The 57,671-nt window shown below is 67.8% G+C and carries 47 protein-coding genes (2 of these 47 running past the window's edge); 24 read left to right on the top strand and 23 right to left on the bottom strand.

Annotation, left to right across the window (positions count from 1 at the left end; translation table 11 throughout):
• On the bottom strand, positions 1–378 hold the 5' portion of the coding sequence (locus ACV229_RS02425; protein ID WP_448081515.1) for a hypothetical protein. 57 nt of this gene lie to the left of the window's left edge; the window shows 378 of its 435 coding nt (coding positions 1–378); it begins with the start codon at positions 376–378; the stop codon falls past the left edge of the window.
• A 384-nt stretch (positions 379–762) separates the two neighbouring features.
• On the opposite strand from ACV229_RS02425, the gene ACV229_RS02420 reads away from it, so the two are divergent.
• The 5 genes from ACV229_RS02420 to ACV229_RS02400 all read left to right on the top strand — a co-directional run bounded on the left by ACV229_RS02420 (position 763) and on the right by ACV229_RS02400 (position 7,620).
• Complete coding sequence (locus tag ACV229_RS02420; protein ID WP_448081514.1) at positions 763–1,179, top strand: DUF3995 domain-containing protein; 417 nt, start codon at positions 763–765, stop codon at positions 1,177–1,179.
• Between the two features lie 605 nt (positions 1,180–1,784).
• On the top strand, positions 1,785–2,525 hold the full coding sequence (locus ACV229_RS02415; RefSeq protein ID WP_448081513.1) for a gluconate 2-dehydrogenase subunit 3 family protein: 741 nt from the start codon (positions 1,785–1,787) through the stop codon (positions 2,523–2,525).
• Positions 2,525–4,303: a GMC family oxidoreductase gene (locus ACV229_RS02410; protein ID WP_448081512.1), complete on the top strand. Its 1,779-nt coding sequence runs from the start codon at positions 2,525–2,527 to the stop codon at positions 4,301–4,303. The genes ACV229_RS02415 and ACV229_RS02410 overlap by 1 nt, the downstream gene beginning before the upstream one ends.
• The gene (locus tag ACV229_RS02405) at positions 4,300–5,736 is read left to right on the top strand and encodes a c-type cytochrome (protein ID WP_448081511.1); all 1,437 of its coding nucleotides are present in this window, start codon (positions 4,300–4,302) and stop codon (positions 5,734–5,736) included. Before ACV229_RS02410 ends, ACV229_RS02405 begins: the two co-directional genes overlap by 4 nt.
• Before the next feature lie 162 nt (positions 5,737–5,898).
• Positions 5,899–7,620 carry a cation:proton antiporter domain-containing protein gene (locus ACV229_RS02400; protein ID WP_448081510.1) on the top strand — a complete coding sequence of 574 codons (1,722 nt, stop codon included), beginning with the start codon at positions 5,899–5,901 and terminating at the stop codon, positions 7,618–7,620.
• A 166-nt stretch (positions 7,621–7,786) separates the two neighbouring features.
• Here ACV229_RS02400 and ACV229_RS02395 read toward each other — a convergent pair whose 3' ends face one another.
• Both ACV229_RS02395 and ACV229_RS02390 read right to left on the bottom strand, forming a co-directional pair.
• Complete coding sequence (locus ACV229_RS02395) at positions 7,787–9,586, bottom strand: peptidoglycan D,D-transpeptidase FtsI family protein (RefSeq protein ID WP_448081509.1); 1,800 nt, start codon at positions 9,584–9,586, stop codon at positions 7,787–7,789.
• Between the two features lie 364 nt (positions 9,587–9,950).
• Positions 9,951–10,298: a DUF3564 family protein gene (locus tag ACV229_RS02390; RefSeq protein ID WP_448081508.1), complete on the bottom strand. Its 348-nt coding sequence runs from the start codon at positions 10,296–10,298 to the stop codon at positions 9,951–9,953.
• Positions 10,299–10,987: 689 nt separating this feature from the next.
• On the opposite strand from ACV229_RS02390, the gene ACV229_RS02385 reads away from it, so the two are divergent.
• Positions 10,988–12,199 carry an SDR family oxidoreductase gene (locus ACV229_RS02385; protein WP_448081567.1) on the top strand — a complete coding sequence of 404 codons (1,212 nt, stop codon included), beginning with the start codon at positions 10,988–10,990 and terminating at the stop codon, positions 12,197–12,199.
• Positions 12,200–12,212: 13 nt separating this feature from the next.
• On the opposite strand, the gene hpaR is transcribed toward ACV229_RS02385, so the two are convergent.
• Positions 12,213–12,668: a homoprotocatechuate degradation operon regulator HpaR gene (hpaR, locus tag ACV229_RS02380; RefSeq protein ID WP_448081507.1), complete on the bottom strand. Its 456-nt coding sequence runs from the start codon at positions 12,666–12,668 to the stop codon at positions 12,213–12,215.
• A 153-nt stretch (positions 12,669–12,821) separates the two neighbouring features.
• On the opposite strand from hpaR, the gene ACV229_RS02375 reads away from it, so the two are divergent.
• Genes ACV229_RS02375 through hpaI form a run of 7 tightly spaced genes read left to right on the top strand, consistent with a single transcriptional unit; the run spans position 12,822 to position 18,721 of the window.
• Positions 12,822–13,508, top strand: coding sequence for a fumarylacetoacetate hydrolase family protein (locus ACV229_RS02375; protein WP_448081506.1), 687 nt, complete (start codon positions 12,822–12,824; stop codon positions 13,506–13,508).
• On the top strand, positions 13,508–14,272 hold the full coding sequence (locus ACV229_RS02370) for a fumarylacetoacetate hydrolase family protein (RefSeq protein WP_448081505.1): 765 nt from the start codon (positions 13,508–13,510) through the stop codon (positions 14,270–14,272). Before ACV229_RS02375 ends, ACV229_RS02370 begins: the two co-directional genes overlap by 1 nt.
• Before the next feature lie 22 nt (positions 14,273–14,294).
• A complete protein-coding gene (gene hpaE / locus ACV229_RS02365; RefSeq protein ID WP_448081504.1) occupies positions 14,295–15,758 on the top strand; it encodes a 5-carboxymethyl-2-hydroxymuconate semialdehyde dehydrogenase in 1,464 nt (487 codons plus the stop codon).
• A gap of 47 nt (positions 15,759–15,805) precedes the next feature.
• Positions 15,806–16,654, top strand: coding sequence for a 3,4-dihydroxyphenylacetate 2,3-dioxygenase (hpaD, locus tag ACV229_RS02360; protein WP_448081503.1), 849 nt, complete (start codon positions 15,806–15,808; stop codon positions 16,652–16,654).
• 37 nt (positions 16,655–16,691) lie between these two features.
• Positions 16,692–17,084, top strand: a complete 393-nt coding sequence (locus ACV229_RS02355; RefSeq protein WP_448081502.1) for a 5-carboxymethyl-2-hydroxymuconate Delta-isomerase — start codon at positions 16,692–16,694, stop codon at positions 17,082–17,084.
• A 20-nt stretch (positions 17,085–17,104) separates the two neighbouring features.
• The gene (gene hpaH, locus ACV229_RS02350; protein WP_448081501.1) at positions 17,105–17,908 is read left to right on the top strand and encodes a 2-oxo-hept-4-ene-1,7-dioate hydratase; all 804 of its coding nucleotides are present in this window, start codon (positions 17,105–17,107) and stop codon (positions 17,906–17,908) included.
• 6 nt (positions 17,909–17,914) lie between these two features.
• Positions 17,915–18,721: a 4-hydroxy-2-oxoheptanedioate aldolase gene (hpaI, locus tag ACV229_RS02345; RefSeq protein ID WP_448081500.1), complete on the top strand. Its 807-nt coding sequence runs from the start codon at positions 17,915–17,917 to the stop codon at positions 18,719–18,721.
• A 92-nt stretch (positions 18,722–18,813) separates the two neighbouring features.
• Here the strand turns inward: hpaI and ACV229_RS02340 are convergent, their stop codons facing one another.
• The 5 genes from ACV229_RS02340 to pdxR form a co-directional block, all read right to left on the bottom strand.
• Positions 18,814–19,905, bottom strand: a complete 1,092-nt coding sequence (locus ACV229_RS02340) for a porin (protein ID WP_448081499.1) — start codon at positions 19,903–19,905, stop codon at positions 18,814–18,816.
• 136 nt (positions 19,906–20,041) lie between these two features.
• Positions 20,042–21,109 (bottom strand): ABC transporter ATP-binding protein, encoded by a 1,068-nt coding sequence (locus tag ACV229_RS02335; protein ID WP_448081498.1) that lies wholly within the window; start codon positions 21,107–21,109, stop codon positions 20,042–20,044.
• On the bottom strand, positions 21,102–22,871 hold the full coding sequence (locus ACV229_RS02330; protein ID WP_448081497.1) for an ABC transporter permease: 1,770 nt from the start codon (positions 22,869–22,871) through the stop codon (positions 21,102–21,104). Before ACV229_RS02330 ends, ACV229_RS02335 begins: the two co-directional genes overlap by 8 nt.
• Before the next feature lie 107 nt (positions 22,872–22,978).
• Positions 22,979–24,079, bottom strand: coding sequence for an ABC transporter substrate-binding protein (locus tag ACV229_RS02325; RefSeq protein ID WP_448081496.1), 1,101 nt, complete (start codon positions 24,077–24,079; stop codon positions 22,979–22,981).
• Positions 24,080–24,291: 212 nt separating this feature from the next.
• Complete coding sequence (gene pdxR, locus ACV229_RS02320; protein ID WP_448081495.1) at positions 24,292–25,779, bottom strand: MocR-like pyridoxine biosynthesis transcription factor PdxR; 1,488 nt, start codon at positions 25,777–25,779, stop codon at positions 24,292–24,294.
• A 104-nt stretch (positions 25,780–25,883) separates the two neighbouring features.
• On the opposite strand from pdxR, the gene ACV229_RS02315 reads away from it, so the two are divergent.
• The 3 genes from ACV229_RS02315 (at position 25,884) to ACV229_RS02305 (ending at position 29,487) form a co-directional block, all read left to right on the top strand.
• Complete coding sequence (locus tag ACV229_RS02315; RefSeq protein WP_448081494.1) at positions 25,884–27,119, top strand: multidrug effflux MFS transporter; 1,236 nt, start codon at positions 25,884–25,886, stop codon at positions 27,117–27,119.
• Positions 27,120–27,257: 138 nt separating this feature from the next.
• A complete protein-coding gene (locus ACV229_RS02310; protein WP_448081493.1) occupies positions 27,258–27,929 on the top strand; it encodes a response regulator in 672 nt (223 codons plus the stop codon).
• Between the two features lie 127 nt (positions 27,930–28,056).
• Entirely contained in the window at positions 28,057–29,487 is a 1,431-nt protein-coding gene (locus ACV229_RS02305) for a sensor histidine kinase N-terminal domain-containing protein (protein ID WP_448081566.1), read from the top strand.
• A 6-nt stretch (positions 29,488–29,493) separates the two neighbouring features.
• Here the strand turns inward: ACV229_RS02305 and ACV229_RS02300 are convergent, their stop codons facing one another.
• The 8 genes from ACV229_RS02300 to ACV229_RS02265 form a co-directional block, all read right to left on the bottom strand.
• The gene (locus ACV229_RS02300; protein WP_448081492.1) at positions 29,494–30,360 is read right to left on the bottom strand and encodes an MOSC domain-containing protein; all 867 of its coding nucleotides are present in this window, start codon (positions 30,358–30,360) and stop codon (positions 29,494–29,496) included.
• A 79-nt stretch (positions 30,361–30,439) separates the two neighbouring features.
• Entirely contained in the window at positions 30,440–31,396 is a 957-nt protein-coding gene (locus tag ACV229_RS02295) for an ABC transporter substrate-binding protein (protein ID WP_448081491.1), read from the bottom strand.
• Between the two features lie 58 nt (positions 31,397–31,454).
• Complete coding sequence (locus ACV229_RS02290; RefSeq protein ID WP_448081490.1) at positions 31,455–32,753, bottom strand: c-type cytochrome; 1,299 nt, start codon at positions 32,751–32,753, stop codon at positions 31,455–31,457.
• Positions 32,754–32,869: 116 nt separating this feature from the next.
• Positions 32,870–33,697: an ABC transporter ATP-binding protein gene (locus ACV229_RS02285; RefSeq protein WP_448081489.1), complete on the bottom strand. Its 828-nt coding sequence runs from the start codon at positions 33,695–33,697 to the stop codon at positions 32,870–32,872.
• A complete protein-coding gene (locus tag ACV229_RS02280) occupies positions 33,691–34,719 on the bottom strand; it encodes an ABC transporter permease (protein WP_448081488.1) in 1,029 nt (342 codons plus the stop codon). Before ACV229_RS02280 ends, ACV229_RS02285 begins: the two co-directional genes overlap by 7 nt.
• Before the next feature lie 130 nt (positions 34,720–34,849).
• On the bottom strand, positions 34,850–35,893 hold the full coding sequence (locus ACV229_RS02275) for an ABC transporter substrate-binding protein (RefSeq protein WP_448081487.1): 1,044 nt from the start codon (positions 35,891–35,893) through the stop codon (positions 34,850–34,852).
• Between the two features lie 55 nt (positions 35,894–35,948).
• The gene (locus tag ACV229_RS02270) at positions 35,949–36,788 is read right to left on the bottom strand and encodes a class II aldolase/adducin family protein (protein WP_448081486.1); all 840 of its coding nucleotides are present in this window, start codon (positions 36,786–36,788) and stop codon (positions 35,949–35,951) included.
• Between the two features lie 22 nt (positions 36,789–36,810).
• Positions 36,811–37,896 carry an LLM class flavin-dependent oxidoreductase gene (locus ACV229_RS02265; protein WP_448081485.1) on the bottom strand — a complete coding sequence of 362 codons (1,086 nt, stop codon included), beginning with the start codon at positions 37,894–37,896 and terminating at the stop codon, positions 36,811–36,813.
• A 327-nt stretch (positions 37,897–38,223) separates the two neighbouring features.
• On the opposite strand from ACV229_RS02265, the gene ACV229_RS02260 reads away from it, so the two are divergent.
• Positions 38,224–39,570: an acyl-CoA dehydrogenase family protein gene (locus ACV229_RS02260; RefSeq protein WP_448081484.1), complete on the top strand. Its 1,347-nt coding sequence runs from the start codon at positions 38,224–38,226 to the stop codon at positions 39,568–39,570.
• A 121-nt stretch (positions 39,571–39,691) separates the two neighbouring features.
• Here the strand turns inward: ACV229_RS02260 and ACV229_RS02255 are convergent, their stop codons facing one another.
• A complete protein-coding gene (locus ACV229_RS02255) occupies positions 39,692–40,666 on the bottom strand; it encodes a LysR family transcriptional regulator (RefSeq protein ID WP_448081483.1) in 975 nt (324 codons plus the stop codon).
• Between the two features lie 17 nt (positions 40,667–40,683).
• Between ACV229_RS02255 and ACV229_RS02250 the strand changes: the two genes are divergently transcribed.
• The 5 genes from ACV229_RS02250 (at position 40,684) to ACV229_RS02230 (ending at position 46,256) form a co-directional block, all read left to right on the top strand.
• Positions 40,684–41,250 carry a cysteine dioxygenase gene (locus ACV229_RS02250; RefSeq protein ID WP_448081482.1) on the top strand — a complete coding sequence of 189 codons (567 nt, stop codon included), beginning with the start codon at positions 40,684–40,686 and terminating at the stop codon, positions 41,248–41,250.
• Positions 41,251–41,325: 75 nt separating this feature from the next.
• Positions 41,326–42,969 (top strand): rhodanese-related sulfurtransferase, encoded by a 1,644-nt coding sequence (locus ACV229_RS02245; protein ID WP_448081481.1) that lies wholly within the window; start codon positions 41,326–41,328, stop codon positions 42,967–42,969.
• Between the two features lie 166 nt (positions 42,970–43,135).
• The gene (locus ACV229_RS02240) at positions 43,136–43,333 is read left to right on the top strand and encodes a hypothetical protein (protein ID WP_448081480.1); all 198 of its coding nucleotides are present in this window, start codon (positions 43,136–43,138) and stop codon (positions 43,331–43,333) included.
• 112 nt (positions 43,334–43,445) lie between these two features.
• The gene (locus ACV229_RS02235) at positions 43,446–44,510 is read left to right on the top strand and encodes a phytoene/squalene synthase family protein (protein WP_448081479.1); all 1,065 of its coding nucleotides are present in this window, start codon (positions 43,446–43,448) and stop codon (positions 44,508–44,510) included.
• A gap of 525 nt (positions 44,511–45,035) precedes the next feature.
• A complete protein-coding gene (locus tag ACV229_RS02230) occupies positions 45,036–46,256 on the top strand; it encodes a porin (RefSeq protein WP_448081478.1) in 1,221 nt (406 codons plus the stop codon).
• Between the two features lie 66 nt (positions 46,257–46,322).
• On the opposite strand, the gene ACV229_RS02225 is transcribed toward ACV229_RS02230, so the two are convergent.
• Genes ACV229_RS02225 through ACV229_RS02205 form a run of 5 tightly spaced genes read right to left on the bottom strand, consistent with a single transcriptional unit; the run spans position 46,323 to position 51,579 of the window.
• Positions 46,323–47,813: an efflux transporter outer membrane subunit gene (locus ACV229_RS02225; protein ID WP_448081477.1), complete on the bottom strand. Its 1,491-nt coding sequence runs from the start codon at positions 47,811–47,813 to the stop codon at positions 46,323–46,325.
• Between the two features lie 10 nt (positions 47,814–47,823).
• On the bottom strand, positions 47,824–48,978 hold the full coding sequence (locus ACV229_RS02220; protein ID WP_448081476.1) for an ABC transporter permease: 1,155 nt from the start codon (positions 48,976–48,978) through the stop codon (positions 47,824–47,826).
• The gene (locus tag ACV229_RS02215) at positions 48,975–49,922 is read right to left on the bottom strand and encodes an ABC transporter ATP-binding protein (RefSeq protein WP_448081475.1); all 948 of its coding nucleotides are present in this window, start codon (positions 49,920–49,922) and stop codon (positions 48,975–48,977) included. The genes ACV229_RS02220 and ACV229_RS02215 overlap by 4 nt, the downstream gene beginning before the upstream one ends.
• Positions 49,919–50,884 carry an HlyD family secretion protein gene (locus ACV229_RS02210; RefSeq protein ID WP_448081474.1) on the bottom strand — a complete coding sequence of 322 codons (966 nt, stop codon included), beginning with the start codon at positions 50,882–50,884 and terminating at the stop codon, positions 49,919–49,921. Before ACV229_RS02210 ends, ACV229_RS02215 begins: the two co-directional genes overlap by 4 nt.
• Positions 50,881–51,579, bottom strand: coding sequence for a TetR/AcrR family transcriptional regulator (locus ACV229_RS02205; protein ID WP_448081565.1), 699 nt, complete (start codon positions 51,577–51,579; stop codon positions 50,881–50,883). Before ACV229_RS02205 ends, ACV229_RS02210 begins: the two co-directional genes overlap by 4 nt.
• Before the next feature lie 799 nt (positions 51,580–52,378).
• Here ACV229_RS02205 and ACV229_RS02200 point away from each other — a divergent pair.
• Both ACV229_RS02200 and ACV229_RS02195 read left to right on the top strand, forming a co-directional pair.
• Positions 52,379–54,085, top strand: coding sequence for a ShlB/FhaC/HecB family hemolysin secretion/activation protein (locus ACV229_RS02200; protein WP_448081473.1), 1,707 nt, complete (start codon positions 52,379–52,381; stop codon positions 54,083–54,085).
• Positions 54,086–54,198: 113 nt separating this feature from the next.
• Positions 54,199–57,671: the 5' end (the start) of a two-partner secretion domain-containing protein gene (locus tag ACV229_RS02195; protein WP_448081472.1), read on the top strand. It continues 6,037 nt past the right edge of the window; 3,473 of the gene's 9,510 nt are visible here — the first part of the coding sequence; its start codon is at positions 54,199–54,201; the stop codon falls past the right edge of the window.

The raw sequence follows: 57,671 nt of genomic DNA, 5'->3' as shown, positions 1-57,671 counted from the left end.
CGTCTCGGTCGGCTGGATGCCGGCGCCGAACCACGGCACGTCGTCCGTGAGCGACGCGGTGTAGCGCGACCAGCCGCGCGGGTTGCCGGCGAACAGCTTGGCGCACACCGGCCCGGCGAGCGCATCGCGGTCGAGCTGCGCATCGAGCAGTTGCTGCGGCCACAGGCAGAACGCATGCAGTACGGCGCTGGCGAATTCGCGCACCGTCATGTGATCGAACACGTGTTCGAGCAGCGGCAGGTCGGCCAGCATCGGCCGCGTCGCGATCAGCGCGCCGATCGTCGCGTCGTCGCGCTCGGTTTCGAGCAGGCAGCTGAGTGTCCGCATCACGCTGCCGAGATGCAGCAGCAGCGCGCGGCGTTCGAGGGCTTCGTTCATGAACCGTTCCTCCGGCAGGGAGGTGTGAGCGGTTGCGCTTTCATCCCTCGACTGCAGTTCTGGAATAAAAGGGTAGTAGCGGGTGGGCGGAAGTCAAGCCGCGACGGCGCGCGCCGCAATCCGTTCGAATGAGACGGCGCATGAACGATGCGGGAGGTCGGGGCACGACGCACGAATTTGCTGCTGTGCGGCGTTGGTCGGTTGCGCGCTGCACGCGGCAAGTCGCGCGTTGCGACCGGACGTCGCAATGCGCGGGTTATCCGATTTCGGTATCGTCTCGGAGGGCGCGGCCGGCCTGACTGCCAGCCGGTTGCCACGCGGAGCCGCGGCCGGCATCCGATCGAGACAGAATGAGATAGTACGAGACAAGGAGCCAGACCGACCATGACCGCTGCGTATTTCAGCGTGCCGACGCTGTGTGCGATTGCGTTTGTTCACGTGTACTGGGCGTGCGGCGGACACCTGGGCAAGCACGCGGCGATTCCCGAACGCGACGGCAAGCCGCTGTTGCGTCCGAGCGCAGTCGGCACGTTCGCGGTTGCGGCCGCGCTGTTCGCGAGCGCCTGCGTGGTCGCCGTGCGGGCCGGCTGGCTGCTGCCGAGCCTGCATTCGACCGCGATCGCCTTCGGGATCGTCGCGCTCGCGCTGATCTTCGCGGTTCGGGCGATCGGCGACTTCCGCTACGTCGGGTTTTTCAAACGGATCCGCGGATCGCGATTCGCGCGAATGGACACGCTGTGCTATTCGCCGCTGTGTGCGGTGTTGTCGTTGTCCATCGCATCGATGCTCTGGAAGAGCTAGGCGCGGCGATCCGCGTCACGTGTTGCGGTGCGGCGCATGCCGTTCAGGTGGAAACGACGGCGTCGAGCGTCGCGCGATCGAGTACTGACGTTCCGAAAGCAAGCGGCGGAGAACGCCCCTGCCAGGCAATTTTCCCTATCTTTGTGCATCCCGTCACGAACCGCGACGGATTGTTGCAATTTTCGATTCAATAAATTGCGTCGAAATGTCTCGCGATGGAACCGGTTCCATTTATAATTCGCTGCACCGTCGACCAGGGTGCCCAGAGGGCCGCGCATGCCGTTCTTGCCGTCTGCAAGGGCGGCGACTAAGTTAAAAGGGCCATGGCGACGACGGGCAGGTTCGGGCCGCATGGCGCGGATTTGTCCGACGATAAGACCCGCTAGAGGTCGAAACGCTTTGGAGTCCGACGGATCGGGCCGAAAGCGGCTGCAGGACGGACGCAGAATCGCGCCTGGCGCGAATCCGCGTCCGCAGCGAGGTTGTTCGCAACACGGAAGAACAGGGGCGGTCAGGCGCATCGTCGCGCCGCCGTCTCGCGCCGCGCACCGCGCATGCTGCATGTGCGTGTTCGAAGCGCTGTCCCCAACGATCATCATCCGACCATGACCACGCCACCCGACAAACCCAACTCGCGCCGTCATTTCCTGCGCTCGTCGGTCGCGCTCGTGCCGATCGCGTCGCTCGCCGGCTGCGACCTGCGCTCGTCGTCGCCTTCCGCGACGACGGCCGGCAACGCGCCTGCCGCATCGAGCGACGCCGCGCGCGCGCCGTACAAGCCGACCTTCTTCGATGCCAAGGAATGGGCGTTTGTCCAGGCCGCGGTCGATCGCCTGATCCCGGCCGACGCCGAAGGCCCCGGCGCGCTCGAGGCCGGCGTGCCCGAGTTCATCGACCGCCAGATGGAAACGCCTTACGCGCACGGCGCGCTGTGGTACATGCAGGGGCCGTTCCAGCAGGGCGTGCCGGAACTCGGCTACCAGCTGAAGCTCGTGCCGCGCGACATCTACCGGCTCGGCATCGCGGCCGTCAACGCCTATTGCGAGAAGACCCACGGCAAGGCGTTCGCGGATCTCGACGCGCCGACGCGCGACGCGGTGCTCGGCGCGCTCGAAAAGGGCGGTGTGCAGATCGACGACGTGCCGCCCGACGTGTTTTTCGGGCAACTGCTGCAGAACACGCGCGAGGGCTACTTCTGCGATCCGGTCCACGGCGGCAATCACGGGATGGCCGCGTGGAAGATGATCGGCTTTCCCGGTGCGCGCGCGGACTTCATGGATTTCGTCAACCAGAACGGCAAGCCGTACCCGTACGGGCCGGTGTCGATCAACGGGGAGCGTAGCTGATGGCCGCAGATAAAAAGCCGCACGTCGATGCGGTCATCGTCGGCTTCGGCTGGACCGGTGCGATTCTCGCGAAGGAACTGACCGAGGCGGGCCTGAACGTGGTCGCGCTCGAGCGCGGCGAGTATCGCGATACGTATCCGGACGGCGCGTATCCGAACACGATCGACGAGCTGACCTACAACATCCGCAAGAAGCTGTTCCTCGACCTGTCGAAGACCACCGTGTCGATTCGCCACGGCGTGCAGGACACGGCGCTGCCGTACCGCCAGCTCGCGGCGTTCCTGCCGGGCGAGGGCGTCGGCGGCGCGGGGCTGCACTGGTCCGGCGTGCACTTCCGGATCGCGCCGGAGGAGCTTCGGCTGCGCAGCCACTATGAAGAGCGCTATGGCAAGAAGTTCATCCCCGCAGGGATGACGATCCAGGATACGGGCGTCAGCTACGACGAACTGGAGCCGTACTTCGATTTCGCGGAGAAGGTGTTCGGCACGTCGGGGCAGGCGTACAAGGTCAACGGCAAGGTGGTCGGCGACGGCAACGTGTTCGACGCGCCGCGCAGCGATAACTTCCCGCTGCCCGCGCAGCTCAACACGTATTCGGCGCAGCGCTTCTTCGACGCGGCGAAATCGCTCGGCCTGCATCCGTACCGGCTGCCGTCCGCGAACACGTCGGGGCCGTACACGAACCCGTACGGCGTGCAGATGGGCCCGTGCAACTTCTGCGGCTACTGCAGCGGCTACGCGTGCTACATGTACTCGAAGGCGTCGCCGAACCTGAACATCCTGCCCGCGCTGAAGCAGGTGCCGAACTTCGAGCTGCGCTCGAAGTGCCACGTGCTGCGCGTCGATCTCGACGATACGAAGAAGCGCGCGACGGGCGTCACCTATGTCGACCCGGCCGGGCGCGAGGTGTCGCAGCCGGCCGACCTCGTGATCCTTGCCGCGTTCCAGTATCACAACGTGCACCTGCTGCTGCTGTCGGGCATCGGCAAGCCGTACGACCCGATCTCGGGCGAGGGCGTCGTGGGCCGCAATTTCGCGTACCAGAACCTGTCGACGATCAAGGCGTTCTTCGACAAGGACACGTACACGAACCCCTTCATCGGCGCGGGCGGCAACGGCGTCGCGGTCGACGACTTCAACGCGGACAACTTCGACCACGGGCCGCTCGGCTTCGTCGGCGGCTCGCCGCTGTGGGTGAACCAGGCGGGCGTGAAGCCGATCAGCGGGATCGCGACGCCGCCCGGCACGCCGCAGTGGGGCTCGGCGTGGAAGAAGGCGGTCAAGGACAACTACGCGCACACGGTCTCGATGGACGCGCACGGCACGAACATGTCGTACCGCGATGTGTATCTCGATCTCGATCCGACCTATCGCGATTCGTACGGCCAGCCGCTGCTGCGGATGACGTTCGACTGGAAGGACAACGACGTCAGGATGGCGCAGTACGTGACCGGCCAGATGAAGAAGATCGCGGAGGCGATGGGGCCGAAGGCGATCGGCGTGTCGACGCGCGAGTTCGGCAAGCACTTCGATTCGCGCCAGTACCAGACGACCCACCTCGTCGGCGGCGCGGTGATGGGCACCGATCCGAAGACGAGCGTGCTCAACCGCTACCTGCAGAGCTGGGACGTGCACAACGTGTTCGTGATGGGCGCATCGGCGCTGCCGCAGGGCATCGGCTACAACCCGACCGGGATCGTCGCGGCGCTGGCCTACTGGTCGGCGCGCGCGATCCGCGAGCACTACCTGAAAAACCCCGCTCCGCTGGTGACTGTATGAAGAGGACCGTGAATCACAACGCGCGCGCGGCGAACGCGCACCGTGTGGCGCGCGCGATCGCGTGCGGCGCGGCGTGGCTTGCCGTGAGCTTCGCCGGCAGCGTCGCAATGGCGGCTACGCAACCGGGTGCCACGGCTGCTGCATCGGCCGCAGCACCGGCGCCGGCAGCTGCTGCGCCGCAATCCGCGGATGCGCTCGTTGCACGCGGCGCATATCTGGCGCGCGCGGGCGACTGCGTCGCGTGCCACTCCGCGAGCGGCGGCAAGCCGTTCGCGGGCGGGCTGAAGTTCGACACGCCGATCGGCGCGATCTACTCGACGAACATCACGCCCGATCCGAAGACGGGCCTCGGCGGCTGGACGCTCGACGAGTTCGACCGCGCGCTGCGCGCGGGCGTGCGCAAGAGCGGCGACACGCTGTATCCCGCGATGCCGTATCCGTCGTACGCGCGCCTCACCGACGACGACGTGAAGGCGCTGTACGCGTACTTCATGCACGGCGTCGCGCCCGTGCAGCAGGAAAACCGCGCGGTCGACATCGTGTGGCCGCTGTCGATGCGCTGGCCGCTCGGGATCTGGCGCAAGCTGTTCGCGCCGGCGCCGAAGCCGTTCGACGCGGCGCCGTACACCGATCCGGTGCTCGCGCGCGGCGCGTACCTCGTGCAGGGTCTCGGCCACTGCGGCGCGTGCCATACGCCGCGCGCGCCGACGATGCAGGAGCGTGGCCTCACCGACGCGGACGGGCCGGACTACCTGTCCGGCGGCGCCGCGATCGACGGCTGGGTGCCGACGAGCCTGCGCGGCGAGCCGCGCACCGGGTTCGGCGCCTGGACCGAAGCGGAGATCGTGCAGTTCCTGAAGACCGGCCGCACGCAGCGCACCGCGGCGTTCGGCGGGATGACGGACGTGGTCGGCCACAGCATGCAGCACCTGACCGACGACGATCTCACGGCGATCGCACGCTACCTGAAGACGCTGCCGCCGAAGGTGCAGGGCGAGACGCCGTACGCGTACGACGGGGCGGCCGCGCACGCGCTGCAGACCGGCGACGCGAGCAAGCCCGGCGCGGCGGTCTACCGGGACAACTGCATGGCATGCCACCGCAGCGACGGCCGCGGCTACACGCGCGTGTTCCCGGCACTCGGCGGCAACCCGGTCCTGCAGGGCGACGATCCGACTTCGGTGATCCATGTCGTGCTGGCGGGCAGCGCGCTGAAGGGCACGCACACCGCGCCGTCGACGTTCACGATGCCGCCGTTCGGCTGGCGCCTGTCGGATCAGGAAGTCGCGGACGTCGCGAACTTCGTGCGCACGAGCTGGGGCAACACGGGCTCGCCCGTCACCGCGGCGCAGGTCGCGAAGGTGCGCAAGGCGACGCCGGGCACGCAGCCCGAGCCGCCGCCGGGTGCGCGGTTTCCGCAAGCGGCACGCTGAGCGTCGCGGCGGGCGCGGGCGGGGCGGGGCGGTTCGCGCCGCACCCGCCATGTCCGACCCCGCGCCGCCGCCCGTGAATTTTTCGCGGCGGCGCGCCATTTTCCCTGCCTCATCCCTTATCCTTTGACCTTACTAAACGATTACACGGACAAGGGAGGGGGGATGCCTCATGACGTCAGCCTGATTGCTTTGCTCGCGGCCGGTTTCGGCCTCGCGATGATCTTCGGTTATCTCGCGTCGCTGCTGAAAATGCCGCCGCTGGTCGGCTATCTGCTGGCCGGGATCGTGATCGGGCCCGGCACGCCGGGCTTCGTCGGCGATCTGTCGCTCGCGCAGCAGCTCGCCGAAGTCGGCGTGATGCTGCTGATGTTCGGGGTCGGCCTGCATTTTTCGATCGGCGACCTGCTCGCGGTGCGCAAGATCGCGCTGCCCGGCGCGATCGTGCAGATCTCGGTTGCGACGGCGCTCGGCGGCGGGCTTGCGCTGCTGTGGGGCTGGAGCATCGGCGCGGCGCTCGTGTTCGGTCTCGCGCTGTCGGTCGCGAGCACGGTCGTGCTGCTGCGCGCGCTCGAGGGCCGCGGGCTCGTCGAGTCGGTGAACGGCCGCATCGCGGTCGGCTGGCTCGTCGTCGAGGATCTCGTGATGGTGCTCGTGCTCGTGCTGCTGCCGCCGGTCGCGGGGCTGCTCGGCGGCACGCCGCCCGGCGGCGCGGAGGCGGCCGGCGGCAGCCTGTGGGGCACGCTCGGCGTCACGATGCTGAAGGTGGCGGCGTTCATCGCGCTGATGCTCGTGGTCGGCAAGCGGGTGTTTCCGCGCATCCTGTGGCTCGTCGCGCGCACCGGCTCGCGCGAGCTGTTCACGCTGTGCATGATCGCGGCTGCGGTCGGCATCGCGTTCGGCGCGGCGAAGCTGTTCGACGTGTCGTTCGCGCTCGGCGCGTTCTTCGCCGGGATGATGATGCGCGAATCCGAGTTCAGCCGCCGCGCGGCCGACGAAACGCTGCCGCTGCGCGACGCGTTCTCGGTGCTGTTCTTCATCTCGGTCGGCATGCTGTTCGACCCGAAGGTGCTGCTCGACGAGCCGCTGCACGTGATCGAGGTCGCGGCGATCGTGCTGGTCGGCAAGACGCTCGCGGCGGTCGCGCTGGTGCTCGCGTTCCGCTATCCGCTCAATACCGCGCTGATCGTCGGCGCAGGCCTCGCGCAGATCGGCGAGTTCTCGTTCATCCTCGCCGGGCTCGGGCATTCGCTCGGGCTGCTGTCGCGGGAAGGCCAGAACCTGATCCTGGCGGTCGCGCTGATCTCGATCGCGCTGAATTCGCTCGCGTTCGCCGCGATCGATCCGGCGCTCGCGTGGATCCGCAAGCATTCGGCGTTCGCGCGGCGGCTCGACGCGCGCGACGATCCGCTCGCCGCGCTGCCGATGTCGACGCCGCAGACGCACCTGACCGGGCAGGTCGTGATCGTCGGCTACGGGAAGGTCGGTGCGCGGATCGCGCACGCGCTCGACGAGCGCGGGATCGCGTATGTCGTCGTCGAGCAGAACCGCGAGATCGTCGAGAAGCTGCGCGCCGACGGCGTCGCGGCGGTGTCCGGCGACGCGGTCGAGCCGATCGTGCTCGTGCAGGCGCACATCGCGCGCGCGGGGATGCTGGTGGTCACGCTGCCGGACGTGTTCGACGTGCGGCAGATCGTCGAGATCTCGCGCACGCTGAATCCGTCGCTCGAAGTCGTGCTGTGCACGAACAGCGGCGACGAAGCCGCGCTGCTCGCGAGCGAGGGCGTCGGCACCGTGTTCATGGGCGAGACGGAGCTTGCGCGCGGGATGACCGAGCATGTGCTCGGCAGGATGACGAAGCCGGCTGCGGTCGCGCATTCACATTGACCGCGCGGGGCCGCCTCCCGGCCGAATCGGCGCAGCGTGCGGCCGGCACGCGTTGGCGGGAGTGCCGTATCGGCATTGCATGATGTGGCGCTCCGCTGGTGTTGCTGGCGCTATCGATGTCGCCGGTATCACGGGTCTCGCCGGTGCGACAGGCGGCGATCTGCGCTCATGAACGCGTCGACGGCACCGCCGCCTGCGTCTGCACCGCGGCCTTCGGCGGCGCGAGCTTGTCCGCCTCGACGGGCGTGTCGGGCGGCACGCCGAGCAGTTGCAGCGAGCCGCTCGTCACCGACGAGAACACGGGGCCCGCGACCGTGCCGCCGTAATACCCCTTGCCGCGCGGCTCGTCGATCATCACTGCGACGATCAGGCGCGGGTTGCTCATCGGCGCCATCCCGGCAAACAGCGCACGGTACTTGCCCTGCGCGTACGACTTGCCGACTTGCTTGCGGGCCGTGCCGGTCTTGCCGCCGATCCGGTAGCCGTCGACGCGCGCGCGGCGCCCGGTGCCGCCTTCGCCGACCGCCATCTCGAGCATCGAGCGGATCGCCGCCGCCGTCTGCGGCGTCGTCACGCGATGGCCGCGGTGCGCGTCGAGCGTCTGTTTGTCGGTGCCGTTCTTCAGCAGCGACACCGGATGCAGCGTGCCGTCGCCGGCGTAGGCGGTGTACATCTGCGCGATCTGCAGCAGCGACATCGACAGCCCGTAGCCATACGCCATCGTCGCCTGCTCGATCGGCCGCCAGCGCTTGTACTGCCGCAGCCGGCCCGACGCGACGCCGGGGAACGTCAGCTCCGGCGCGCGGCCGATCCCGTATTCCTGGTACTTGTTCCAGATCGTCTCGGCGGGCAGGTTCAGCGCGAGCTTCGCCAACGCGACGTTGCTCGACTTCTGCAGTGCCTGCGAGACGGTCAGCGAGCCGTGATTGGACGTGTCGTGGATCACCGCCGGACCGATCTTGTAGGTGCCGGGCGACGTATTGATGATCGTGTTCGGCGTCACCTTGCGCTCGTCGATCGACAGCGCGACGACGAGCGGCTTGATCGTCGAGCCCGGCTCGAACGTGTCGATCACCGCGCGGTTGCGCAACTGCTGGCCGGTCAGGCGCGCGCGGTCGTTCGGATCGAAGGTCGGATAGTTCGCGAGCGCGAGGATCTCGCCGTTCTGCGCGTCGAGCACGACGACGCTGCCGGCCTGCGCGTTGTTCTCGAGCACCGCGGCCTTGAGCTGGCTGAACGCGAGCTGCTGGATGCGGCGGTCGATCGTCAGCTCGATCGTCGCGCCGTGCTGCGCGGGCACGAGGGGCCGCGTGTCCGATACGATGCGGCCGAGCCGGTCGCGGATCACCTCGCGCTGCCCGGCGGTGCCCGACAGCGGCCCGTTGGCGGCGAGTTCGACGCCTTCCTGCCCCTTGTCCTCGATGTTCGTGAACCCGACCACGTGCGCGGCCGATTCGCCTTCGGGGTAGTAGCGCTTCGAATCGGCGATTTGCGTGACGCCCTCGATCGCCAGCTTGTCGAGGCGGCTCGCGGTGTCGGCGTCGATCTGGCGCTTGAGCAGTACGAACGTGCGGTCGTTGCGCAGGCGCCGCTTGACCTCGGCAAGCGGCATGTCGAGCAGCTTCGCGATCTGCGGGTAGTCGGTCTCGGCGACCTGCTTCGGGTTCGCCCAGATTTCATAGGTCGACAGGCTGACGGCGAGCATCGCGCCGTTGCGGTCGACGATGCGGCCGCGCATCGCGTCGAGTTCGATCGTACGCTGGTAACGCTTCTGACCCTGGCCGACGTAGAACGCCTGGTTGGCGATCTGGACCCAGAACGCGCGGCCGATCAGCGCGGCGAACGCGAGGAACACGAGGATCACGATGAACCTCGAGCGCCACATCGGCAGGCGCGACGCGAGCATGGGATTCTTGGTCACCGATGTGTACGGATCGGCAGGATGGGTCTTCTTTTTCACGCTCATGCGAGGGCTGGATCGAGCCGCGAGGCGGCAAACTGTCAGTTCGAATGACGTGATTGTAATAAATGAGTAATCGATGTGTTGGGAAAGTGCGACCTTTGCCGCCGGATCGGCGCAAAACCGGACGACGATTCGGCAGCCGAGCGCGGACGCGGGGGGAGGCAGCGGGGCAGGGAAAGGCGTGCGAGGCGACGGGGCAGGCGTGGCGCGAGCGGCCGGTCGGGCCGCGTATACCCGACCCCGATTGATCCGAATTCGGGCCAATTAAAAACGCCCCGGTGGGGGCGTCGTTAATATCGGATGCGGAAAAGAATTTCGATAAAACCGGAATAAACCCGAAACCTGCAGACAATACCGGTAAAAAACGCTATCGATCGACGGAAATAAATTCCTTGTATTCCGGCTGGATCGTGCAAGTATCGATTTCCTGCAGCCGCCATGCACCTTTTGCGTGCTCGCCCGACAGCACGGCGGTGCCCTGTTCGCGCTGCGTCGCGTCGAACGACAGCCCTTGCAGCTTGCAGACGGCTTTTCCGTCATCGCCCGCGCAGAGCGCCATTGCGCCCTCGACGTCCTTCACCTTGCCCCAGGTCGGGAGATCGAGACCCTGATGTGCTTCGCGAGACCACAGCCCTTCGTCGGTGTCGACCCACAGCACGGCGAAGGCGTGCCGGGTCGCTGATTCGCTGCCATTAATGCGGATAGTGAGGCGCATTGCAACGTCTCCTGAAAAATGACTCATTCGACCATTTAGACTTGATCAGTCTAGATAGCCTGCGGTGAAACGCAAGACGCAGTGCGCAATAAGCAATGTTCTTGCGCATTGGCATTCCATATGAAATGACGTCCGATGAAAGCCTGTCCGTCGTGTGACGCCCGCTGCAAGCGGCTGCGGGCGGAACGGCACTGCGTTGCGCGTTGCCGAGGCACGGCGGGGCGCGAAGCAGCACGCGTCGATGTGTCGCGCCTGTTGCGGCGGTGCCTGCGGCTGGTGCCGGAGGCGGGATGCGGCGCGGCGTGTGGATGACTCCACGCTATCGACGAAATATTTCAGTGATTTGACAGCGCGCCACGCGGACGGTGAAGCGTGTCGGACCGCGGTGCCTGGCCGCGTGCCTGACCCTCCGGGCACACACTCCAACAATCCGCACACAAATCGTCACACTTTCACGAAACTTTCGGAACAGACTTGTTCCGGATCCGGCACCACACTGCAGTGTCCCGATCCTGCGCCGCGACATGCGTCTGCGGCCCCGCCTGCGTCCGTCGTGCCGACGCGATCGCATGGCGGACATCCGGCCGACGGGACGCCGGGGTGCGCGATGCGGCCGCCGGCACGCAAGCGCGCGTGCCCCGAGTCCGGACGCGTCACGGCGCCCGGCCGATCTTTCGATGGAGACTTCCGTGCTGATCTGGAAAACCGCCTTGTCGCTCAACTGGCGCACGAGCCTCGTCTCGCCGTCCAGTGCACCGGTTGCCGCGGCGAACGTCGGGCGGCTGGTGCTGACGGGTGCCACCGGCTTCATCGGCAGCACCGTGCTCACGGCGCTCGTCAACGCGGGGCTGCTCGACCGCGTCGTCTGCGTCGTGCGCGCGCAGGACCGCGGCCACGCGGTCGCGCGGCTGCGCGAGGCCGCACTGCGAGCGGGACTCGCGCCGTACTGGGCGTCACGCTTCACCGACGCAAACGTGATCGTCGGCGGGCTCGGCGACGTGTGGCAGGGCGCCGACGCGTCGCGCCTCGCGCAGGCGACGCACGTGATCCACTGCGCGGGCCATCCGTCGCTGGCGGACGGCGCGCACCTGCAGGCCGATGCCGACGAGTCGCTGCGTTTTGCCGAGCAGTTTGCACGAGCGCCGTGCCTGCAGCGCTTCGTGTATGTCGGCACCGCGTTCGTGCGCGGCGGCAGCGGCGGCATGGTGCATGAGGAGATCGAGGCCGACACGGCCGATGCCGGCGGGTGGCCGTCCACACCGCTAGCAGGCGCCGTGCTCGCCGCCGACTATCTGCGGGCAAAGGGCGACACGGAGCAGCGGCTGCGCGCGCTCGGGCTGCCGCTCGTCGTCGTGCGGCCGTCGCACGTCGTCGGGCATACGGTGCTCGGCACGCGGCCCGCGCCGAATGCGTTCTGGGTGTTCCGTCTCGCGCACGCGGCGCGCCGCTACACGGCGCGGCCGATGACGCGCATCGACATCGTGTCGGTCGACGACGTCGCGCGCGCGACGATGCTGCTGGCCGTCAAGCCGGCGCTCGCGCACGACGTGTACCACGTGTCGGCGGGCGAAGAGGCGCCGATGGTCGCGCAGATCATGCGGGCGATGGACGAGGCGGCCGGGATGACGGGCGCGCCGCGCTACGCGGCGTGCGCGCCGGCGGAATTGCCGCTCGTCGTGCGCGACGTGCTCGGGCGCGCCGATCCGGCGCTGGAGCGCGTGATCGGCAAGGCGCTGCAGCGCTTCGGCGAGTTTGCGACGGTCGACCGTGTGTTCGACAACCGCCGCGTGCGCGACGAAATCGATTTCGAGCCGCTGCCGTTCGTCGACTACGTCGAGGAATGCATGCGCACGTCGCGCGGCGTCGCAGTGACCGAACTGATGCGCGGCGCGGCGCGCTGACCGCGCGCGCAGTTCAGGACGAGGACGACGACGGGCTGTTGCCGAACTCGATCAGCCGGTCGAGCGCGCGGTAGATGTCGTCGAGCGCCGCCGGGCCGAAGCGCTCCTCGAGCAGCCGGTACTGCTCGTCGATGCGCGGCCCGATTTCCGTGACCAGCTTCCGGCTTTGCGGCGTCAGGCTGACGAGCAGCCTGCGCTGGTCTTCCTGCGCGCGCGTGCGCTTGATCAGGCCGTCGCGCTCCATCCGTTCCAGCACGCCCGTCAGGCTCGGGCTCAGGATGCAGCAGCGCCGCGCGATCTGTCCCGCTTCGAGCGCATTGGACGGCTCGCCGTCAAGCACGCGGATGATCCGCCATTGCTGTTCGGTCAACGCAAACTCCTTGAGAATCGGGCGGAACAGCCCCATCAGCGTCTCTCGGGCTTCGAGCAGCAGCATGGCCAGATTGCGGTGGTCGAGCGTACGGTTCATCGACATGAATGGGAGGACGGGGACGCGCCAATCTTAACAGGCGGTCGTGACGAATTTCGCATATCAGGGTAATCGAGGTTGTCAGCGTCCGATTGTTTACTTAAGATGTTAAGTATTGACGATGCGCCGCGACGCGCGGCAGGGGAATGACGCATGGAGCTGTCTTGCATGACCGCCGCGGCGCCGCTGCTGCCGGTCGCGATCGGTACCGTCTACGGCGCGCTGCTCAACGAGCGCGCCGCGCTCGACGCGCTCGGCGATGCGGTGCATCAGCCGCCTTACGGCCGGCCGCCGCAGGCGCCGGTTCTCTACATCAAGCCCGCCAACACCCACGCGCCCGACGGTTCGGCCGTTGTCGTGCCGGCCGGCGTCGACGCGCTGGAGATCGGCGCGTCGGTGGCCGTCGTGTTCAGCCGCCGCGCGACCCGCGTGCCGGCCGACGACGCGCTCGACTACGTGCACGGCTTCACGCTCGCCAGCGACGTATCGGTGCCGCATCCCGACTACTATCGTCCGGCCGTGCGCTACACGTGCCGCGACGGTTTCTGCCCGCTCGGCCCGGCGATCGTCCCGGCCGGCGCGCTCGCGGACGTCGACGCGATCCGGCTGGCCGTGCGCATCGACGGCGCCGACGTGCTGGCCGCGTCGACGGCCACGCTGATCCGGCCGGTGCGGCAACTGATCGCCGATGTGTCGGCGTTCATGTCGTTCGACGCCGGCGACGTGCTGCTGCTCGGCGTGCCTGGCGGCGCGCCGCGCGCGAAGGCCGGCAGCCGGATCGAGATCGCCGCCGACGGCATCGGCACGTTGCGGCATGTGCTGGTCGCGGAGGATGCCTGATGAAAACCGCTCGCGTGATCTACAACGGTGCATTGCATGCGGCCGAGCCGGCCGGCGACGGCCTGATCCGCCTCGATACGGGGCGGGTCGTCGCCGAAGACGTCGTGGCGTGGCTGCCGCCCCTCGCGCCGCGCACGACGTTCGCGCTCGGCCTCAACTATGCCGACCATGCGAAGGAGCTCGCGTTCAAGGCGCCGAGCGAGCCGCTGATCTTCCTGAAGGGGCCGAACACGTTCATTGGCCACCGGTCGCGCACCGTGCGGCCCGCCGACGCGACGCACATGCATTACGAGTGTGAACTCGCGGTCGTGATCGGCCGCCCTGCGCGCGGCGTGCGCCGCGCGCAGGCGCTCGACTACGTCGCCGGCTATACGGTCGCGAACGACTATGCGATCCGCGACTACCTCGAGAACTACTACCGCCCGAACCTGCGCGTGAAGAACCGCGACACCTGCACGCCGCTCGGGCCGTGGCTCGTCAGCCGCGACGAGATCGGCGATCCGGGCGACCTGGCGCTGCGCACGACGGTCAACGGGCAGGAGACGCAGCGCGGCAGCACGCGCGACATGATCTTCGACGTGCCGGCGCTGATCGAGCACATCAGCAGCTTCATGACGCTTGCGCCGGGCGACCTGATCCTGACCGGCACGCCCGAGGGGCTGGCGGACACGAAGCCGGGCGACGAGGTCGTGACCGAAATCGAAGGCATCGGCCGGCTCGTGAACACGATCGTCGGCGAAGCAGACTACTATCGCGCCGGCTGAGCCCGCCGCACAAGGAGAGCAGATGACCATCAAGCACTGGATCGACGGCCGCGAAGTCGCGAGCCGCGACACGTTCACGACGCTGAATCCCGCGACGGGCGACGTGATCACCGACGTCGCGTCGGGCGGCGAGGCCGAGGTCGACGCGGCGGTGCGCGCGGCGAAGGAAGCCTTCCCGAAGTGGGCGAACACGCCCGCGAAGGAGCGCGCGAAGCTGATGCGCAAGCTCGGCGAGCTGATCGAGAAGAACGTGCCGATGCTTGCGGCGCTCGAAACGCAGGACACGGGCCTGCCGATCGCGCAGACGAGCAAGCAGCTGATTCCGCGTGCGTCGGAGAACTTCAACTTCTTCGCGGAAGTGTGCGTGCAGATGAACGGCCGCACGTACCCGGTCGACGACCAGATGCTGAACTACACGCTGTACCGGCCGGTCGGCGTGTGCGCGCTGGTGTCGCCGTGGAACGTGCCGTTCATGACCGCGACGTGGAAGACCGCGCCGTGCCTCGCGCTCGGCAACACCGCGGTGCTGAAGATGTCCGAGCTGTCGCCGCTGACCGCCGACCAGCTCGGGCGGCTCGCGCTCGAGGCCGGCATTCCGCCCGGCGTGCTGAATGTCGTGCAGGGTTATGGCGCAACGGCCGGCGACGCGCTCGTGCGGCATCCGGACGTGCGTGCGGTGTCGTTTACCGGCGGCACGGTCACCGGCAAGCGGATCATGGAGCGCGCGGGCCTGAAGAAATATTCGATGGAGCTCGGCGGCAAGTCGCCGGTGCTGATCTTCGACGATGCGGACTTCGACCGCGCGCTCGACGCGTCGCTGTTCACGATCTTCTCGATCAACGGCGAACGCTGCACGGCCGGCTCGCGGATCTTCGTGCAGCGCTCGATCTACGACCGCTTCGTGCAGGAATTCGCGCGGCGCGCGAACAATCTCGTGGTCGGCGACCCGGCCGACCACGCGACCCAGCTCGGCGCGATGATCACGCGCGCGCACTGGGAGAAGGTGACAGGCTACATCCGCATCGGCGAGCAGGAAGGCGCGCGCGTCGTCGCGGGCGGTGCCGACAAGCCGGCGAACCTGCCCGCGCACCTGCAGAACGGCAACTTCGTGCGGCCGACCGTGTTCGCGGACGTCGACAACCGGATGCGCATCGCGCAGGAAGAGATCTTCGGGCCGGTCGCGTGCCTGATCCCGTTCGACGACGAGGAAGAAGGGCTGCGGCTCGCGAACGATACGAGCTATGGCCTCGCTTCGTACATCTGGACGCAGGACGTCGGCAAGGTGCATCGCCTTGCACGCGGCATTGAAGCCGGGATGGTGTTCGTCAACAGCCAGAACGTGCGCGACCTGCGTCAGCCGTTCGGCGGCGTGAAGGAGTCGGGCACCGGCCGCGAGGGCGGCGAATACAGCTTCGAGGTGTTCGCGGAGATCAAGAACGTGTGCATCTCGATGGGTTCGCATCACATTCCGCGCTGGGGGCTGTAACGGGCGCGCGCCGTTCGCCGCAGGAAAGAACGATACGGAGACTCACGATGGGCAAACTGTCCCTCGCTGCAAAGATCACGCACGTGCCGTCGATGTACCTGTCCGAGCTGCCGGGCAAGCATCACGGCTGCCGGGCCGAAGCGATCCGCGGCCATCAGCTGATCGGCGAGCGCTGCCGCGCGCTCGGCGTCGACACGATCGTCGTGTCCGACGTCCACTGGCTCGTCAACGCCGGCTATCACGTGAACTGCAACGCGCGGTTCGCCGGCACCTACACGAGCAACGAGCTGCCGCATTTCATCCGCGACATGCAGTACGCGTACCCGGGCAATCCGGCGCTCGGCCGGCTGATCGCGGAAACTGCGACCGCGCGCGGGATCGCGACGCGCTCGCATGAAATCGACAGCCTCGAACTCGAATACGGCACGCTCGTGCCGATGCGCTACATGAACGGCGACCAGCATTTCAAGGTCGTGTCGATCGCCGGCTGGTGCATGTGGCATGCGCTCGACGACAGCCGCCGTTTCGGCGAAGCGCTGCGCGACGCGATCGAACAGAGCGATTCGAACGTCGCGTTCCTCGCGAGCGGGTCGCTGTCGCATCGCTTCAACGACAACGGCAGCCCCGAGGAATCGATCCACCAGATCAGCCGCGAATTCTTCCGGCAGGTCGACCTGCGCGTCGTCGAGCTGTGGAAGCAGGGCGACTTCGCGACGTTCTGCAAGATGCTGCCCGAGTATGCGACGCAGTGCTACGGCGAAGGCGGCATGCACGACACCGCGATGCTGCTCGGCCTGCTCGGCTGGGACCGCTACGACCGGCCGGTCGACATCGTCACCGACTACTTCGCGAGCTCGGGCACCGGACAGATCAATGCGATCTTTCCGCTGGCCTGAATCGCCCGCTTCGACACGCATTCCGAGGAGAACCGACATGCCACACATCGTCGTCGAGTACACGTCGAACATCCGCGACGACGCGCGCATTCCCGTGCTGCTGCGCACGATCAACGAAACGCTGATCGCGCAGGGCGGCGTGTTTCCGACAGGCGGGATCCGCTCGCGCGCGATCGAGCTGCACGACTACTGCGTTGCGGACGGCACCGCGGACGACGCGTTCGTCCACGTCACGCTGAAGATCGGCGCGGGCCGCAGCGACGACGTGAAGAAAGCCGCGTGCGACGCGCTGTTCGATGCGATCAAGGCGCACTTCGCGGAGCTGTATGCGAAGCGCTTCCTCGCGCTGTCGATGGAGCTGACCGAGTTCAGCGAAAGCGGCTCGTACAAGCACAACAACATCCACGCCCGCTACAAGCGGGCCGGCTGAACCCCATTCGCGATTCCACCATGCTCGATATCGCCACCATCGACCAGCTCGCGCAGCGCCTGCACGACGCCGAGCGCGAACGCAAGCAGATCCGCCAGATCTCGCTCGACTACCCGGACATCACGATCGACGACGCATACGCGATCCAGCGCGCGTGGGTGAACGTCAAGCTCGCGGAAGGCCGCACGCTGAAAGGGCACAAGATCGGCCTCACGTCGAAGGCGATGCAGAACACGTCGCAGATCGACGAGCCCGACTATGGTGCGCTGCTCGACGACATGTTCTTCGAGGACGGCGGCACGATTCCGACGCAGCGCTTCATCGTGCCGCGCGTCGAGGTCGAGCTCGCGTTCGTGCTCGGCAAGCGCTTGAGCGGGCCGGACTGCACGATCTTCGACGTGTACGATGCGGTGGATTACGTGGTGCCCGCGCTCGAGATCATCGATGCGCGCAGCCAGTCGATCGATCCCGACACCCAGCGCCCGCGCAAGGTGTTCGACACGATCGCCGACAACGCGGCGAACGCCGGCGTCGTGATCGGCGGCCGGCCCGTGCGCCCGGCCGACGTCGACCTGCGCTGGGTCGCGGCGATCATGTCGCGCAATGGCGTGGTCGAGGAGACGGGCGTCGCGGCCGGCGTGCTGAACCATCCGGCCAACGGCGTCGTGTGGCTCGCGAACCGGCTCGCGCGCTTCGACGTCACGCTGGAGCCGGGGCAGATCGTGCTCGGCGGATCGTTCACGCGGCCATGCGCGGCGGGCGCCGGCGATACGTTCAGCGTCGACTACGGTCCGCTCGGGACCATCCAGTGCCATTTCGGGTGATGCACGATGCAGATTCCATCGAATCCGTTCAAGGCCGCGCTGGCGCGCGGCGACGCGCAGATCGGGCTGTGGCTCGGTCTGGCGAATCCTTATAGCGCGGAAGTCGTCGCGGGCGCCGGCTTCGACTGGCTGCTGATCGACGGCGAACACGCGCCGAACACGGTACCGACGATCCTCGCGCAATTGCAGGCGATCGCGCCGTATCCGTCGCATCCGGTTGTGCGCGTGCCGTGGAACGATCCGGTGATCGTCAAGCAGGTGCTCGATCTCGGCGCGCAGACGCTGCTCGTGCCGATGGTGCAGAGCGCGGACGAAGCGCGTGCGGCGGTCGCGGCGACGCGCTATCCGCCGCACGGGATCCGCGGCGTCGGCAGCGCGCTGGCGCGCGCGTCGCGCTGGAACCGTGTCGGCGATTACCTGCATTGCGCGAACGGCGAAATGGCGGTGCTCGTGCAGGTCGAGACGCGCGCGGGGCTGAATGCGATCGACGGGATTGCGCGAGTGGACGGCGTCGACGGCGTGTTCATCGGGCCGGCCGACCTGGCCGCCGATCTCGGGCATCTCGGCAATCCCGGTCATCCGGACGTGCAGACGGCGATCGACGGAGCAATCCGCGCGATCAAGGCGGCGGGCAAGGCGCCGGGGATCCTGAGCGCGGATGAGACGGCCGCGCGGCGTTACCTCGCAGCGGGGGCGACATTCGTCGCGGTGGGGGTCGATACGACGCTGCTGGCGAGGAGCGCGGAGCGGCTGGCGGCGGCGTTCAAGGACATGCCGGAGCGCGCGGAACGGAAGGGGGACGCGACGTATTGAATGCTCGGCGGAACATGTTCACCGTGCGTGCGGATGCGTGAAGCATGTCGTTCGTTACCCGTCCGCGGTGCCGCGGACGGGCGGGGCGAGACTCAGAACCGCTGCTGCATGCCGACCGTCACGCCGACCTGCGTGTCGCCATACCCGGCCACATCGCGCGACACGCCGACCTTCTGCCCATGCTGCGCAATCGCGAACGCGCCCGCCGCGTACAGCACCGTGCGCTTCGACAGCGCGTAGTTCGCCCGCACCGACACCAGCGTCGGATCGGCATCCGTGCCGCCCTTGATGTTCTGGTGATACACGGCTCCGATCAGCGAGAAAGCCGGCGTGAACTGGTACGACCCGCCGACCCAGTACATGTCGCTCAACTGGTTCGCGGCGGTCGTGCGGAACGTGCGCTTGTAATTGCGGTAGCCGGCCATCGTCTTCAGGTTGCCGAAGTCGTAGCTCAACCCTGCGTGGATGCCCTGGATGTAGTCGACGGTATCGGCGGGCGTGACGCTGTCAGCCGCGCCGTTCTGCCGGTCGAACGTGACGACCGCCGCGAACGGGCCGGTCTCGTAACCGAGCGCGAAGTCATACTTCGAGCTGGTTTTCACGCTGCCCGGCACGTTGCCGAAGCCGTACAGCGCGCCGAACCTGAAGCCCGCGTATTCGCCGTCGTAGCGCACCGCGTTCGACGAGCGCGTGAACAGGCCGTCCTTGCGGCCGCCCGTCGCCGTCGACGATGTCGCCCACGAGTAGTTCTGCGCGTAGCCCATCGGGTCGAACGGCAGCATGTAGTCGTAGGTGACCGTGAAGTTGCGGCCCAGCGTGATTTCCCCCCATTTGCCTTTCAGGCCGACCGTTGCGCGGCGCGCGAAGATCGAGTCGGGGCCGTCGTCGAACGCGCCGTTCGCGATGTCGATACCGCTTTCGAGGCGGAACACGGCCTTCAGCCCGCCGCCGAGATCCTCGACGCCGCGCAGGCCCCAGCGCGACGTGTTCTTGTTGCCGGACTTCAGCTTGAATGCGTTGCCGCCGCCTTGCGCCGCATGATTCGTATATTCGATGCCGGCATCCATGATCCCGTAGATCGTGACCGACGATTGCGCGTGGGCGGCCGGGGCGGCGATGCAGGCTGCAGCGGCCGATCCCGTGAGGACTACTGCGCGAATGGAACGTTCTGCGCGAAACTTCATTGACGGTGTCTCCTTGGTTCTTGTGGGTTGGGGAAATCGCGGCGCGCAGGGCGCTGCCGAGAACGTCGATCGACGTGCGTCGTGCGGCCCTGCGCGATGCGGCGCGTGGCGGCAAATCGATTGCCGCCGCGCTGAATCAGCCGGCCTTCGCGAACGCCCAGCAGTCGTTCGTCGGGAACTCGATCCAGTGCTTGCCGGCCGAGCGCGGCACGTGGCCGAACGCGCGCAGCCGCAGCTCGCCGCAATGGAACAGGTATTCCCAGCGGTCGCCGAGATACATCGACGTGACGAGGTCCGCCTGCAGCCGGTTCGCGCCGGGGCTGTCGGCGACCTGCACGCGTTCGAGGCGGATCACGGCCTGCGCGTCCTGGCCGGGCGCGAGCGTTTCGCGCGCGAGCGCGCGCAGCTGCCAGCCGTCGCCGGCGAGCGTCACGCTGTCTCCGTCGACCGCCGCGACCCGCGCATCGATCCGGTTGTTGCTGCCCATGAACTCGGCCGTGTACAGCGAGCGGGGCGCGCCATACAGCTCGGCCGGCGTGCCTTCCTGCTCGATGCGGCCGTTGCGCAGCAGCAGGATGCGGTCGGACATCGCCATCGCTTCGGTCTGGTCGTGCGTCACGCAGAGCGCCGACAGCCCGAGCGACACGATTAGCTCGCGCAGCCATGCGCGCGCTTCCTCGCGCAGCTTCGCGTCGAGGTTCGACAGCGGCTCGTCGAGCAGGATCACGGGCGGGTTGTACACGAGCGCGCGCGCGATCGCGACGCGCTGCTGCTGGCCGCCGGACAATTGATGCGGATAGCGCGCGGCGAGATGACCGAGGCCGAGCTGGTCGAGCGCGGTCTGCACGCGGCGTTTCTGCTCGGCCGGCGCGACGCGGCGCAGCTTGAGGCCGTAGCCGACGTTGTCCGCGACGGTGCGGTGCGGCCACAGCGCATACGACTGGAACACGAGCCCGAGCGAGCGCTGCTCGACCGGCAGGTCGACGTGCCGCGCGCCGTCGAAGAACACCTGGTCGTCGAGCTGGATGCGGCCGTCGGACGGCTGTTCGAGGCCCGCCACCGCGCGCAGCAGCGTGGTCTTGCCGCTGCCCGACGCGCCGAGCAGGCACACGACTTCGCCGGCCTTCAGTTCGAACGACACGCCCTTGAGGATCGGGTTCGCGCCGTAGCTGAGATGCAGATCGTCGACGATGAGCTTATCCATGAAGTTTCACTCCGAAGCGCAGGGCCACGCCGAGACCGGCGCCGACCATCGCGATGTTGATGACAGAGAGCGCGGCGACCTGGTCGACGGCGCCGGTCGCCCACAGCGACACGAGCAGCGCGCCGATCACTTCGGTGCCGGGCGACAGCAGGTAGACGGCAGTCGAGTATTCACGCTCGAAGATCATGAAGATCAAGAGCCACGCGGCGAGCAGGCCGAAGCGCACGAGCGGCAGCGTCACGTCGAGCGACACGCGGCCGCGCGTCGCGCCGACGCTGCGTCCGGCTTCTTCCAGCTCCGGCCCGACCTGCAGCAGCGCGCTCTGGATCAGCCGCATCCCGTAGGCGAGCCACACGACCGTGTACGCGATCCAGATGCTCCACATCGAGTTCTTCAGTTCGCGCAGCCCCGGCACGAACAGGAAGATCCACAGAAATGCGAGACCGGCGAGCAGGCCCGGAACCGCGCGCGGCAGCAGCACGAGGTAGTCGAGCAGCTTCGTCGCCCAGTCGTGGCGGCGGTGGCCCGCGAACGCGACGAGCGAATAGAAGCCGATCGCGAGCGCGCCGCCGATCACGCCGATGCCGAGCGTGTTGACGATCGCGCGCACGAGGTTGTCCTGCTCGAACAGCTCGATGAAGTTCGACAGCGTCAGCACGTCGGCGAGCGTGACGCCTTCGCCCCAGTTCGTCACGAACGCGCGCAGCACGATGCCGGAGATCGGCACGATCACGGTCAGCGCGAGCCACAGCGCGACGATCGCGACCGCGACCCAGCGCCACACGCCGAGCGGCAGCACGGTCGTGCGGCCGGCCTTGCCCTTCACGGTGACGAACCGGTTCGCGGTCTTCAGCAGCCGGCGCTGCAGCAGCACGAGCGGGAACGTGATCGCGACGATGCACACGGCGACCGCGGCCATCAGGTGATACGACGGCACGCCGAGCTTGTTGGTGAGCTTGTACAGGTAGGTCGCGAGCACGAGGTGGCCTTCCGGATCGCCGAGCACGAGCGGCAGGCCGAACACCTCGAAGCCGAGGAAGAACACGAGCACGCCGGCGAACAGCAGCGCGGGCATCGTCATCGGCAGGCTCACGTCGAGCGCGACGCGGAACGGCCGCGCGCCCGTCACGCGCGCCGCTTCCTCGACGTCGGAGCCGAGATTGCGCAGCGCGGCCGACGAGTACAGATACACGTGCGGCACGTGCGTGAGCCCGACGATCACCGTGATCGCGAAGATCGAGTAGATGTTCCACGGCACGCTTTCCGCGCCGAGCAGTTCCTTGAACCACACGGAGTAGAAGCCGACCGGGCCGACCGCGACCACATAGCCGAACGCGAGCACCATCGGCGACACGAACACCGGCGTGAGCAGCAGCGGCTCGAGCCAGCGGCGGCCGGGCAGGTCGGTGCGCACCATCAGGAACGCGAGGATGCCGCCGAGCGGGATCGAGATGAACAGCATCCCGCCGGCGATGATGAACGAGTTCTTCACGGCCGACCAGAAGTCGGGATCGCTGAAGATGAAGCGGAAGCCGTCGATGCCGACCGTCCTGTTCGCGTCGAAGAACGGCGCGGACAGCAAGCTCTGGAACAGGATGAAGCCGAGCGGCAGCGCGACCGCGACCGTCAGCACCGCAATGACGATCCAGCGCAGCATGCCGGCGAGCGGCTGCAGGCTGCTGGCGCGCAACGCGGGAATCGCGCTGCCGCCGGCAGGTTGCGGAACGGCCGGCGGCGCGCCGCGTGTACTGGTTGAAAGCATGAGTTCGCCCCTGCGGCCCGCGGGCCGCATCAAGAAAGTCGACAGGGAGAGGGGGGCGCCGCCCGCGTCGCGGGCGGCGTTCGGCCGTGGGCCTTCTTAAAAGGCGATCAGCGCTTGATCGACTGCTGCCACTGCTTGAGGAACGCGAGGCGCTTCGACTGGTCGAGGTAGACGAGCAGGCCGCTGCCGATCTGGATCGGCTTCAGCGAATCGCCGAGTTCCTTCGACAGGCTCGCGGCCGACGTTTCGCCGTTCACGTCCGCGCGAATCGCATACAGGTTCGCCTGGTTCGCGATCAGCGTCTGGCCGCGCTGCGACATCAGGTAGTCGACCCACAGCTTCGCGGCGTTCGGGTTCTTCGCCTTCTTCGAGATCGTCGCGAGGCGGCTCACGACCTGCGTGTAGTCCTTCGGAAACACGTAGCCGATCGACTTGTCCTTCTTCGCCTTCGCGTACGCATACGAGCCGATGATGTTGTAGCCGATCAGGTTCTCGCCGGACGAGATCCGCTCCATCATCGCGCCGGTGCTCGACTGCAGCTTCGGGCCCGTCGCGCCGATCGCCTTCACGAGCTCCCACGTGACTTTCTCGTTCACGTGCGCATCCTGCGTCAGGTAGTTGAAGCCGACGCCCGATTTCTCGATGTCGTAGGTCGTGACCTTGCCCTTGAACTTGTCCGACTGGGTGGTGAGCAGCTTGATCAGGTCGGCGCGGGTTTTCGGCACTTCGCTGTCGGGAATCAGCCGCTTGTTGTAGACGATCGCGAGCGGCTCGAACGTCGTGCCGTATGCCTGCTTCTGGTACTGCGCCCATTGCGGCACGTGCGCGCTCTCGGGCGAGTCGTACGACGCCATCAGGCCGTCGTTCACGAGCTTGACCTGCAGGTCCATCGCCGAGCTCCACAGCACGTCGGCGCTGGTGCTGTTCGCCGCGTTCTCGCTGATGTAGCGGTTGTACAGCTCGGTGCTGTTCATGTCGTTGTATTCGACCTTGACGCCGTACAGGCTTTCGAAATCCTTGATCAGCGGCCGCACGAGGCCGGTGTCGGTCGTCGAATAGACGATCAGCTTGCCTTCCTTCTTCGCGGCATCGACGACGCCCTGGTAGCTGCCCGGATATCCGGCCGGAACCTGCGCCCAGGCGGTGCCGGCGGCGGTGCCCGCGACGATCGACAGGACGGCGGCGAGGTGCTTCGGTGCGAACGGCATGTCTTCCTCCAATTACGCGTGTGTGTTGTTCGAGTGACGCGGATGGTAATTGCGAAGGACTTTCAGCCTGCTTTCATTTCTGTTCACAATGGCGTTCTTTGTGTCATGGATTTCCCGAGGTCGACGTGACGCCGGCCTCGGTTCGTGCGGCTCGGGGCATTGCCTGGAGCGAGAACGGGGCATGGGGCGGCCGGGCTCGGCCGTCGCGACAGCTACGCGAGCTGCGTCAGCAGCTGTCCGAGGATCCGGCCGCCATGCCGTGCGTGAGCGGCCGTCAATGCCGAATAGCCGACGACGACGCCCGCTTCGCATTCGGCGCTTCGGCAGAATCCGCGGATCGGCTGCAACGACACGCCGGCCGCGTGAGCCGCGGCGACGTACGACGCGTCGTTCATCCCGGGCGGCAACCACAGGACGAAATGAAATCCCGCCTGCTCGCCCGACACCGTGTAATGCCCGTTGCCGTGTTTCGCCAGCTGATCGAGCACGATGTCGCGCCGCTGGCGGTATGCGTGACGGCAGGCGCGCAGGTGCTTCGCAAAATCGCCGCGCCCGATGAAACGGGCCAGCGCGAGCTGAGGCGCCACGCTGACGGCGCGCGCGGTTGCGTGCCACACGGCCGACAGCGCCGGTCGCAGTTCCGCCGGCACGACCATGAAGCCGATGCGCAGCCCCGAGAACAGCGTCTTGTTGAACGAGCCGCAGTAGATCACGCGATCGCACGTGTCGAGCGATTTCAACGCGGGCAGCGGGGCGGCCTGGTAACTGAATTCGCCGTCGTAGTCGTCTTCGATGATCCACGTTCGATTGCGCACCGCCCAGTCGAGCAGTTCGAGCCGGCGCGACACCGACATCGTGACCCCGAGCGGTGCCTGGTGCGCAGGCGTCACGTACGCGGCGCGGGCGTCGGCATGCCGGTCCAGCGTGGCCGTCTCGATGCCTTCCCGATCGACCGGCACGTCGATCACGGTTGCGCCCGCCATCGTGAAAATCTGCCATGCCGATGCGTAGCCGGGATCTTCCATCAGCACCGTCGAGCCTGCGCAGAGCACGGTTCGCGCGACGAGGTCGATCGAATGCCGGATGCCGGTCGTGATGAAGATGTCGTCGGCTTCGCAAGGGATGCCGCGGTATTCCCGCAGGTAGCCGGCAATTTCGTCGCGCAGGCCTTCGACGCCTTGCAACGGCGTCGACCCGAGGTCGCTCGCGGTGGCGGAAAGCAGGCTCATCCCCAGGTACTTCTTCCATTGCTGCATCGGCAGCAGGCCGGGGTCGGCGAGTCGTGCGATGAACGGCACGCCCGGGCGTACTGCATGCTCCGGCCCGCCCGGGTCCGTCGTGCGTGCCGGCTCGGTAGCCGCGTCGGCGCGCCGCGGGACGCTTTGCCGCGACTGCGCGGCCGCGCGCAGATAGCTGTCCGGCACGACCGCGCATACCCGCGACCCCGAGCCTCGCGTTCGTGCGATGTAACCCTCGGCGCACAACCGGTCGTAAGCCGCCTCGACTGTTCCCCGCGCCACGCCCCATCGCGCGGCAAGGGTCCGGCTGGACGGCAGCGGACTGTCGCCGGGAAGCAGGCGTTTCAGGATCGCGTCGCGAATCGTGTCGGCAATGCACTCGTGCTTCGACTGCGCGCTGCCTGTCGTCAGCCCGGAAGGGCACGGCAGATCGAGTGGAATCGCGGCTTTGCCTCGCGTCATAGTGGTCTGGTCGATGTTCGATTTAATGGCCCTTCGGCTTATATCACTTTTCCCCTAGATTTCTGCGGATGACATTCCGAAACTGCTGGAGATGGATTCGCCGTATGAAGACCCGGTCGTTGCCCGAGTGGGGCTGGTTGTTCCTGTTGATGCTCGTCGTCTGCCTGCCGCGGGTCACGATCGACGCCTACTTGCCGTCGCTGCCCGCGATGGCGGACGCGCTGCATGGCACCGACGCCCAACTGCAGCTCACGCTGACGCTGTACATGGTCGGCTATGCGCTTTCGATGCTGGTGTCGGGGCCGTTGTCCGATCGGTACGGCCGCCGCCCCGTGCTCGTCGGCGGCCTGTGCATCTACGTGGTCGCGAGCGCCGCCTGCGCGTTGTCGACGAGCATCCCGGCGATCGTCGTTGCACGCATCCTTCAGGCGCTGGGCGGCTGCAGCGGAACGGTAATCGGGCGAGTGATCGTGCGCGAGCGCTTTCCGGCCGCGATGCAGGCCACGATGCTCAGCCGCATCTCGGCCGGCATGGCGCTGTCGCCGGTGGTCGCGCCGCTGGCCGGAAGCGCGATCGCCGAATGGCTCGGATGGCGCGGCGTGTTCGCCTGGCTTGCGGCCGGGGGGCTCGTCGCGACGGCGATGGTGCTGCGGCATTTGCCCGAGACCCGCGAAAGCGACGCGCGGCCGGAGCCGGGCCCGGGGCTGCTGCGGACGTACGGCGGCCTGCTCCGCGAGCGCCGTTTCCTGCGTTACTCGCTGGCGATCAGTTTCGTTTACTGCACCTACTTTCCGTTCATCGCGGAATCGTCGACGCTGTTCCAGCGGCAAATGGGCGTGTCCGGCCCGGTCTATGCGGCGATCTTCGGCCTGACCGTACTCGGGTATCTGATCGGTTCGAGCGTGTTCAGGCGGACCAGCGGCCGATGGAAAACCGATTCCGTCATTGCGGCGGCGGCTTGCGTCAATCTGGCCGGGGCTGCCTTGCTGTGGGGCGGCGCTGCAGTCGCCCCCGCGGCGGCGGCGGCCATCGTCGTACCGATGTTCTTCGTGATGATTGCGGTCGGGATCGCGATCCCGGCCTGCCAGTTCGCGGTGATGCAGCCGTACACGAAGATCGCCGGCACGGCTTCCGGGCTCTTTTTCTTCATCCAGATGGCGATCGCCGCCCTGTGCGGCGGCGTGCTGGCGTGGCTGTCGGACGGCACCGCCCGCCCGATGGTTGCCGTGATCGTCAGCTCGAGCGTCGCGTACCTGACGGTGGTGGTCGGCCTTCGCGAGCGGAGCGCCGCCGATGGCCGCCGCGTCGCGACCGGAGACCGTCGCGCGGCGCAGCAGTGAACGCCCGCCGTCGCGCGACGGTCGCCCGGGCAACGCGACGCGGGCTCGCGCCTGCTGCGCAACCGGTGTTTCCGCGAGGCGTCGGCATGGAAAGGATCATGTAATGTAGCGGCCTGACGCTTACCTTACGGAATTCCCATGCGTGTGCTGCTCGTCGAAGACAATCCGAATCTTGCGCAGTCGCTGAACGATGCGCTGAGCGCCGCGCGTTTCGCGGTCGATCACATGGCGGACGGGGAGGCGGCGGACCACGTGCTGCGCACGCAGGACTACGCGCTGGTGATCCTCGATCTCGGGCTGCCGAAGCTCGACGGGCTCGAGGTGCTGCGGCGGCTGCGCGCGCGGCGCAATCCGGTACCGGTGCTGATCCTCACCGCGCACGGGTCGGTCGAGGATCGCGTGAAGGGACTCGACCTCGGGGCCGACGACTATCTCGCGAAGCCGTTCGAGCTCACCGAGCTGGAAGCGCGCGCCCGCGCACTGATCCGGCGCAGCCTCGGACACGAGCATTCGAAGGTCGAATGCGGACCGCTCGCGTTCGACAGCGTCGACCGCAGCTTCCGGCTCGCGGGCGAACCGCTGCCGCTGACGCCGCGCGAGCGCTCGGTGCTCGAGGTGCTGATCCTGCGCAACGGCCGCGCGATCAACAAGGAAACGCTGTCGGAGAAGATCTTCGGGCTCGACGAATCGGTCAACGCGGACGCGATCGAGATCTACGTGTACCGGCTGAGGAAGAAGCTCGAGAACACGGGTGTCGCGATCGTCACGCTGCGCGGGCTCGGTTACTTGCTGGAAGCGAAGGCCGAATGAATCGCCCGCACGCTCACTTGGTTTGCATGGGATCCGAGTACGCGCCAAGGCGCGACGCCGGATCGACACGTTCGCTGTCCCCCGAGCACGCGCATGTCCGCGTTGGGGCGGCCCGGCGGGGGACATGATGACCCGCCCGAACCTGCGCGCACAGGTCGCGCTGTGGCTGCTGCTGCCGCTGCTCGGCCTGCTCGCGCTCGATTCGTGGCTTACGTACCAGCGCGCGATGAGCGCCGCGCACGTCGCGTTCGACCGTACGTTGTCGTCGTCGCTGAAGTCGATCCGCGAAGGCGTGCGGCTCGACCAGGGGGAAATCGAGGTCGACCTGCCATATCTCGCGCTCGAGATGTTCGAATCGGGCGACGGCGGCAAGATCTACTACCTGATCCGCGAGGACAACGGCCGCACCGTGACGGGCTACCCTGATCTGCCGCTGCCGGCAGGGCGCGACGCGGGCGACCGCGCACTGTTCGTCACGCGCTACTACGACGTCGTCTACCGCGGCGAACAGTTGCGGATGGCCGCGCTGCGCGTGCCGATCCACGACGTGCCGAGCGCGCAGTCGCGGGTCGTATGGGTGATGGTCGGCGAGACGATCGAGGCGCGCCAGGCGCTCGCGCGCGAGATCCTGATGGGTTCGCTGTTGCAGGAGGGGCTGCTCGTCGTGCTCGCGCTCGGCATCGTGTGGCTCGGTGTCGGGCGGGGGCTGCGGCCGCTGAACCGGCTGTCGGCGACGGTCGCCGCACGCACCGAGGACGACCCGACGCCGCTCGATACGGGCGGCATGCCGAGCGAGCTCGCGCCGCTCGTCGAGTCGATCAACCAGTACATCGGCCGCACGCAGCGGATGCAGGTCGCACGGCGGCGTTTCTTCGCGGATGCCGCGCACCAGCTGAAGACACCCCTCGCGGCCGTGCAGGCGGGCGTCGAGCTCGCGTTGCGGCCCGACGAGCAGCCACGCGTGAACGTGCATCTGCGGCGCGTGAACGGTGCGGTGCGGCAGGCGGCGAAGATCGTCCAGCAACTGCTGTCGCTGTCGCGGCTCGATTCGGACAGCGGGCAGGCCGTCACGCACCAGCCGGTCGCGCTGCACCGGCTTGCACGCAGCGTGACGCTCGACTGGTCGCCGGTCGCGCGCTCGCGCGACATCGATCTCGGCTTCGAGCACGACGCGGACGTCGACGTGCTCGGCCAGCCCGATCTGCTCGGCGAGCTGATCGGCAACCTGATCGACAACGCGATCCGCTATGCGGGCGACCGGGCGGTGATTACGGTGCGCGTGTCGCGTGAAGGCGAGCATGCGCGGCTGGACGTGATCGACAACGGGCCGGGGATTCCGGCGGGCGAGCGCGACGCGGTGTTCGAACGCTTCCATCGCGGCAGCAAGACGCAGACCGTCGAAGGCACGGGGCTCGGGCTGTCGATCGTGCGCGAGATCGCGCGCGTGCATCAGGGCAGGGTCGGGCTGGCCGATGCGGCGGGCGGCGGGTTGGTCGTGACGGTGACGTTGCCGGCCGTGCGCAGCGTGTCGAGCGGGACGTCTCCGTCACGCGCATGACGGACGTCAGTCGCCGAAGCCGATCTCCGCTTCGAGCGACTGCCCGACTTCCAGGAAGCCGCCTGCGCCGTGCACGATGATTGCGTTGTTGCCGAACGTCAGCGCGCCGTCGAAGGACGGGTTCGCGCGATAGGTCTGCATCGTGTCGGTCGGTTCGTGCGGCCACGCAGGATCGGGCGCGCCAGTGACCTGGTCGATCGTCGGCATCGGGCAGCGCGTGCACAGCTTCACGAGGCGCAGTCGCACGGGTGTCGCGCCATCGGTGTCGAGGTGTTCGACGAAATCCTCTTCGTACGCATCGAGATCCGTCACGACGATGTTCGGACGGAAGCGGTTCATCGGAATCGCGGGCGCGCCCTTCGCGGCGAGTCGCGCGTTCAGGTCGTCGAGCGACAACTGGCCGATCACGAGCAGTGGATAGCCGTCCGCGAACTGCGTGTGCGTATCGATGTCGCCGGTCCATTTGCGGTTGCAGCCGCGGCGCGCGTCGGGTCCGAAACGCGCGAGCTTCGTCGGCATGCCGAGGAATTCGGTGAGCCACGCGGCCGTATCGGCGCCCGTGTCGACCGCGTCGACCGTGTCGCGCCAGACGGTCGCGGCCATCTTCGGCGTGGCGGGCGACATGTCGCCGTCGAGGGGCGTGCGGATCTCGCGCATGCCCGGCGCATTCAGCACGAGTGCCTCGCTGTCGAGCGCGGTGCGAATCAACGCGAGGCGCGGGTGCGTGCGCTGCGTGATCATCTGCCCGTCGGGATCGGTGATCAGCCAGTGGCGGTCGTATGCCAGGCCCGTTTCGAGCAATTGTGCGCGCGGCAGCGCAATGCCGCCGCAGGATTTGATCGGATAGACGAAAAGTTCGCTGATGGCTGGCATGGCGCAGGCTTCGAATGACGTGGACAGTCAAAGCGCGATTGTGCCAGATCGTGACGAAGCCGTTCGTGCCGCCTGGTCGTCACGCGGGCAGCGGAAAACCGCGATCGAACGTCGCGCGCACGTCGAGCGGCTGGCGCAGCAGCCCGGCCTTCAGGTAGAAGTCGGCCGTGCGCTGCTGTTCGGCGATGACCGTCGCGTCGATCGGTTGCCAGCGCGTGCGCCGGCGCTCGAACTGCAGCTTCGCGGCCGCTTGCGGAATGCCGATGATGCGCGCGAGCGTCGCCGAGTACGCGTCCGCGTGTTGATAGGACCATGCCTGCGCGCGCACGACGCGCTGCAGGAAATCGCGCAGCACGTCGCGCTTCGCGGCGATCGCCGCGTCGGTCGCGGCCACGTAGCTGAGCCCCGACCACAGGCCGCGTCCGTTGACGAGCACGCGTGCGCGGCCACTCGTTTCCGCGAGCGCCGTGTACGGTTCCCACGTCGCCCATGCATCGATCGAGCCGGTCGCGAGCGCCAGCATCGTGTCGGCGGGCGGCAGGAAGCGGAACGATACGTCGTCCGGCGCGAGGCCGGCCGCGTCGAGCGCCTTCAGCGTGACGAAATGGCCGATCGACCCGCGTGTCGTGCCGACGCGCTTGCCTTTCAGGTCGGCGGCGGTCTTCAGCGGCGCGTCCGGGCGCACGACCACGGCCGTGCCGTATGGATCGGAGCGGTTCGCGCCGATCACCTTGATGCGCGCGCCCGATGCGAGCGCGAAGATCACCGGCGCGTCGCCGATCGGCCCGCAATCGACCGCGCCCGCGTTCAGCGCCTCCGCGAGCGGCGCGGCGGCCGGGAACTCGGTCCATCCGATGTCGTACGCGAGGCCGTCCAGTTCGCCGGCCGCTTCGAGCAGCGCGCGCAGCCCGCCTTTCTGGTCGCCGGCGCGCAGCAGCGGCCGCCCGCCCGATTGAGCATGCAGCGCGAACGGGGCGGCGGCGAGTGTGGTGAAGGCGGCGGCCTGGGTCAGGAAGTGGCGTCGGGTAGGATTCATCATGAGGTTCGGTTGGTCAAAGAGCGGGTGAATCCCGGCAAGTGATCGGGACGATCGGTCAATGCGGCAGGCCAGCCTGCACGTCGCGCACCGGGTCGGTGTCGAAGCGAAGCAGCAGTGCGGTCAACGGATCGCGGTTGGCGGCGGGCGGAGCCACGGCAGTTGGCGGAGCCGTAGCAGCCGTAGCGGTCGTAGCAGTCGTAGCAGGCGCAGCAGTCGTAGCGGTCGTAGCAGCTGTAGCCGCCGGAACCGCCGGAGCCGTCGGGTCGGCCGCACGGCACAGCAGATCGGCGTCCGACCACCCGGCACGGCCCGGCAATGCCCGCGCGCGCAGCCAGCCGCGACGGTCGGCGAGGAATTGCGTGCCGCCGAATGTGTCGGGTGCAACACCAGCGATCGTCGCGAAAACCTGCCATGCGTCAGGCGTGGCGGCGATACAGGTCGCGCGTCCGTTGCGTCCGCCGTTTCCGTCGTTTCCATCAGCGGCAGGCGGCGCCGCAGCATCCTGCGTGACGAGCAGCGTTTGCCAGCGGGCGTCCTCGATCGGCGGCTGCGCGCCGGGCGCGAGCGCGACCACACGCACGCGCTGGCCGTCGCGCCAGCGTTCGAGCGGTTGCGGCGCGGCATCCGTTGCGCAACGCACGTCGAGCGCCGGCAACGCAACGGGTGCCGGCCACGCGCCTTCTGCCTGCGCGCCGCTGCCGGCGGCGAGCCCTTTCAGGTAATCGAGCACGGCCCACGTGTCGCGCGCGTCGAGTGTGAGACCGAAGGCAGGCATCGACGTGCGGCCTTGTTCATCGCGCATGCCGTGCCGCACGCGCCAATACAACTCGCCGTCGAGGCGGCGCGCCAGCAGCGTGCCCGCGAACGTCGGCGGCCAATGCGCGAGCGACGCGGCGAGCGGGCCTTCGCCGCGGCCGTCCGCGCCGTGGCAGGCCGCGCAATGACGGTCGTACAGCCGCGCGCCGTGCGCGATGCCGGAAACGGCAAACGGCAGCGGGCTGCGCTGGAAACTGGTCGGCACGGCAGCGGCGAGCCACAGTGCGGCGGAGGGCCACGGCGCGCACCACGCGGCAAGCAACGCGCAAGCGGCCCAGACGATGCGCCGCTTGTGCGCGACGATGGCGCAGATCGCAAGCACGACGGCAAGCGCCGTCACGGCAAACGCGAGCGCGAGCTGACGCGTCAGGCCAGCATCGATGCGCAGCGTTTCGAGCGCGATGCGGCGGGCCCACGGCCACGCGGCCTGACCGTCGGCAGCGCCCGTCAGGCCGAGCCCGTGCAGCACGCGGGCCAGCCCGATCTGCGTGCCGTAAAGCGCTTGCAGGAATGCGAGCGACCAATCGGAAAACTGCACGGAAAACGGCAAGGATAACGTTAAGGAAAACGGCAAGGAAAATGATGCGGCAGACTGCGCGGCAAACGGCGGCGCGTTCATCGGCGCGCCCGCCGCGTGAAGTCGGCACCGCGCATCTACCAGCTCGCATCGAGCCCGAGGTGGCGCAGCGCGTCGTGCCGCAATGCGGCGAGCCGCGGGTCGCCGCGATGGCGCGGATACGGCAGGTCGACGCGCAGTTCCGCGACGATCCGCGCGGGGCGCGGACCGAACACGATCACGCGTTGCGCGAGGAACAGCGCTTCCTCGACGTCGTGCGTGACGAGCAGCGCGGAAAAACGGTCGCGTTGCCACAGCGCGGTCAACTCGGTCTGCATCGTCAGCCGCGTCAGTGAATCGAGCTTGCCGAGCGGTTCGTCGAGGATCAGCACGCGCGGATCGTTGACGAGCGCGCGGGCGAGCGCGACACGCTGCGCCATCCCGCCGGACAGCTGGTGCGGGAACGCATTCGCGAATTCCTGCAGCCCGACGCGCGCGAGCGCATCGTCGACGCGATGCTGCGCGGTGCGCGCCACGCCGCGCGCCTCGAGTCCGAGCGCGACGTTCGAGCGCACGCGCCGCCACGGATAGAGCGTCGGGTCCTGGAACACGACGATGCGCGACGGATCGGGACGTTCGATCGGCACGCCGTCCTGCGCGATCGTGCCGTGCCGCGCGGCGTCGAGTCCCGCGACGAGCCGCAGCAGCGTCGATTTCCCGCAGCCGCTCGGGCCGAGCAGCGCGACGAATTCGCCGGCCGCGACCGACAGCGTGACGTCGTCGAGCACGGGCAGCGGGCGGTCCGCACCGTGCGCGCCGTCGAACGCGTGGCTTACGCGGCGTACGTCGATGCGTGCGCCGCGCGGCGCCGCGGCCGCTGCCGGCGATGCGGAAACGGCGGGTTCGAGGAGGGCGGTGCTTACCATTTGACGGTTCCTTTCTGCCACGCGAGCGTGCGGTCGCGCACCGCGAACAGCAACGCGATGAGTCCGGAGAACAGCAGCGCCATCACGATCAGCGCCGCATACATGTTCACGTACGACGCCCAGCCCTGCGCCCAGCTCAGGTACCAGCCGAGCCCGGATTTCACGCCCATCATCTCCGCGACGACGATCACGGTGAACGACGCGCTCAGCCCCATGAAGATGCCGACGAACACGTGCGGCAGCGCGGCGGGAATCGCGACGCGCAGCACGAGGAAGCGCGCGTTCGCGCCGAGCGTGCGGGCCACGTCGTAGTACTGCTTGTTGACGCTCGCGACGCCCGACCACGTCAGCACCGCGACCGGAAAGCCGGTCGACAGCGCGATCAGGAACGTCGCGGCCGACTGGCTCGACGGGAAGAAGTAGAACGTGAGCGGTAGCAGCGCGGTGGCCGGCACGGGCCCGAGCACGCGCAGCAGCGGATGCACCCAGTAGCCGATCCGCCGCGACCAGCCGATCGATACGCCGGTCGCGAAGCCGGCTGCGACGCCATAGGCGAAGCCGAGGCCGAGCAGCTTCAGCGTGTTGACGGCGCTGCCGGCGAGGCGCGGCCAGTCGTCGACGTAGACCTCGATCAGCGCCTGCGGCGGCGCGAAGAACGGCGTCGGCAGCCAGCCGGTTTTCGCGGTGACGATTTCCCACCCGGCGAGCACGAGCGGCAGCGCGACGAGCCATGGGCCGGCCGGATGCAGGCGCGCAAGCCGGACGCGCGTCGCGCGAATCGCGTGGCCGAGCGTCGCGGCAGCGAGCAACGCGGCGGCGATCGCCAGCGTACCGGTGCCGAACGCGTCGGTATAGGCCCAGTCGCTGAAGCCGACGATGCGATTCGGCCACAGCCATGTCACCGCGCCGAGCGCGGCCCAGGCGAACGCCGCGGCGATGCCGGCGGGCCAGCGCTGCGCGCGGCGGGCAGCGGCGGCCTGCGTGGCGTCGCATGCGGTGCAGGCGGCGCGAGACGTCGGCATGGGCGAGGCAGCGAATGCCGAAGCGGCGGCGGGCGCAGCGGACCCACCACGCGCAGCGGACACACCGGACACACCGGACAGCGCGGACGTGGCGGGCACCGAGGAAACCTGTTCAATCGTCGACATCGCGTCACCCCAGCACGTTCGCATAGACCTGCTGCGCGAAGCGCCGCGGGTCGGTGCTTTTCCTGATCACGCCGATGCGGCGGAAATCGTCCGCGTAGAACGCGATTTCCTGCTGCAGATCGACGTTGGTCGGGTGATGCGTGTACGTGAGCGTCGCGTAGAGCTTGCGCAGGTCGTCCGGATCGATCTTCGGCGAATACTTCGCGAACAGCTTCGCGGCCTCGTTCGGGTTGTCGTGCGTGAACTCGGTCGCCTGCACGATCGACCGCGCGAGCGCGGCGGCCGCCGGCCGGTCGTTGCGCACGAGTTCGCCGCGCGCGCCGATCACGCAGCACACCTTGCGCGCGTATTCACCGGACAGGTTCGTCGCGAGCTCCGTGTACTTGCCGGCATTGCGCTTCTCGAGCAGATACAGGTTCGGGTCGCCGTCGGCGATCGCGTGGATCTCGCCCTTGTCGGCCGCGACGCCGAGCAGGTCGGCCGGATACTGCCGCCACGTGATGTCGCGCTCGGGATCGATCCCGTTCTTGGCGAGCAGGATCGAGAAGAAATGCTTGCCGGGCGCCGCGAGATCGCTGACACCCACTGTCTTGCCCTTCAGCGCCTGCAGCGTCGTGACGCCGGCCGCGTTCGCGCCGACCAGCCGCACGCAGCCGCCGTGCGAGCTGCCGATGATCTTCACGTCGAAGCCCGCTTCGAGCGGCTTCAGCCAGCGGTGGATCATCCCGACCGCCGCATCGGCCTTGCCGGTCGCGATCGATTCGAGCAACTGGTCGGTTGAGCCGCTGTAGTTGATCAGGTCGACCTTCAGGCCGTTCTTCTCGAAGAAGCCGCGCTCCTGCGCGACGACGATCGGCGTCAGGCAGAACGCGTTCTGGTTCCACGCGAACGTCAGCTTCTTCAGCGGCGTCGCGGACCAGACCTTGCGGCCGAGCGTGAGCGCGGGCGCCGCAAGCGCGGCTGCACCGGCGGCGCGCAGCAGGCGGCGGCGCTGGTCATCGTGCTTGTCGTGAGGTTGGGCGGGCACGGTGGCGGTCGTGCGTGTCATCGTCAGGTCTCCGGTCGTGCGGGGTGGTGCAGCGTGGTGCAGGGGCGTGCGTGGCTCAATCGAGCAGGTCGGGTTCGTCGGCCACGACGCGCGCATACAGGCTGTCGAACGCATGCAGTGCGCCTTCGGGCCCGCCGATCTGGCCGTGCGTGTGGCGCGCGGTGGCAGGATCGATCGGCTGCGGCGTGCCGGCCGCCTCGGCGAGCAGTTGCGTGTGCGCGGCGTTGTCGAGCGCGATGTACCACCATGCGGCCGCTTCGACGGTCGGTCCCGCCGTCAGGATGCCGTGGTTCTTCAGGATCACGCCCTTGTGCGTGCCGCCGCCGGGCTTCGCGAGCGCCTGCGCGATCCGCGCGCCTTCGCTCGTGTCGACCACCATCCCCGTGAAATCGTCGAACAGCGCGTGGTCCTCGTAGAACACGCACGCATCCTGCGTCAGCGGATCGAGCGGGCGGCCGAGCGTCGACCATGCCTTGCCGTACGTCGAATGCGTGTGCGCGGCGGCGACGATGTCCGGATGCGCGTGATGGATCGCCGCGTGGATCGCGAACGCGGCCTTGTTCAGCGGCCGGTCGCCGATCGCGGTCTCGCCATTCGCATTGACGAGCAGCAGGTCGGACACCTTGATCTGCGAGAAATGCACGCCGAGCGGATTCACCCAGAAGTGGTCGGGCAATTCCGGATCGCGCGCGGTGATGTGGCCGGCGAGCCCGGACGCGAACCCGAAGCGCGCGAACAGCCGGAACGCGGCGGCGAGCTTCACCTGCCGGTGGCGGCGCTCGGCGGCGACGTCCGCGCGCGGCGCGCTCGGGTCGAACCAGAAATGCTGGCGGGGCGACGCGGCGAGCGCGAGGCCGGACGCGGTGCGCAGCGGCGTGGACAGGACGGTGGACATGCGGGGTCGTCTCCGTTCGCAGTCAGGCTGCGCGTCGCGAAGCATCGCGCGCGGCGACGGCGGCGCGCACGCGCGGAATCAGTTCGCGGCCGTAATCGATCGCGTCTTCCAGCGGATCGAAGCCGCGGATCAGGAACGTCGTCACGCCGAGGTCGTAGTAGTCGAGCAGCGCATCGGCGACCTGCTCGGGCGTGCCGACGAGCGCGGTCGAATTCGAACGCGCGCCGGTCAGCTTCGCGATCTCGGTCCATAGCCGCTTGTCGACGCGCGATCCGCGCTCGGCGGCGGCCAGCAGGCGGCGCGCGCCTTCGCTTTGCTGCGGGCCGCCCGCGCCAAGGCCAGCGGCTTCGCGCAGCCGGCGCGTTTCGTCGAGGATCCGGTGCGCGCGTGCCCACGCTTCGTCTTCGGTTGCCGCGAGGATCGGCCGGAACGACACCGAAAAACGCACCTGCCGGCCGTGCTTTGCCGCTTCGGCGCGCACGCGCGTCGTCAGGTCGCGCACCTGGTCGAGCGATTCGCCCCACAGCGCGTAGACGTCCGCGTGCTTGCCGGCGACCGCGAGCGCCGCGTCCGACGCGCCGCCGAAATAGATCGGTACGTGCGGCTGCTGGAACGGCTTCACTTCGGAATAGCCCTGGCGGAAGCGGTAGTGTTCGCCGTCATGATCGAACGGCTGACTCTCGGTCCAGATCCGGCGCAGGATGCCGAGATATTCGTCGGTACGCGCATAGCGGGCGTCGTGCTCGAGGAAGTCGCCGTCGCGCTGCTGCTCGGCATCCGAGCCGCCCGAGATGATGTGCACCGCGAGCCGGCCGCGGCTGAACTGGTCGAGCGTCGCGATCTGCCGCGCGGCGAGCGTCGGTGCGGTGAAGCCCGGGCGATGCGCGAGCATGAAGTGGATGCGTTCGGTCGCGGCGGCCGCGTAGGAGATCGTCAGCGTCGCCGACGGGCCGGTCGAGTGGTGCGGCACGAGGATGCGGTCGAAGCCGGCCGTTTCATGGGCCCGCGCGAAGTCGCGGACGTAGTCGGGATCGACCGCGTTGCCGGACGGCGGGTGGATCTCCGATTGCTTCTGGCTCTGGATCATGCCGATGAATTCGACGCTCATCTGGGTCTCCGGTGCAGGGACGGTCCGGCGCGTGGGCCGGGGGGCGGGTGCGGTGCGCCCGGCGTGTGGTTCGACGACCGCGCCGGGCGGGAATGGAGCGCAGATTACCGTCGGGATCATGCGAAATGGAAATAATCAATACCGAATTGAATATCAGGTTTGCATGGTTTGAGCGGGGCGACATCGCGCATACGCTGTGCGCTCACGATCGATCGGGGCCGTTGCCGGATCCGTGCTGCGCGTGAATTTCCACCGTGCGGAGGAGCGCGCCAACAACGGCAGACCGACCGGTATCCGCTGTTGCATTACACAATGGAATCCGATTCGATGTCCGCCAGTCCTGCCGTTTCTTCGCCGCCATTGCAGCCATCATTGCAGTCGTCGTTGCAGCCGCCTTCGCAGTCGTTTTCGCAGCCGAACCCGCTGCGGCACTTGCCCGCCGACGACGCGCGTGTCGCTGCGCTGCTCGATCGCATCGCTCCCGAACTGGCCGCCGACGCCGCGCGCAACGACGCACTCGGCCGCTTTCCGCACGAGAACTTCGCGCGCCTGCATCGCGCGGGACTGATCGCGCAGGTCGTGCCGCGCGAATTCGGCGGCGCGGGCGCGACGCTTGCGCAGGCGAGCCGGATCGTCGCGGCGGTCGCGCGTGCCGATCCGGCGACCGCGCTCGTGCTGACGATGACGTACCTGCAGCATCGCGCGCTCGGCCGTGCGGATAACCGTTGGCCCGAGCGGCTGCGGCGCGCGGTGTTCGACAGCGCGGTGGCGGACGGCGCGCTGATCAACGCATTGCGCGTCGAGCCGGCGCTCGGCTCGCCCGCGCGCGGCGGCCTGCCCGACACGGTCGCGCGCCGCGACGGCGACGGCTGGCGGCTGACCGGCCACAAGCTGTACAGCACCGGCATCCCCGCATTGCGCTGGCTCGCCGTGTGGGCGCGCACCGACGAGCCCGAGCCGCGCGTCGGCGTGTTTCTCGTGCCGCGCGACCCGCACGGCAGCGATGCAGGCATCCGCGTGATCGAGAGCTGGGATCATCTCGGCCTGCGCGCGTCGGGCAGCCACGAAGCAGTGTTCGACGACGTGCGGCTGCCGGCCGATCACGCGGTGGATGTGCGCGCGCCCGGCGCATGGGCCATATCGCGCGCGAGCCACGCGGATCTCGACGCGCCGGCCGATCAGCAGGCGTGGATGGTCGCGCTGCTCGGCAGTCTGTACGACGCGCTCGCGCGGGCGGCGCACGACTGGCTGGTCGAATTTGCCGCGACGCGTGTACCGAGCGGACTCGGCGCGCCGCTCGCGACGTTGCCGCGCGTGCAGGAGGCGGTCGGCGAGATCGAGGGCTGGCTGCATGCGAACCGCGTGCTGCTCGACGACGCGATCGCGCGCACGGATGCCGGTGCGCCGCCGGCGGTCACGACGAGCGGCCTCGTCAAGCGGACGGTCACCGAGCACGCGATCCGCACGGTCGAGCAGGCGTTGAAGCTGTCAGGCAATCACGGGCTGAGCCGCAGCAATCCGCTCGAACGCTACTACCGCGACGTGCTGTGCAGCCGCGTGCATACACCGCAGGACGACGCGATCGCGGTCGCGGCGGGGCGGGCCGCGTTCGATGCGGCGCGTGAGTCGGCAGCGCAACGGGATGCGCGCACGTCGCACCGCGATGAAGCTTGAGCGGCATGGGGTGGGGCGGCCGGGCGGGCGCGCTGGAATCACCGGAACCACCGGAATCACCGGAATCACCGGAGTCACCGGAGTCACCGGAGTCACCGGAGTCACCGGAACCGGCGGAACGTTATGCCGCGGCGCTGCCCGCGTGCGCGGGCACGTCGAACGCCGCGCGCGCCTGCGCGGCGACGGCCGCGAGCGGCGCGGCGAGACGTTCCGCGTCGTGGCGCCGGAGCAGCCACAGATCGATCTGCGGCTTGAAGTCGGCGAGCGGGATCACGTCGAGCGCGTCGCGCAACGGACTCTGCTCGACGAGCGGCAGTGGCATCAGCCCGAGTCCGGCGCCGTTCGCGACACTTTGCAGCTGCAGGTCGCGGCCGAACGTATCGAGCGTCACGCGCAGCGGCAGGCCTTGTCCGTCGAGCGCACGCCGCAAGCCCGCGCGAAAGCCGCAGCCGTCCGGGTTCAACACCCAGCCGCGCGCGTGACAGTCGGCAAGCCGGTAGCTGCGGCGCGGCCAGTCGCCCTTGCGGCCGACCGCAACGAGCCGCGCGGTCAGCAGCCGTTCGCCGTCGACCTGCGCCGGCAGTACCAGCTCGCGCGCGAGGAACACGAGCGCCGCGTCGAGCTCGCGGCGCTCGACGCGTTCGACGAGCGTGCCGCCCCATGCGGTCGACACCTGCGGCGTGAGCGCGGGCCACTGCGCGCCGAGCATCCCGACGAGGTCGAGTACCAGCAGTTCGCCGAGGCCTTGCGTGAGGCCGAGCCGGAATTCGCCGGCGGGCGGCAGTTGCGCGGCGGTCAGCTCGCGCAGCGCGTCGACCTCGCGCAGGATCGCGCGACATTGCTCGTACACCCGCCGGCCGATGTCGGTCGGGCGCGGCGGCTTCGTGTTGCGGTCGAGCAGCGTCACGCCGAGCGCTTCCTCGAGGTTCTGCACGCGCCGCGTGATCGCCGGCTGCGTCATGCCGAGTTCGCCGGCCGCGTGGCTCAGGGTCTGGCAGCGGACGACCGCTGCAAAAGCGTCGATATCGCTAATTTTCATGTTTGTTCTGCATGGTCTTTCAGGTGCATCATGACAATCCATCATATTCGGCATCATATTCGAGGAGACAGCCGATGAGCACGCATTCGTTGCAGCAGTCGCCGTTTCGCCCGTTCGTCGACAGCCTGGGCGCGCTGCTCGCGTCCGGTGCGGACGAGGCGCGCATCCTCGACGAAGGCGGCGCGCTGCTCGCCGCGCTCGTCGCGCACGACGACTGGCTGCCCGACGCGTTCGCGCAGCCGGACCCCGAGCGCTACCGGCAGTACCTGCTCCATCTCGACCCGGAAGAACGGTTCTCCGTCGTCAGCTTCGTGTGGGGGCCCGGACAGGCAACGCCGATCCACGACCATACGGTGTGGGGGCTGATCGGCATGCTGCGCGGCGGCGAGTTCTCGCAGCCGTACCGGATCGGCGCGGCCGGACGGCCCGAGCCCGCGGGCGACGCGGTGCGGCTGCGGCCGGGGCAGGTCGAGGCCGTGTCGCCGCGCATCGGCGACATTCATCGCGTGAGCAATGCGTTCGCCGACCAGGTGTCGATCAGCATCCACGTGTACGGCGCGAACATCGGCACGGTCGAACGCGCGGTCTATCTCGAGGACGGCACCGTGAAGCCGTTCATCTCCGGCTATTCGAATGCGTGACGCGCGACGCCTTGCCGGCGCGCGCGGCGCGGTTCAGGATTCCATCCACTTCTTTCACCGACTTCATCAGACATCGTGACGCAATCCACTGATTCCACTCCACGTTTCGCCGCCGCGTCGTACCACGACGTGCGCGCCCGCCTGCTCGCCGGCGACGAGATCGCGCTGATCGACGTGCGCGAGGAAGATCCGTACGCGCAAGGCCATCCGTTGTGGGCCGCGAACTTTCCGCTGTCGAAGCTCGAACTCGACGCGTGGACGCGGATTCCGCGCCGCGACACGCCGATCGTCGTCTATGGCGAGGCCGGCGGCGAGGATCTCGCGCCGCGCGCGGCCGCGAAGCTCGCGCAACTCGGCTATACGGACGTGCGGCTGCTCGAGGGCGGCCTCGCGGGCTGGCGCGACGCGGGCGGCGAGCTGTTCATCGACGTCAATGTGCCGAGCAAGTCGTTCGGCGAATGGGTCGAGGCCGAACGCCATACGCCGTCGATGTCCGCGCAGCAGGTGCAGGCGCTGATCGACACGCGTGCGGACGTCGTGATCGTCGATGCGCGCCGGTTCGACGAATACCAGACGATGAACATCCCGACGTCGACGAGCGTGCCGGGCGCGGAACTCGTGCTGCGCGTGCGCGCGCTCGCGCCGGACCCGGCGACGCAGGTGATCGTCAATTGCGCGGGCCGCACGCGTAGCATCATCGGCACGCAGTCGCTGATCAATGCGGGGCTGCCGAACCCGGTGGCCGCGCTGCGCAACGGCACGATCGGCTGGACGCTCGCGGGGCAGGCGCTCGAGCACGGCGCCGCGCGCCGCTTTCCGGACGACATCGACGCGACGCTACGTGCCGACGCGCGCCGCGCCGCGCGGGCGGTCGCCGAACGGGCGGCGGTGAAGCGCATCGCGCTTGCCGACGTCGACGCGCTCGCGGAACCGGGCCGCACGCTGTACCGCTTCGACGTGCGCACGCCGGAAGAATATGCGGCCGGGCATCTGCCGGGCTTCCTGAGCACGCCGGGTGGCCAGCTCGTGCAGGAGACCGACCATCATGCGGCAGTGCGCGGCGCGCGGATCGTGCTCGCGGACGACGACGGCGTGCGCGCGGACATGACCGCGTCATGGCTCGCGCAGATGGGCTGGGACGTGCGGGTCGTCGAGCCGGCCGGCGCGCCGGCGTTCTCCGAGACGGGACAGCCGCCGCGCGACGTGCCCGCGACGCCCGACGTCAATGAAGTGTCGCCCGCGACGCTCGCGGGCTGGCTGAGCGATTCGCACGAATCGCACGAATCGGCGCCCGACGAGATCGCCGTGATCGACGTGACGCTCAGCGCGAACTACGTGAAGCGCCACATCCCCGGCGCATGGTTCGTCGTGCGTGCGCAGCTGCGCGACGCGCTTGCGACGATCCCGCTCGCGAAGCGCTACGTGTTCACCTGCGGGTCGAGCCTGCTTGCGCGGTTTGCGGCGGACGACGCGCGTGCGTGGCTGCCGGATTCGGCGGAGATCGTCGTGCTGACGGGTGGCACCGCCGCGTGGATCGACGCGGGCCTGCCGCTCGAAGCGGGCGAGACGCGGCTCGCGTCGCCGCGCGTCGACCGCTACCGGCGGCCGTACGAAGGCACGGACAACGCTGCCGCGGCGATGCAGGCCTATCTCGACTGGGAGTTCGGACTCGTCGATCAACTGAAGCACGACGGCACGCATCACTTCCGCGTGATCTGACGTGCGGCGGAAAGGTACGTCGCCCAAAGCGCGGCGCGCGCCCAGACTGGGCGCGCATCGGTAGACGGGAATTGGGGGCGGCGAACGGCGCGGGCCGGCTGCACGGGCGGCGCCGGTATGCACACGACGCCGAACGGGACGGGATCGTCGCACCGAATAATTACCTATGTATTACATTGCGCTTTCTGATTCGTTCTATCGAACCGATCCGCGTAACGGGACGCAGGCGCCGGCGCACGAGAGCACGCGCGTCGCGCGAGACGGGGGCATTGCGGTGGACATTGCCGCGTCGGCGCGCGCTGTCGCCGCCGCCGGCCGGGTGCGTGACGCGGTCCGCAGGCGGGCCGTGCGCCGGATGCACTAAACTTGCGGGAATTTTGCGTTGCCGGACCCGGCAACGCGGCGACTCGCGGGCGGGGGCGAGCGCCGGACGCCGCGCGCGCCCGGTGCGCGAACCCGCCGATTTTCCCGGACACATGACGAACCACACCGATCCCGCCTATCTGCTCGGCGAACTGCTGAAGAACGTATCCCGGTCTTTCTACCTGACGCTGCGCGTGCTGCCCGACGGCATGCGCGACCCGGTCGGCCTTGCGTACCTGCTCGCCCGCGCGGCCGACACGATCGCGGACACCGCGCTCGTCGCGCCCGAGCGCCGCGCGGCGCTGCTGACCGATCTGCGCGAGGACATCGAACGGCTCGGCGACGGTGCCGCGCTGTCCCGTGCGCTCGAGGACGTCACGCGGATGCAGACGGATTCCCACGAGCACGTGCTGCTCGGCTCGATGCAGCCGATGCTCGCGCTGCTGCGCGCGCAGCGCGACGCCGACAGTGCCGCGATCCGCAAGGTCGTCGCGACGCTGACGTCGGGGATGGAATTCGACCTGCGCACGTTCCCCGACGAGCAGTCGGGGCAGGTGGCGGCGCTGCCGTCGCGCGACGCGCTCGACCGCTATACGTATCTGGTTGCCGGCTGCGTCGGGGAGTTCTGGACCGACATGACCGGCATGCACACGCGGGCCGCGCGGCGCTGGAACCTGCCGGACATGCGGGAGAAGGGGATCCGCTTCGGCAAGGCGCTGCAGATGACCAACATCCTGCGCGACTGCGCGAAGGACTTGCGGATCGGCCGCTGCTACCTGCCGTTGGACGTGCTTGCAGGCCACGGGCTCGAGGTTGCCGACCTGCTCGCGCCGGCCGTGTCGTCGCGCGCGCGCCCGTTGCTGTTCGACCTGCTGCGCGTTGCGCTCGCGCAATACCGCGACGCGTGCCTGTATACGCTCGCGATCCCGCGGCGCTTCGTGCGCCTGCGGCTCGCGTGCCTGTGGCCGATCCTGATCGGCCTCGAGACGCTCGAGCTGCTTGCCGGCCACGACGCGTGGCTCGATCCGGCGCGCCCGGCCAAGGTGCCGAGGAAGCGCATCTACCGGATCATGGCGTCGTCGCTCGCGATCGTCGGCTCGAATGCCGCGATCCGCGCCCGCGTGTCGCGTCTCGCCGACGCGGTCGACGCGCTGATCGGGGCGCCGACCGCGCGCTGATCCCGGCGGCGTGCGCGTCGTCGCACGCCGGCCCAGGGCCTGTCCTCGCTAATGACAGGCCGTCGTTCTTTCACCCGGCGTCCTGCCGGGTGCAGCCTCTTCGATATCCCAAGCATTCGTTGCGCTGCCCGTCGCCGCACGACGATTCGGTTGCCGAAATACGCACGCCACAATCGTCGACCAAGCTGCGCGGTCATGCGTGGAGCAGCGCGACGGCGTGCGCCGAACGGGTCGTAACACAAACAGGCCCACAGGTGTCTGACGACATTGGACAGGCGCGCGGCGCGAGTAAAAATGTAAAGCTAGGGTTTTCACTGGGAAATACCGGAAAGCCGCGCCGGATATGGCGGCGAGGGTGCTTCGTAACTGTTTAGTGAACCTGCGCGTTGCGTCGATCATACGATGACCGAATGTGTAACTTGGGAAATGATCGGTAATCCGTCAGAATGGCCCCCGCATGTACTCGCACATGTGTCATAAAAAACCACACCAGAAAAGAAGTCATTCTTTGAGGACGGAGAATCAATGAAAAAGCGCGTCGCTTTCGCCATGACGGCAGTGGGCCTTGCAGCCGCTACCGCCGCCCACGCCCAGAGCAGCGTGACCCTGTACGGTATCGTCGATAACGCTATCGCTTACCAGAACAACTCGTCGGCGACCAGCGCGACCTCGGGTGGTCACTCGAAGGTGCAGATGGCCACCGGCATTTGGGCAGGCAGCCGCTTCGGCCTGAAGGGCAGCGAAGATCTCGGCGGCGGCACGAAGGCGATTTTCCAGTTGGAAGCCGGCTTCAACGCGAACAACGGCACGTCGCAGTGGACCAACGGCATCTTCACGCGCCAGGCGTGGGTCGGTATGACCAACAACACGTACGGTACGCTGACGGCCGGCCGCCAGTACACCGCGTACTACACGCTGCTGTCGCCGTACAGCCCGACGACCTGGCTGACCGGCTACTACGGCGCGCACCCGGGTGATATCGACTCGCTGGATACCAGCTACCGCGCGAACAACTCGGTCGTCTACATGTCGCCGAAGTTCTACGGCTTCACGGTCGGTGGCTCGTACTCGCTCGGCGGCGTGGCAGGCAGCTTCAACCGCGGCTCGACCTGGAGCGCGGCGGTCCAGTACCTGAACGGCCCGGCAGGCATCGCAGTCGGCTACCAGCGCATCAACAACGCGACGCTCGGCGGCGGCGTGTGGGGCGCGAACTCGACCGCGCAAAACGGTCTGGACGCAAACGGCAACGGCGCGGAGCAGGCCGTGTCGTCGATCAACGGCGGCTACAAGACCGCACAGTCGCAGCAACGTGTCGCCGTGACGGCCGGTTACCAGTTCACGCCGGCGTGGGACATTTCGGTGTCGTACTCGAACGTCCAGTACATCCCGGGCACGCTGTCGGCGTTCCGCAACACGGCGATCTTCAACACGGCTGGCGCCGTGCTGCACTGGAAGGCATCGGCACAGTGGGACTTCGCGGCAGGCTACTCGTACACGGCGGCGACCGAATCGAACGGCGTCACGAGCTCGGCGAAGTACCACCAGGTCACGCTGTCGCAGTACTACAGCCTGTCGAAGCGCACGGGCCTGTACGCGGTTGAAGCGTACCAGCACGCCAGCGGCAACACGATCAGCGGCCTCACGGGCGGCATCGTCAAGGCAACGACCTCGACCGGTGACGGCGTGGGCGCAGGTTCGAACCAGAACCAGATCGCCGTCGGCGTCGGCCTGATCCACCGCTTCTGATTCCGCGCGGCGCGCGAGTGCCGCATCGGAATGCAGCACGCGAAACCGGCCTTCGGGCCGGTTTTTCTATTTCCAGCTTCCCCCCAACGCCTGAAACAGCGCCGCCGTGTCGGCGAGCCGGTCCGCCTGCGCGCGCGTCCGGTCGAGCGCGGTCTGCAGCGCCTGCCGCTGCGCGTCGAGCAGCCCGGATTCGCTGAGCCCGCCTGCCGCATAGCGCGCGGCGGAAATCGCGTTGCTCGCGTCGGCCTCGCGTGCCGCTTCGTCGCGTGACTGGAGCGCGGCCGCATCCTGCTCGACCGCGCGCATCGTGTCGGCGACCTGCTGCAGCGCGTCCAGCACGGTCTGCCGGTAGCTCGCAAATGCGGCGTCGTATGCAGCTTCGGCCGCGCGCTTCTTCGCGTGCAGTTCGCCGCCGTGAAAGAGCGGCTGCGTCAGGTTCAGTCCGAGGTTCCAGATGTTCAGGCCGTTGACGACGTCGGCGACGCGCGTGCGTTCGGAGCCGATGCCCGCCGACAACGCGAAGCGCGGATACAGGTTCGCCGTCGCGACGCCGACATTCGCGCTCGCCTGATGCAGCATCGCTTCGGCCGCACGGATGTCGGGCCGTTCGCGCGCGAGCGTCGACGGCAGCGTGACCGGCAGCGTGCCGGGCAGGTTCAGCGTGTCGAGCGGCACGTCGGGCAGGTCCGCGTCCGACGGCGGCACGCCGAGCAGGATCGCGAGCCGGTGCTCCGCCTGCGCGAGCTGGGCCGCGAGCGGCGGCAGCGACGCCTGCGTCTGCGCGAGCAGCGTGCGCTGCGCATGCACGTCCGCGAGCGATACGCCGCCCGCCGCGTGACGCGCTTCGACGATGCGCAGCTGGCGCGTCTGCGCGTCGACGAGGCGCTGCGTCAATGCGATCTGCTGCGCGAGCGACGCGCGCCGGATCGTCGTCGACACGACGTTGCCGGCGAGCGTCAGGCGTGCCGCGTCGAGTTCGTACGACTGATAGTCGACCTGCGCGCGCAGCGCCTCCAGCGCGCGCCGGTTGCCGCCGAACACGTCGAGCACGTACGACACGCTGACCGACGCGTCGTACAGCGTGAACGGCCCGGGGGCCGGCACGCTGGACGGCAGGCCGAACGCGGCGATGTCGACCTTTTCTCGCGTGGCGGACAGGTTCGCATCGACGCTCGGCAGCATCGTCGCGCCGGCTTGCGCGACATAGTTCTGCCGTGCCTCGTCGAGCCGCGCGCGCGCTTCGTCGAGCGTCGGGCTGCGCTGCCATGCGGTGTCGACGAGCCGGTTCAGCGGGGCGGAGCCGAACTGCGTCCACCAGCGCTGCGGTGCGTGCGCGTCGGTCGTGAACGTCTGCGCGTTGCCGGCCGCACCGTTCGCGGATGCCGTTGTCGCGGGCGGCTCGCCGCGCGTGTAGCGCTGCGTCGCGGGCGCGGCCGGCGCGCGGAAATCCGGGCCGACCGCACACCCGGCGGCGAGTGATGCGGCGATGGCGCATGCAGCGACGCGCGCGACGGCGCAGGCGGCGGGGCGAACACGGCACGATGGAGCGGCTGGCATCGCACGCCCCCTAGTCGAGCGTGCGCCGGTAGAAGCGCAGTGCGACGGTCATCACGACCACGGTGAACACGGCGACCGGCCACACCGACGGCCACAGGTCGACCCAGCCGTTGCCCTTCAGCAGGATGCCGCGCACGAGCCGGTTGAAGTAGGTGAGCGGCAGCAGGTTGCCGATGAACTGCGCCCATTTCGGCATCCCGGCGAACGGGAACATGAACCCGGACAGCAGGATATTCGGCAGGAAGTAGAACACCGCGAGCTGCATCGCCTGGAGCTGGTTCTGCGCAAGCGACGACAGCGTGATGCCGACCGTCAGGTTCGCCGCGATGAACAGCAGCGCCGACAGGTAAATCGCAAGCAGGCTGCCGATGAACGGCACGTCGAACACGACGCGCGCGGCGGCAAGGATGATCGACACCTGGATCAGCCCGATGAACACGTACGGCACGATCTTGCCCGTCATCACCTCGAGCGGCAGCACGGGCGTCGCGAGCAGGTTCTCCATCGTCCCGCGCTCGCGCTCGCGCGTGATCGCGAGACCCGTCATCATCACCATCGTCATCGTCAGGATCACGCCCATCAGGCCCGGCACCACGTTGTACTGCGTGATCCCCTCGGGGTTGTACAGCCGGTGCAGGCGCACGTCGAACGCGGCGGGGCGGCCGTTCAGGTGCGCGAGCGGGCCGGTCAGGTCCTTGTCCGCGAGCGGCTGCACGAGGCCCGACAGCGCCGCGATGGCCGACGCGGTCGCGACGGGATCGGTCGCATCGGCCTCGACGAGCAGCGAGGGTCGTTCGCCGCGCAGCAGCCGGCGGGAGAAATCGGCAGGAATGCTCAGCACGAACAGCACGTCGCCGCGCGCGAGCGCATGCCGGCCGGTCGCCTCGTCGGGCAGCGTCTCGACGATGTCGAAATACGCGGAGTTGCGCATCGCGGCGACGAAGCTGCGCGTGAACGGGCTCGCATCGGCGACGATCACCGCGGTCGGCAGGTGCTTCGGGTCCGTGTTGATCGCAAAGCCGAACAGCGTGAGCTGGATGATCGGCACGCCGACGATCATCGCGAACGTCACGCGGTCGCGGCGCAGCTGCAGGAATTCCTTCAGCACGATGCTCCACCAGCGCGCGATCGAGAACGACCAGCGAAACCGGAACGGCGTGCTCATGACGATGTGCCTCCGGCGCCGTTGTCCGCGATGCTCATCATGTAGATGAAGACATCTTCGAGCCCGGTGCCGATCGGCTCGACCCGCAGCGACGCATCGGCGGCGACCCGTGCGACGCTCGCTTCGAGCGCACCGTGGTCGCGGCCGCTCACGTGCAGCGCGGAGCCGAACACGACCGTCTGGTCGACGCCCGGCATCGTGCGCAGCCGCGCGGACAGCTCGGTCAGGCGCTCGCCCGTGATCGCCCAGGTCGCGAGCCCTTGCGACGCGACGATTTCCGCCGACGTGCCCTGCGCGAGCAGTTCGCCATATGCGATATACGCGAGCTTGTGGCAGCGCTCGGCTTCGTCCATGTAGTGCGTGCTGACGAGCACCGAAATGCCTTGCGCGGCCAGCCGGTGCAATTCCTCCCAGAAGTCGCGGCGCGCGGCCGGATCGACGCCGGCGGTCGGCTCGTCGAGCAGCAGCAGTTCCGGGCCGTGCAGCATGCAGGCGGCGAGCGCGAGCCGCTGCTTCCAGCCGCCCGACAGCGCGCCGGTCAACTGGTTCGCGCGGCTCGCGAGGCCGAGCGTGTCGAGCGCGCGCTCGACGGCCGCCTTGCGGTCCGGCATCCGGTACACGCGTGCGACGAAATCGAGATTCTCGCGGATCGACAGGTCTTCCCAGTACGAGAAGCGCTGCGTCATGTAGCCGACGTGGCACTTGATCTGCGCGCTGTCGCGCACGATGTCGTAGCCGAGGCAGGTGCCGCTGCCCGAGTCGGGCGTGAGCAGCCCGCACATCATCCGGATCGACGTGGTCTTGCCGCTGCCGTTCGGCCCGAGGAACCCGAAGATCTCGCCGCGCGCGACGCGCAGCGACACGTCCTTCACGACGTGCTTGTCGCCGAAGCGCTTGTTCAGCCGGTCGACGTCGATCGCATATGGGACGGGCGGCGTGTTCATTGCACGCTCACGGCGACAGGCTGGCCCGGGTGCAGCTTCGGCGCGTCGGCGACGGCCGGGCGGGCCTCGATCATGAACACGAGCTTCGTGCGGCTTTCGTTGCTGTAGATCACGGGCGGCGTGTATTCGGCTTCGCTCGACACGTAGGTGATGCGCGCGGGCACGTCGGCCGCACAGCCGTCGCAGTGGATCGCGACCGCGTGGCCCGGCGCGAGCGTCGCGACGGCGGTCTCGGGCACGAAGAAGCGCACCTTCACGTTCTGCGGCGGCAGCATCTGCACGACCGGGTTGCCGGCCTGCACCCATTCGCCGAGCCGGTACAGCGTGTCGTAGACGAGCCCGGCCGCGGGCGCGGCGACGCGCTTCTGGTCGAGCTTCCACTGCGCTTCAGCGACGGCCGCCTGCGCGGCGTCGACCTGCGCGGCCTGCGCGGCGATCTGCTGCGAACGGCCGGGCAGGCGCGCGACATCGACCTGGCTCTGCAGCTCGCGCACCTGGGCGGCGGTCGTTTGCGCGGACGCGCGCGAGTCGTCGAGCTGCTGCTTCGAGATGCCGCCCGCCGCGTATTGGCGTTCGTCGCGCGCGAGCTGGTCGGCGGCCCTGCCGGCTTGCGCGGCGGCCTGCGCGAGTTGCGCTTTCGTGACGTTCACTTCGGGCGGGCGCTTGCCGGTCTGCAGGTCGGCAAGCTGCGCCTGCGCGGCGGCGAGCTGGTGCTGCGCCTGCTGCAGCGCGGCGGTTTCGTTGACGGCTTCGAGCGCGAACGCGGGCGCGTTCGCGGCGATGTTCTGGCCGCGCTGCACGGCGAGTTGCGTCAGCGTGCCCGATTGCGACGACGACAGATAGACGAACTCGCCTTCGACATAGCCCTGGTAGGTTGCCCGGTCGCTCGTGCGCTGCCCGCAGCCGGTGGCAAGCACGACGCACGCGACAAGCGCGAACGGCATGGCGCGGGCCGGTGTCATGATCGGCTCCGGGGGGCGCGCGTGCGGCGGGCTGGCGCAGCGGCGGGCGGCTGCAGGCCGAAGCCGAGCAGCGCGCGCACGTGCCGCTGCAGCACGTCGCGATCGACCGGCGGCATCCCGCGCGCGCTTTGCCACAGTTTCGCGGTGGCGAGCGGCAGCATCACGAGCGCGATGATCGACTGGAACAGGAGCGCTGGCTCGAGCGCGGGGTTCACGGTGCCGGCCTGCTGCGCGTGGCGGATGCGCTCGGCGAAGCGTCCGACGTGTTCGAGCGGGATGCGTTTGACCATCCGTTCGCGCAGCAGGCCGCCTTCGTTGACGATCTCGCGCAGCCACAGCGACGGCAGCCACGGCATCCGCGCGGTGACGTCGAAGAAGCGGTCGACGAGCTCCGCGATGAGCGCAAACGGATCCTGCTCGACCTGCGGTTCGGTCGGCCGCCAGACGAACGCGATCACCTGCATCAGGCGCTCCTCGACGATCGCGTCCAGCAGCTGCTCGCGGTTCGTGAAGTAGTAATGCACCATCGCCGACGTGACGCCCGCGGCGCCGGCAATCTGCGCGACCGTCGTGGCCGCGATGCCGCGCTCGGCGAACAGGCCGGTCGCGATGTCGAGCATGTGGTTGCGCAGGTCGAAATCGTCCACCGACGGGCGGCGCCCGCGCGGCCTGGCGATGGCGGATTTCGCGTTCATGCAGACGACGCTAATTGATGAGTTAGTTAATTTCAAGGAAGGGTTTTCAACGACGTTGACGGGCGTCAGGTGGAGCGCGAAGCGGGGGGCGGGTGTGGGCCGTTTGGTCGCGCAGACATGCGGTGCGGCTGCGGGCAAATGTAGGGAGTGGCTACAGAAACCGATGGTGGAGGCCATATGGATTGCGTGACATCGCGACTCCTTGGCCGTCAGTTCATGTGTCGCATACGGAGATTCGCGCGGGCTCTTTTTAGGATAAGAGCCAGAAATCTGGTGTCAGTCCGCTGTCGTGTTGTAAATCAGAGACACGGCGAAGTGAAGAATCCATTTGCATTGAAACAGGGTGGTGGAAAGTTATTGCTTCGCGGTAAGTGTCAAGAAATTATTTTGGTCATGATTTTTCTTCATCGTTAATTTACTTTCTGGCACCTTCGGCGTGACTCTCGCATTTCGACTTCAATCTCCCGCAGAACTGCGGCGATGCAGATATAGCGGAGCGATTGTTGGAGATCGATGAGCAAATGACGCTCGGCGGATGATGGGGGTGAGCCGCCGTGCTTGGTTTTCCACAATTTAAAACTGACTTGGAAGATGTATTCAAACTGTCAATTTATATTTTCAAGATGGATGTGCGCGGCCGATTTTTTGATCCGAGGATTGTCGTGGTTGCGTGAACACATGGCGATTAATGTCCGGTTCGCCATCAGAGAGTGAATGTTTTTGTTGTTCCTGACATTTACCTGACGACTATTTCGGTAAATTATGGCGCCAGTGACCAATCATTACGCCGCTGACATAAGTGAAGAATCGAGAAACTTCGGCAGCGTTGATTTCGGCGTTGGCGAGTGTTTCTGCGCTGGCACAAGGCATTCCGCCGTCCGAAATCACGCCTGGCCCGCAAATCCAGCGTTTGCAGCAACAGCAGCTTGAGGCGACCAAGGAACTGAATCCTCGTCCGAACGTGCTGACGCCGACCGGCGAAACGCGGTCAGTGGCCGGCGTCACGACTCTCCCGCTTGATAACCCGTGCTTTCCGATCAAGGAAGTCGTGCTGGAAGACAACGCGTTCGGCTGGCTGGCGCGTTTGCTGCAACCGGTCGTCGGCCAATGCGTCGGCAAGACCGCGCTCAAGCAGATTCACGACGCTGCCAACAACGCATTGATCGGGCGGGGGTATGTGACGTCACGCGTGCTCGTGCCGACTCAATCGCTGCAATCGGGGACGCTGACGCTGCGTGTGGTACCGGGCCGGATCAGCAGCGTGCGCGAGGACAAGCCGGCAATCGGCTGGCTGCGTGCGGCACTGCCGGCCTCATCGGGCGCGCTGCTGAATCAGCGGGACATCGACCAGGGCCTCGAGAACCTGCGGCGGTTGCAATCCCAATCCGATGCCACGTTCGATATCGCGCCGGGTGCGAGGCCAGGCGAATCGGAACTCGTCCTGCATCCCGGAACCGGTAAGCGCTGGCATGCCGTCATCGGTGCGGACAACGCGGGGCTGGATACGACAGGCAAGTACGAACTGTCCGGCGCGCTCACGTTCGACTCGCCGCTACACCTGTACGACCAACTGCAGATTGCCGGTACGACCAACGCGAACGTCGGCGCGTCGGACAAGGGTAACCAGTCGGTATCAGCGAATTACAGTGTGCCGATGGGTTATGTGCTGCTGACGTTGAGCGCAAGCCGCTCCCGCTACAAGCAAACTGTCGCAGGCTTTGACGAGCCGATCGAATACGGCGGTGTCCAGTCTCGGCTTCAGGCCGGGTTGTCCGGCGTGATCTATCGAAACGCGCATGCGCGTACTGAAGTTCACGGCAACCTGTTCCACAAGATCAGTCGCAACTCAATCGACGGTATCGATATTCCGGTACAGCATCGCGACGTCATCGGCTACGAGCTCGGCCTGTCGCATCGGCGGTACATCGGTAGCGTTGCCCTCGACGGATCGTTCGCATGGCGCGCATCGTTGCCGGGCCTGTCCAGCAATTCGGGCACGGTGGTCGGGGCACCCGACTTCGACGGCAAGACTCAGGTCGAGTTGGCGAGCCTCAATGCCCAACTCCCTTTCAAGCTTGGTGATCAGACGTTCTCGTACCAGTTCGGCTGGAACATGCAGAACGCGCGCACGGCGCTGACGCCTTCCGACTATTTCACGATCGGCACGCGCCATGCAGTGCGCGGCTTCGATCAGCAACTGACGCTGGCCGCGGAAAGCGGCTGGACGATTTCGAACGAACTGGATTGGTACGTGCCGACCCCTGTCGGCACGCAGGCGCTGTATGCCGGCGTCGATGCAGGACGCGTGCGCGGGCCGGCGGCGCAATACGTGCTCGGCAAGACGCTCGTCGGCGCCGTCGTCGGCGTGCGCGGCAATCTCGCGCCGAAACACGCGCTCGGCGCGGCGCTGAACTATGACGTCTCGCTTGGCTGGCCGCTGTCGAAACCGCGAGGGTTCAAGACGAACTCCCCGACGCTGCTCGTTCAGGCCAATACGTTGTTCTAACGAGTGGGGCCAAGCGGGATGCGGGGTGTCGGCAAGCAAGGTGTGACAGAGGCCGGCCGTATCCACGAACGTGGATACAACAGGGCCGATACGTAATCGAAAACAAGACGATCATGAATTCCGGAATCTTTCGCTTGGTGTTCAGTGCCGTGCGCGGCATGTTGGTAGCGGTCGATGAACACGCACCGGCGGCATCGGCGCATCGGGGCGGTGAACGCGCTCGCGTGCGGCGCGCGGTTCGCGCTGCGGCGGTGGATTGCGGAATCTCGATCTGGTTTGCTGCACGCGCGACCGCCTTTGCCGCGCTCTGCGCGTTCGGCATGCAGCCGCTCGTGGCGGATGCCCAAGCCACACTGCCGATCACGCCCGATCGCAGCGGGTCGACCCATCCGGTCGTCGGCGTGTCGGCATCGGGTGTCCCGCTTGTCAACATCACTGCACCGAAGAACGGTGTCTCGCTGAACAACTTCACGCAGTACAACGTCGGTACTAAGGGTGCGGTACTGGTCAACAGCGGCCGGGACACGCAGTCGCGGCTGGCTGGGTGGGTGCAAGGGAACCCGTTTCTAGGTAACAACGCCGCGCGCGTGATCGTCAACCAGGTCACGTCGGGCAATCCCAGTCAGCTCCTTGGGCCAACCGAGATTGCAGGCAGTCGCGCGAACCTCGTGATCGCAAACCCGGCGGGCATCACGTGTGCGGGTTGCGGCTTTCTGAATGTGCCGAGAGTGACGCTGACAACCGGCGTGCCGACTTTCAATCCCGACCGAACGTTGGCCGGCTTCAACGTGACGCAAGGGCAAATCGGCATCGGCGGTGCGGGGCTGGATGCGCGCGGCAGCGCGATCGACCTGATTGCACGAGCGATGTCGATCAACGGAGAGGTGTGGGCGAATTCCATCAACGTGATTTCCGGTGCGAACCAGATCGAATTTGCGAACAACGCTGCACAGGCCCAGCTTGGAACAAGTGCGATGCCGGGTGTCGCGATCGACGTCAAGGCGCTCGGCAGCATGTTCGCGAACAGCGTGCGCATGATCGGGACTGAAGCCGGGGTGGGCGTGCGGAACGCGGGTTCCGTCACGTCACTGACCGGCGATATTCAAGTCTCGAACAATGGCGATGTGACGATCGCACCGACGGCGCGTCTTCAGTCGGCGGCGAACACCCGGATCGACGGTGCCAACGTCGTTCAGCAAGGCGCGATCGTCAGTTCGCAGGCGACGGACCTGAACGCGTCACAGGCGCTGTCGAATGCCGGAACGATTTCGTCGGGCGTCGACACGAACCTGACCAGCGTGACTTCGCTCCGCAACAGCGGTCAGGTTTATGCGGGCGTCGATGCGGCAGGTAATCTGGCCGGCGGCGGCTCCATTGCGGCGCGCGCGGCGAATATGACGAACAGCGGAACGCTGGCGGCCGGCGACGACGTGAATCTGTTCGCGAACGATGTCACGCTGGACCACGGGACCGTCAATGCGACCAGAGCGGTCAACGTCACGACAAGCGGCACGCTGTCGAACGTCGCCGGAACCATGAGCGGCCGGAACCTGACAGTGAACGTCGGCCGGTTGGTGAACGACGCAGGCACCATCAGCTCGCACAACCTCGCGAATGTGGCCGCGCAATCGGTTTCGAACCGGGAGGGCACGCTGGCAGCGGATGCGTTGTCGCTGAATTCTGCCGGGACGCTCGACAATACGCAGGGGTACATTACCGCGAGCACGGCAAAGATCGCCGCAACCGACATCACGAATGTGGCGGGTGAGATCAGCACATCGACGGACGTGTTGGCGCTGACGGCGACCGGGAAAGTCGCGAATGACAGCGGCAGGATCTCGGGCGCTAATGGACTCACGCTGACGGCGAACACGATCTCGAATGCACAGGGCCAGATCGGTTCGGTCGCTGGCGACACGTCACTCGATGTCGCGCGATCGTTCGACAACGCGAGCGGCAAGGTAGCGTCCGGGAACGACCTGTCGATAAAAGCAGCGCACCTCGACAACAGTGCCGGTTCGATCAGCGCGCATGCCGCGCGGATTCAATCCACCGACGTCGTCAATGCGGGCGGGCAGATCGGCACCGCCGATGCGCTGACCTTGACGATTACGGGAGCGGTTTCGAACCGCTCAGGCGCCATCGTCGGCGGCAATGGTCTGTCGCTGACCGCGAACAGTGTCGACAATGCATCGGGCAGGATGGGATCGGCCAGGGGCAACACGACGCTGCGCGCCACGCAGAGCGTGACGAATACGGGTGGCATAGTCAGCTCGGCCAACCGGCTCGAGGTGGTGACCGACACGGTCGACAATTTGCGCGGCAGCATCACGGCGGCTCAGGATGTGCAGATCGGGACCAGAAACCTGACGAACGAGGGCGGCGAGTTCGGTTCGATGTCGGGGGACTTGTCGCTGACGGCGACACGCACGGCTTCGAACGACGGCGGCAAGCTGGTTGGCGCAACGGGTCTGTCGGCAACGGCAGCTACGTTGACTAACCGGGCAGGCCAGATCGGCACGTCCTCCGGTGACATGACGTTGATCGTCTCGCGGGTGCTCGACAACACCCGGGGCAAGATTGCTTCCGCCGGAGCGCTGAACACGCAGGCCGGTACGATCGACAACACGCAAGGCATGATCTCCGCGGATACCGTCACGTTTGACACGGGCGGCGTGCTGACGAACGCAGGCGGCACGATCGGAGCGACGCGCGATACGAGCGTGACCGCACAGGCCGTATCGAATCACGACGGCACCATTGGCTCCGTCTCTGGGGAATTGTCGGTCACGACGTCAGGCGCGACCGACAATTCGGGTGGCAAGCTGCTGGCGTCAGGCGATACGACCTTGACCAACGCGGGCCTGCAGAACGCAAGCGGCATGATCACGGGCGCGAGCGTTACCGTCGCATCGGGCCAGGGCTCGATCGACAACAGGCTCGGGACCGTGGCGGCGAGCCGATCGCTGACGAGTCGTTCAGGTACGTTCGATAACCGGTCTGGTCTGGTGCAGGCCACGGTGGCGGTCGACGTCGATACACGCGGCCGGGCGTTCGACAACAGTGTGCTGGCCGGTCAATCAACGAGTGGCGAGGTTCTCGGCAACGGCGTGACGCTGACCACCGGTGCACTGAGCAACTCGGGCGGTGCGGTGTCGTCGAGCGGCGCGGCGACCGTCAACGCGGCATCGGTGACCAACGACGCTGGTTCGCTGGTCGCAGACGGCACATTGACGGTACAGAGTGCCGGCGCGGTGTCGAACGTGGCCGGCCAGATTGGCGGCAACAGCGATGTGAGCGTGTCCGGCACGACCATCGACAATACCCGTGGTGCAATGCATGCGAGCGGTGCGCTATCGGTCACGGGCAACACGATTCACAATGCACGGACGTCGAATTCGACGTTACCGACAACGGCAGGCGTCCCGGGTCTGGTCGCGGGGATGGAGGGGGCCAGCGTCGCCCTCAACGCGAGCCGGACGCTCGACAACACGGCTGGCTCGATCCGGGCAGACAAGGATGCGACGCTGACTGCCACGACGATCGACAACACGTCAGGCAGCATCCAGTCGAAGGGCGCGGCGAC

The organism is Burkholderia sp. MR1-5-21, assembly GCF_053427715.1.
The sequence above is the reverse complement of the archived record's forward strand: the minus strand, read 5'-3'. Positions and strand labels throughout refer to the sequence as shown.

Coding starts and splice junctions, on each gene's coding strand:
- ACV229_RS02420 (WP_448081514.1), top strand. CDS start 763: ATGACCGCTGCGTATTTCAGCGTGCCGACGCTGTGTGCGATTGCGTTT.
- ACV229_RS02415 (WP_448081513.1), top strand. CDS start 1,785: ATGACCACGCCACCCGACAAACCCAACTCGCGCCGTCATTTCCTGCGC.
- ACV229_RS02410 (WP_448081512.1), top strand. CDS start 2,525: ATGGCCGCAGATAAAAAGCCGCACGTCGATGCGGTCATCGTCGGCTTC.
- ACV229_RS02405 (WP_448081511.1), top strand. CDS start 4,300: ATGAAGAGGACCGTGAATCACAACGCGCGCGCGGCGAACGCGCACCGT.
- ACV229_RS02400 (WP_448081510.1), top strand. CDS start 5,899: ATGCCTCATGACGTCAGCCTGATTGCTTTGCTCGCGGCCGGTTTCGGC.
- ACV229_RS02395 (WP_448081509.1), bottom strand. CDS start 9,586: ATGAGCGTGAAAAAGAAGACCCATCCTGCCGATCCGTACACATCGGTG.
- ACV229_RS02390 (WP_448081508.1), bottom strand. CDS start 10,298: ATGCGCCTCACTATCCGCATTAATGGCAGCGAATCAGCGACCCGGCAC.
- hpaR (WP_448081507.1), bottom strand. CDS start 12,668: ATGAACCGTACGCTCGACCACCGCAATCTGGCCATGCTGCTGCTCGAA.
- ACV229_RS02375 (WP_448081506.1), top strand. CDS start 12,822: ATGGAGCTGTCTTGCATGACCGCCGCGGCGCCGCTGCTGCCGGTCGCG.
- ACV229_RS02370 (WP_448081505.1), top strand. CDS start 13,508: ATGAAAACCGCTCGCGTGATCTACAACGGTGCATTGCATGCGGCCGAG.
- hpaE (WP_448081504.1), top strand. CDS start 14,295: ATGACCATCAAGCACTGGATCGACGGCCGCGAAGTCGCGAGCCGCGAC.
- hpaD (WP_448081503.1), top strand. CDS start 15,806: ATGGGCAAACTGTCCCTCGCTGCAAAGATCACGCACGTGCCGTCGATG.
- ACV229_RS02355 (WP_448081502.1), top strand. CDS start 16,692: ATGCCACACATCGTCGTCGAGTACACGTCGAACATCCGCGACGACGCG.
- hpaH (WP_448081501.1), top strand. CDS start 17,105: ATGCTCGATATCGCCACCATCGACCAGCTCGCGCAGCGCCTGCACGAC.
- hpaI (WP_448081500.1), top strand. CDS start 17,915: ATGCAGATTCCATCGAATCCGTTCAAGGCCGCGCTGGCGCGCGGCGAC.
- ACV229_RS02340 (WP_448081499.1), bottom strand. CDS start 19,905: ATGAAGTTTCGCGCAGAACGTTCCATTCGCGCAGTAGTCCTCACGGGA.
- ACV229_RS02335 (WP_448081498.1), bottom strand. CDS start 21,109: ATGGATAAGCTCATCGTCGACGATCTGCATCTCAGCTACGGCGCGAAC.
- ACV229_RS02330 (WP_448081497.1), bottom strand. CDS start 22,871: ATGCTTTCAACCAGTACACGCGGCGCGCCGCCGGCCGTTCCGCAACCT.
- ACV229_RS02325 (WP_448081496.1), bottom strand. CDS start 24,079: ATGCCGTTCGCACCGAAGCACCTCGCCGCCGTCCTGTCGATCGTCGCG.
- pdxR (WP_448081495.1), bottom strand. CDS start 25,779: ATGACGCGAGGCAAAGCCGCGATTCCACTCGATCTGCCGTGCCCTTCC.
- ACV229_RS02315 (WP_448081494.1), top strand. CDS start 25,884: ATGAAGACCCGGTCGTTGCCCGAGTGGGGCTGGTTGTTCCTGTTGATG.
- ACV229_RS02310 (WP_448081493.1), top strand. CDS start 27,258: ATGCGTGTGCTGCTCGTCGAAGACAATCCGAATCTTGCGCAGTCGCTG.
- ACV229_RS02305 (WP_448081566.1), top strand. CDS start 28,057: ATGACCCGCCCGAACCTGCGCGCACAGGTCGCGCTGTGGCTGCTGCTG.
- ACV229_RS02300 (WP_448081492.1), bottom strand. CDS start 30,360: ATGCCAGCCATCAGCGAACTTTTCGTCTATCCGATCAAATCCTGCGGC.
- ACV229_RS02295 (WP_448081491.1), bottom strand. CDS start 31,396: ATGAATCCTACCCGACGCCACTTCCTGACCCAGGCCGCCGCCTTCACC.
- ACV229_RS02285 (WP_448081489.1), bottom strand. CDS start 33,697: ATGGTAAGCACCGCCCTCCTCGAACCCGCCGTTTCCGCATCGCCGGCA.
- ACV229_RS02280 (WP_448081488.1), bottom strand. CDS start 34,719: ATGCCGACGTCTCGCGCCGCCTGCACCGCATGCGACGCCACGCAGGCC.
- ACV229_RS02275 (WP_448081487.1), bottom strand. CDS start 35,893: ATGACACGCACGACCGCCACCGTGCCCGCCCAACCTCACGACAAGCAC.
- ACV229_RS02270 (WP_448081486.1), bottom strand. CDS start 36,788: ATGTCCACCGTCCTGTCCACGCCGCTGCGCACCGCGTCCGGCCTCGCG.
- ACV229_RS02265 (WP_448081485.1), bottom strand. CDS start 37,896: ATGAGCGTCGAATTCATCGGCATGATCCAGAGCCAGAAGCAATCGGAG.
- ACV229_RS02260 (WP_448081484.1), top strand. CDS start 38,224: ATGTCCGCCAGTCCTGCCGTTTCTTCGCCGCCATTGCAGCCATCATTG.
- ACV229_RS02255 (WP_448081483.1), bottom strand. CDS start 40,666: ATGATGCCGAATATGATGGATTGTCATGATGCACCTGAAAGACCATGC.
- ACV229_RS02250 (WP_448081482.1), top strand. CDS start 40,684: ATGAGCACGCATTCGTTGCAGCAGTCGCCGTTTCGCCCGTTCGTCGAC.
- ACV229_RS02240 (WP_448081480.1), top strand. CDS start 43,136: ATGTATTACATTGCGCTTTCTGATTCGTTCTATCGAACCGATCCGCGT.
- ACV229_RS02235 (WP_448081479.1), top strand. CDS start 43,446: ATGACGAACCACACCGATCCCGCCTATCTGCTCGGCGAACTGCTGAAG.
- ACV229_RS02230 (WP_448081478.1), top strand. CDS start 45,036: ATGAAAAAGCGCGTCGCTTTCGCCATGACGGCAGTGGGCCTTGCAGCC.
- ACV229_RS02225 (WP_448081477.1), bottom strand. CDS start 47,813: ATGCCAGCCGCTCCATCGTGCCGTGTTCGCCCCGCCGCCTGCGCCGTC.
- ACV229_RS02220 (WP_448081476.1), bottom strand. CDS start 48,978: ATGAGCACGCCGTTCCGGTTTCGCTGGTCGTTCTCGATCGCGCGCTGG.
- ACV229_RS02215 (WP_448081475.1), bottom strand. CDS start 49,922: ATGAACACGCCGCCCGTCCCATATGCGATCGACGTCGACCGGCTGAAC.
- ACV229_RS02210 (WP_448081474.1), bottom strand. CDS start 50,884: ATGACACCGGCCCGCGCCATGCCGTTCGCGCTTGTCGCGTGCGTCGTG.
- ACV229_RS02205 (WP_448081565.1), bottom strand. CDS start 51,579: ATGAACGCGAAATCCGCCATCGCCAGGCCGCGCGGGCGCCGCCCGTCG.